General features: G+C 45.6%; 60 protein-coding genes and 1 riboswitch. Of the genes, 36 read left to right on the top strand and 24 right to left on the bottom strand.

Annotated elements, in window-relative coordinates; all coding sequences use genetic code 11:
* Positions 1-334 precede the first annotated feature (334 nt).
* The 6 genes from fre to trxA form a co-directional block, all read right to left on the bottom strand.
* Positions 335-1,048 (bottom strand): NAD(P)H-flavin reductase, encoded by a 714-nt coding sequence (fre, locus tag ACED42_RS14710; protein WP_280613138.1) that lies wholly within the window; start codon positions 1,046-1,048, stop codon positions 335-337.
* A 20-nt stretch (positions 1,049-1,068) separates the two neighbouring features.
* Complete coding sequence (locus ACED42_RS14705; RefSeq protein WP_102249494.1) at positions 1,069-1,338, bottom strand: 2Fe-2S iron-sulfur cluster-binding protein; 270 nt, start codon at positions 1,336-1,338, stop codon at positions 1,069-1,071.
* Positions 1,335-3,176 carry a 4-hydroxy-3-polyprenylbenzoate decarboxylase gene (ubiD, locus tag ACED42_RS14700; RefSeq protein ID WP_017103319.1) on the bottom strand — a complete coding sequence of 614 codons (1,842 nt, stop codon included), beginning with the start codon at positions 3,174-3,176 and terminating at the stop codon, positions 1,335-1,337. The genes ACED42_RS14705 and ubiD overlap by 4 nt, the downstream gene beginning before the upstream one ends.
* 98 nt (positions 3,177-3,274) lie before the next feature.
* The gene (locus ACED42_RS14695) at positions 3,275-4,270 is read right to left on the bottom strand and encodes a hypothetical protein (RefSeq protein ID WP_371703092.1); all 996 of its coding nucleotides are present in this window, start codon (positions 4,268-4,270) and stop codon (positions 3,275-3,277) included.
* A 110-nt stretch (positions 4,271-4,380) separates the two neighbouring features.
* Positions 4,381-5,640, bottom strand: coding sequence for a transcription termination factor Rho (gene rho, locus ACED42_RS14690; RefSeq protein ID WP_009848197.1), 1,260 nt, complete (start codon positions 5,638-5,640; stop codon positions 4,381-4,383).
* Between the two features lie 199 nt (positions 5,641-5,839).
* On the bottom strand, positions 5,840-6,166 hold the full coding sequence (gene trxA / locus ACED42_RS14685; protein ID WP_009848196.1) for a thioredoxin TrxA: 327 nt from the start codon (positions 6,164-6,166) through the stop codon (positions 5,840-5,842).
* A gap of 111 nt (positions 6,167-6,277) precedes the next feature.
* Here trxA and rhlB point away from each other — a divergent pair, with 111 nt between their 5' ends.
* Together rhlB and gppA are read left to right on the top strand one after the other, a co-directional pair.
* The gene (gene rhlB, locus ACED42_RS14680) at positions 6,278-7,588 is read left to right on the top strand and encodes an ATP-dependent RNA helicase RhlB (protein WP_009848195.1); all 1,311 of its coding nucleotides are present in this window, start codon (positions 6,278-6,280) and stop codon (positions 7,586-7,588) included.
* A gap of 6 nt (positions 7,589-7,594) precedes the next feature.
* The gene (gene gppA / locus ACED42_RS14675) at positions 7,595-9,088 is read left to right on the top strand and encodes a guanosine-5'-triphosphate,3'-diphosphate diphosphatase (RefSeq protein WP_371703090.1); all 1,494 of its coding nucleotides are present in this window, start codon (positions 7,595-7,597) and stop codon (positions 9,086-9,088) included.
* 101 nt (positions 9,089-9,189) lie between these two features.
* On the opposite strand, the gene ACED42_RS14670 is transcribed toward gppA, so the two are convergent.
* From ACED42_RS14670 to recQ, 3 genes are all read right to left on the bottom strand, one after another.
* Complete coding sequence (locus ACED42_RS14670) at positions 9,190-9,861, bottom strand: 7-cyano-7-deazaguanine/7-aminomethyl-7-deazaguanine transporter (protein ID WP_004736638.1); 672 nt, start codon at positions 9,859-9,861, stop codon at positions 9,190-9,192.
* 271 nt (positions 9,862-10,132) lie between these two features.
* Positions 10,133-10,444 (bottom strand): DUF3630 family protein, encoded by a 312-nt coding sequence (locus ACED42_RS14665; protein ID WP_009848192.1) that lies wholly within the window; start codon positions 10,442-10,444, stop codon positions 10,133-10,135.
* Between the two features lie 66 nt (positions 10,445-10,510).
* Positions 10,511-12,349 (bottom strand): ATP-dependent DNA helicase RecQ, encoded by a 1,839-nt coding sequence (gene recQ / locus ACED42_RS14660; protein ID WP_371703088.1) that lies wholly within the window; start codon positions 12,347-12,349, stop codon positions 10,511-10,513.
* 180 nt (positions 12,350-12,529) lie between these two features.
* Here recQ and rarD point away from each other — a divergent pair, with 180 nt between their 5' ends.
* The 5 genes from rarD to tpx all read left to right on the top strand — a co-directional run bounded on the left by rarD (position 12,530) and on the right by tpx (position 18,212).
* On the top strand, positions 12,530-13,438 hold the full coding sequence (rarD, locus tag ACED42_RS14655) for an EamA family transporter RarD (RefSeq protein WP_371703086.1): 909 nt from the start codon (positions 12,530-12,532) through the stop codon (positions 13,436-13,438).
* Between the two features lie 86 nt (positions 13,439-13,524).
* On the top strand, positions 13,525-14,319 hold the full coding sequence (locus ACED42_RS14650) for an AraC family transcriptional regulator (RefSeq protein WP_371703084.1): 795 nt from the start codon (positions 13,525-13,527) through the stop codon (positions 14,317-14,319).
* Positions 14,320-14,418: 99 nt separating this feature from the next.
* Entirely contained in the window at positions 14,419-15,081 is a 663-nt protein-coding gene (locus ACED42_RS14645; protein ID WP_371703094.1) for a LysE family translocator, read from the top strand.
* 91 nt (positions 15,082-15,172) lie between these two features.
* On the top strand, positions 15,173-16,930 hold the full coding sequence (gene ggt, locus ACED42_RS14640) for a gamma-glutamyltransferase (protein ID WP_371703082.1): 1,758 nt from the start codon (positions 15,173-15,175) through the stop codon (positions 16,928-16,930).
* Between the two features lie 784 nt (positions 16,931-17,714).
* The gene (tpx, locus tag ACED42_RS14635) at positions 17,715-18,212 is read left to right on the top strand and encodes a thiol peroxidase (protein ID WP_009848186.1); all 498 of its coding nucleotides are present in this window, start codon (positions 17,715-17,717) and stop codon (positions 18,210-18,212) included.
* Positions 18,213-18,347: 135 nt separating this feature from the next.
* Here tpx and uvrD read toward each other — a convergent pair whose 3' ends face one another.
* The gene (uvrD, locus tag ACED42_RS14630) at positions 18,348-20,522 is read right to left on the bottom strand and encodes a DNA helicase II (RefSeq protein ID WP_371703080.1); all 2,175 of its coding nucleotides are present in this window, start codon (positions 20,520-20,522) and stop codon (positions 18,348-18,350) included.
* A 264-nt stretch (positions 20,523-20,786) separates the two neighbouring features.
* Between uvrD and ACED42_RS14625 the strand changes: the two genes are divergently transcribed.
* From ACED42_RS14625 to ACED42_RS14610, 4 genes are all read left to right on the top strand, one after another.
* On the top strand, positions 20,787-21,047 hold the full coding sequence (locus ACED42_RS14625) for a DUF2282 domain-containing protein (RefSeq protein WP_004736650.1): 261 nt from the start codon (positions 20,787-20,789) through the stop codon (positions 21,045-21,047).
* Between the two features lie 64 nt (positions 21,048-21,111).
* Positions 21,112-21,972 (top strand): DUF692 domain-containing protein, encoded by an 861-nt coding sequence (locus ACED42_RS14620; protein WP_371703078.1) that lies wholly within the window; start codon positions 21,112-21,114, stop codon positions 21,970-21,972.
* Positions 21,969-22,736 carry a DNA-binding domain-containing protein gene (locus ACED42_RS14615; protein ID WP_371703076.1) on the top strand — a complete coding sequence of 256 codons (768 nt, stop codon included), beginning with the start codon at positions 21,969-21,971 and terminating at the stop codon, positions 22,734-22,736. The genes ACED42_RS14620 and ACED42_RS14615 overlap by 4 nt, the downstream gene beginning before the upstream one ends.
* Before the next feature lies 1 nt (position 22,737).
* Positions 22,738-23,196, top strand: coding sequence for a DoxX family protein (locus ACED42_RS14610; RefSeq protein WP_371703073.1), 459 nt, complete (start codon positions 22,738-22,740; stop codon positions 23,194-23,196).
* Between the two features lie 85 nt (positions 23,197-23,281).
* Here ACED42_RS14610 and ACED42_RS14605 read toward each other — a convergent pair whose 3' ends face one another.
* Both ACED42_RS14605 and ACED42_RS14600 read right to left on the bottom strand, forming a co-directional pair.
* Positions 23,282-23,563: a hypothetical protein gene (locus ACED42_RS14605; RefSeq protein WP_009848181.1), complete on the bottom strand. Its 282-nt coding sequence runs from the start codon at positions 23,561-23,563 to the stop codon at positions 23,282-23,284.
* Between the two features lie 102 nt (positions 23,564-23,665).
* On the bottom strand, positions 23,666-24,865 hold the full coding sequence (locus tag ACED42_RS14600) for a multidrug effflux MFS transporter (protein ID WP_371703071.1): 1,200 nt from the start codon (positions 24,863-24,865) through the stop codon (positions 23,666-23,668).
* A gap of 101 nt (positions 24,866-24,966) precedes the next feature.
* On the opposite strand from ACED42_RS14600, the gene ACED42_RS14595 reads away from it, so the two are divergent.
* Together ACED42_RS14595 and ACED42_RS14590 are read left to right on the top strand one after the other, a co-directional pair.
* Entirely contained in the window at positions 24,967-25,908 is a 942-nt protein-coding gene (locus tag ACED42_RS14595; protein WP_371703069.1) for a LysR substrate-binding domain-containing protein, read from the top strand.
* A gap of 122 nt (positions 25,909-26,030) precedes the next feature.
* Positions 26,031-27,821 carry an aminopeptidase P family protein gene (locus ACED42_RS14590; protein ID WP_371703068.1) on the top strand — a complete coding sequence of 597 codons (1,791 nt, stop codon included), beginning with the start codon at positions 26,031-26,033 and terminating at the stop codon, positions 27,819-27,821.
* Between the two features lie 136 nt (positions 27,822-27,957).
* Here the strand turns inward: ACED42_RS14590 and thiH are convergent, their stop codons facing one another.
* The 8 genes from thiH to ACED42_RS14550 all read right to left on the bottom strand — a co-directional run bounded on the left by thiH (position 27,958) and on the right by ACED42_RS14550 (position 36,221).
* Positions 27,958-29,070 carry a 2-iminoacetate synthase ThiH gene (gene thiH / locus ACED42_RS14585; protein WP_371703066.1) on the bottom strand — a complete coding sequence of 371 codons (1,113 nt, stop codon included), beginning with the start codon at positions 29,068-29,070 and terminating at the stop codon, positions 27,958-27,960.
* A gap of 7 nt (positions 29,071-29,077) precedes the next feature.
* Positions 29,078-29,842, bottom strand: coding sequence for a thiazole synthase (locus ACED42_RS14580; protein WP_371703065.1), 765 nt, complete (start codon positions 29,840-29,842; stop codon positions 29,078-29,080).
* Between the two features lie 2 nt (positions 29,843-29,844).
* Positions 29,845-30,054 (bottom strand): sulfur carrier protein ThiS, encoded by a 210-nt coding sequence (gene thiS, locus ACED42_RS14575; protein ID WP_017103333.1) that lies wholly within the window; start codon positions 30,052-30,054, stop codon positions 29,845-29,847.
* Positions 30,051-30,833: a ThiF family adenylyltransferase gene (locus ACED42_RS14570; RefSeq protein WP_371703063.1), complete on the bottom strand. Its 783-nt coding sequence runs from the start codon at positions 30,831-30,833 to the stop codon at positions 30,051-30,053. The genes thiS and ACED42_RS14570 overlap by 4 nt, the downstream gene beginning before the upstream one ends.
* Positions 30,823-32,115 carry a thiamine phosphate synthase gene (locus ACED42_RS14565; protein ID WP_371703062.1) on the bottom strand — a complete coding sequence of 431 codons (1,293 nt, stop codon included), beginning with the start codon at positions 32,113-32,115 and terminating at the stop codon, positions 30,823-30,825. The genes ACED42_RS14570 and ACED42_RS14565 overlap by 11 nt, the downstream gene beginning before the upstream one ends.
* On the bottom strand, positions 32,115-34,064 hold the full coding sequence (gene thiC, locus ACED42_RS14560; RefSeq protein ID WP_017103336.1) for a phosphomethylpyrimidine synthase ThiC: 1,950 nt from the start codon (positions 34,062-34,064) through the stop codon (positions 32,115-32,117). Before thiC ends, ACED42_RS14565 begins: the two co-directional genes overlap by 1 nt.
* A 129-nt stretch (positions 34,065-34,193) precedes the next feature.
* A riboswitch (TPP riboswitch) is annotated at positions 34,194-34,292 on the bottom strand.
* A gap of 62 nt (positions 34,293-34,354) precedes the next feature.
* Positions 34,355-34,738: a fluoride efflux transporter CrcB gene (gene crcB / locus ACED42_RS14555; protein WP_004736665.1), complete on the bottom strand. Its 384-nt coding sequence runs from the start codon at positions 34,736-34,738 to the stop codon at positions 34,355-34,357.
* A gap of 100 nt (positions 34,739-34,838) precedes the next feature.
* Positions 34,839-36,221 (bottom strand): multicopper oxidase family protein, encoded by a 1,383-nt coding sequence (locus tag ACED42_RS14550; RefSeq protein ID WP_371703060.1) that lies wholly within the window; start codon positions 36,219-36,221, stop codon positions 34,839-34,841.
* Positions 36,222-36,950: 729 nt separating this feature from the next.
* Here ACED42_RS14550 and ACED42_RS14545 point away from each other — a divergent pair.
* The 3 genes from ACED42_RS14545 (at position 36,951) to ACED42_RS14535 (ending at position 38,423) form a co-directional block, all read left to right on the top strand.
* Positions 36,951-37,223 carry a hypothetical protein gene (locus ACED42_RS14545; protein WP_371703059.1) on the top strand — a complete coding sequence of 91 codons (273 nt, stop codon included), beginning with the start codon at positions 36,951-36,953 and terminating at the stop codon, positions 37,221-37,223.
* 215 nt (positions 37,224-37,438) lie between these two features.
* Positions 37,439-37,927 carry a hypothetical protein gene (locus ACED42_RS14540; protein WP_371703058.1) on the top strand — a complete coding sequence of 163 codons (489 nt, stop codon included), beginning with the start codon at positions 37,439-37,441 and terminating at the stop codon, positions 37,925-37,927.
* Between the two features lie 79 nt (positions 37,928-38,006).
* On the top strand, positions 38,007-38,423 hold the full coding sequence (locus ACED42_RS14535; RefSeq protein ID WP_371703056.1) for a hypothetical protein: 417 nt from the start codon (positions 38,007-38,009) through the stop codon (positions 38,421-38,423).
* An 88-nt stretch (positions 38,424-38,511) separates the two neighbouring features.
* Here ACED42_RS14535 and ACED42_RS14530 read toward each other — a convergent pair whose 3' ends face one another.
* The 3 genes from ACED42_RS14530 to ACED42_RS14520 all read right to left on the bottom strand — a co-directional run bounded on the left by ACED42_RS14530 (position 38,512) and on the right by ACED42_RS14520 (position 40,338).
* Complete coding sequence (locus ACED42_RS14530; protein WP_371703054.1) at positions 38,512-38,790, bottom strand: hypothetical protein; 279 nt, start codon at positions 38,788-38,790, stop codon at positions 38,512-38,514.
* A 246-nt stretch (positions 38,791-39,036) separates the two neighbouring features.
* Positions 39,037-40,005, bottom strand: a complete 969-nt coding sequence (locus ACED42_RS14525) for a tyrosine-type recombinase/integrase (protein WP_371703052.1) — start codon at positions 40,003-40,005, stop codon at positions 39,037-39,039.
* 36 nt (positions 40,006-40,041) lie between these two features.
* Complete coding sequence (locus ACED42_RS14520) at positions 40,042-40,338, bottom strand: helix-turn-helix domain-containing protein (RefSeq protein ID WP_017099388.1); 297 nt, start codon at positions 40,336-40,338, stop codon at positions 40,042-40,044.
* A gap of 120 nt (positions 40,339-40,458) precedes the next feature.
* Between ACED42_RS14520 and ACED42_RS14515 the strand changes: the two genes are divergently transcribed.
* The 20 genes from ACED42_RS14515 (at position 40,459) to ACED42_RS14420 (ending at position 50,538) form a co-directional block, all read left to right on the top strand.
* Positions 40,459-40,674 (top strand): hypothetical protein, encoded by a 216-nt coding sequence (locus tag ACED42_RS14515; RefSeq protein WP_017084672.1) that lies wholly within the window; start codon positions 40,459-40,461, stop codon positions 40,672-40,674.
* Positions 40,675-40,872: 198 nt separating this feature from the next.
* Positions 40,873-41,142, top strand: coding sequence for a hypothetical protein (locus ACED42_RS14510; RefSeq protein ID WP_136984500.1), 270 nt, complete (start codon positions 40,873-40,875; stop codon positions 41,140-41,142).
* Positions 41,139-41,387 (top strand): hypothetical protein, encoded by a 249-nt coding sequence (locus tag ACED42_RS14505; protein WP_371703050.1) that lies wholly within the window; start codon positions 41,139-41,141, stop codon positions 41,385-41,387. The genes ACED42_RS14510 and ACED42_RS14505 overlap by 4 nt, the downstream gene beginning before the upstream one ends.
* A gap of 5 nt (positions 41,388-41,392) precedes the next feature.
* Positions 41,393-41,656 (top strand): hypothetical protein, encoded by a 264-nt coding sequence (locus ACED42_RS14500; protein ID WP_048658866.1) that lies wholly within the window; start codon positions 41,393-41,395, stop codon positions 41,654-41,656.
* 8 nt (positions 41,657-41,664) lie between these two features.
* Complete coding sequence (locus ACED42_RS14495; protein ID WP_371703048.1) at positions 41,665-43,530, top strand: replication endonuclease; 1,866 nt, start codon at positions 41,665-41,667, stop codon at positions 43,528-43,530.
* Between the two features lie 66 nt (positions 43,531-43,596).
* The gene (locus ACED42_RS14490; RefSeq protein WP_280604654.1) at positions 43,597-43,914 is read left to right on the top strand and encodes a hypothetical protein; all 318 of its coding nucleotides are present in this window, start codon (positions 43,597-43,599) and stop codon (positions 43,912-43,914) included.
* On the top strand, positions 43,907-44,467 hold the full coding sequence (locus tag ACED42_RS14485) for a hypothetical protein (RefSeq protein WP_017081719.1): 561 nt from the start codon (positions 43,907-43,909) through the stop codon (positions 44,465-44,467). Before ACED42_RS14490 ends, ACED42_RS14485 begins: the two co-directional genes overlap by 8 nt.
* Positions 44,451-44,918, top strand: a complete 468-nt coding sequence (locus ACED42_RS14480) for a hypothetical protein (protein WP_132715155.1) — start codon at positions 44,451-44,453, stop codon at positions 44,916-44,918. The genes ACED42_RS14485 and ACED42_RS14480 overlap by 17 nt, the downstream gene beginning before the upstream one ends.
* Complete coding sequence (locus ACED42_RS14475) at positions 44,878-45,642, top strand: hypothetical protein (RefSeq protein ID WP_029225522.1); 765 nt, start codon at positions 44,878-44,880, stop codon at positions 45,640-45,642. Before ACED42_RS14480 ends, ACED42_RS14475 begins: the two co-directional genes overlap by 41 nt.
* A 131-nt stretch (positions 45,643-45,773) precedes the next feature.
* The gene (locus tag ACED42_RS14470) at positions 45,774-45,902 is read left to right on the top strand and encodes a hypothetical protein (RefSeq protein ID WP_017081565.1); all 129 of its coding nucleotides are present in this window, start codon (positions 45,774-45,776) and stop codon (positions 45,900-45,902) included.
* Between the two features lie 12 nt (positions 45,903-45,914).
* Positions 45,915-46,730: a major capsid protein P2 gene (locus ACED42_RS14465; RefSeq protein ID WP_371703045.1), complete on the top strand. Its 816-nt coding sequence runs from the start codon at positions 45,915-45,917 to the stop codon at positions 46,728-46,730.
* A 9-nt stretch (positions 46,731-46,739) separates the two neighbouring features.
* Positions 46,740-47,012 (top strand): hypothetical protein, encoded by a 273-nt coding sequence (locus ACED42_RS14460; protein WP_057623489.1) that lies wholly within the window; start codon positions 46,740-46,742, stop codon positions 47,010-47,012.
* 3 nt (positions 47,013-47,015) lie between these two features.
* Complete coding sequence (locus ACED42_RS14455; RefSeq protein ID WP_198594945.1) at positions 47,016-47,168, top strand: hypothetical protein; 153 nt, start codon at positions 47,016-47,018, stop codon at positions 47,166-47,168.
* Positions 47,162-47,368: a hypothetical protein gene (locus tag ACED42_RS14450; RefSeq protein ID WP_017083727.1), complete on the top strand. Its 207-nt coding sequence runs from the start codon at positions 47,162-47,164 to the stop codon at positions 47,366-47,368. Before ACED42_RS14455 ends, ACED42_RS14450 begins: the two co-directional genes overlap by 7 nt.
* A complete protein-coding gene (locus ACED42_RS14445; RefSeq protein WP_371703044.1) occupies positions 47,349-48,272 on the top strand; it encodes a hypothetical protein in 924 nt (307 codons plus the stop codon). The genes ACED42_RS14450 and ACED42_RS14445 overlap by 20 nt, the downstream gene beginning before the upstream one ends.
* A complete protein-coding gene (locus ACED42_RS14440) occupies positions 48,269-48,892 on the top strand; it encodes a hypothetical protein (protein WP_371703042.1) in 624 nt (207 codons plus the stop codon). The genes ACED42_RS14445 and ACED42_RS14440 overlap by 4 nt, the downstream gene beginning before the upstream one ends.
* Positions 48,892-49,314 carry a hypothetical protein gene (locus ACED42_RS14435; RefSeq protein WP_048658791.1) on the top strand — a complete coding sequence of 141 codons (423 nt, stop codon included), beginning with the start codon at positions 48,892-48,894 and terminating at the stop codon, positions 49,312-49,314. Before ACED42_RS14440 ends, ACED42_RS14435 begins: the two co-directional genes overlap by 1 nt.
* Positions 49,311-49,643 carry a hypothetical protein gene (locus tag ACED42_RS14430; protein WP_048658792.1) on the top strand — a complete coding sequence of 111 codons (333 nt, stop codon included), beginning with the start codon at positions 49,311-49,313 and terminating at the stop codon, positions 49,641-49,643. Before ACED42_RS14435 ends, ACED42_RS14430 begins: the two co-directional genes overlap by 4 nt.
* A gap of 59 nt (positions 49,644-49,702) precedes the next feature.
* Positions 49,703-50,131 carry a M15 family metallopeptidase gene (locus ACED42_RS14425; RefSeq protein ID WP_048658793.1) on the top strand — a complete coding sequence of 143 codons (429 nt, stop codon included), beginning with the start codon at positions 49,703-49,705 and terminating at the stop codon, positions 50,129-50,131.
* Complete coding sequence (locus ACED42_RS14420) at positions 50,128-50,538, top strand: hypothetical protein (protein WP_048658794.1); 411 nt, start codon at positions 50,128-50,130, stop codon at positions 50,536-50,538. The genes ACED42_RS14425 and ACED42_RS14420 overlap by 4 nt, the downstream gene beginning before the upstream one ends.
* Before the next feature lie 107 nt (positions 50,539-50,645).
* Here ACED42_RS14420 and ACED42_RS14415 read toward each other — a convergent pair.
* Positions 50,646-50,904 (bottom strand): hypothetical protein (locus ACED42_RS14415; RefSeq protein ID WP_207895551.1); only part of this gene is annotated, 259 nt, incomplete at its 5' end.

Here is a 50,904-nt window from a genome sequence, read left to right as displayed (position 1 = left end):
AGATTGATAGGTTTAAATTGTTAAAGAGCTTCACTTGTTGAGCGTTCCTTTTAAGTAAGGAGCCTCTCAAAGTGGACGGCCATTCTAGCGAATTAACATTCAGTGTCAAACACTTTTTGAAAATTAATTTTTGTCGCTTTCCGTCTGACTGATTCTTGCTGAAGCCTTGTGGCGCCTGCCGTCTCAGTGGTGTCGCATTATAGGGAACCCTCTCAGCTTAGCAACTACTTTTTCATGAAAAATGAATAAACAAAGCTTAAGTGCTTAATAGTTCACCTAAACGGAAAAAAGAGAGCATTTCTGCTCTCTTTTTGCTCTAAATCTGAAAGAAATCTTAGATAAACGCGTAAGCATCTGCGTACATATGGTCACGCTTTGCTTCTTTATTCTGAGTAAACAAGTCTCTTGCAGCACCTGCCATTTCGAAACGGCCCGCAATGTAGATATCAAAATCAGCTAATGATTCGAAACTTTGCGTGATTGCTTCAAGTACGTTACCCGTTTGACCGTGCCAAACTTCAGGTGCTTCTTCTACTACTGGTACAAAATGCACATTGCTGTGTTTTGCTGCAATGTCGACAAGCTCTTCTTTCGCGTACAGCTGGCACTCATCTTTTGCGCCCCAGTATAGATGAATCTCTTTTTTACTGTTCTGCGCGATGCAGTGATCGAGAATAGAGCGCACGTAGCTGAAGCCAGTACCACCAGCAATTAGTAACAGAGGACGATCGCTTTCTTCTTTAACCCACGCATCACCGTGCGGAGCATCAATAGCTATGTCGCCATCTTCCGCTTGCGCTTTCTTCATTGCCTCAACAACTTCTGAAGCGTAAGCATTGTGCTCAGCTGCACCAATGTGTAACTCAAGCTCGCCTTCATGACGACAAGGGCTGCTTGCAATCGAAAATGGACGCTTGTCTTTTTCACCCATTTCAACCATCAAGTATTGGCCCGCTTTAAAAGCTACCGGTATTTCTGGGTGAAGTAGGATTTGGTAAGTGTTACAAGCCAAAGGCTCGATAGATTTCACTTTACATTTAATAGTCATGTTCTTCCTCTCACTAACCCTTAATCGGCAAAGGTTAGAACTAAATTACTTTCTGCAAATGCTTGGCAAGCAAAAATCCAACCTTGTAACTGCTCTTTCTCTGTGAGCATGGGTTCAAGGTGGTAACTCACTTTGCCTTCTAATTTTTTGCACATACACATAGCGCATGCACCAACTTGGCAGCGGTTTGGAAAATTGATATTGCTGTTGAGCGCAGCATCCAAAACCGTTTGCCCTTTTTCTACGGTAAAACTGATATTTTCTGGGTATAAGATTACTTGGAAGCTCATGAGATTCCTAGTTGTTCCCAAATGCTATCAATCTTTTTAACGACGTCTGGGTTCTTAGTGATTGGAACACCCCACTCACGCAGGCATTCACCTTCAAACTTGTTCGTCGCATCTAGACCCATTTTTGAGTGTCCAGTTTGGTTTTTCAGGAAGAACGTATCTCTTGCCGGATCCATTCTTGTGGTCACCGCCCAGATAATGTCATTCCAGTCACTGACGTTAACGTCACTATCACATACGATGACAAACTTGTTCTCATCAAACTGAGACCAAACCGCTTCAATGATTTTCTTACCGTTACCTGCAGCTTGCTTATCGATAGACACAACGACCATGCACGCATTGTCATTCTGCAAATGAATATCAATAATTTCAGGGAAGGTTTCGGCTAGCTCAGCTAGGCAACCTTCAATATGCTGACTGTCTATAGGTAAAGGTTTAGCATTAGGCGATAGTGCCAGCTCCGCATCCCACTTCTTAGTAATGTCTAAACCCATTTTTGAGCCTAAACCTACCACTGGCGATGCGAAGTCTAGTGAATCGATAGGTGTGTTCTCTATCATCAGGCTATCACGAGACGGATCCATATGTTCACACATAGCAGCGGTCACTTGAGACCAATCACGTGCGTTAACATCCTCATCGCATACCAAAACAAATTTGGTGTACATGAATTGGCGTAGGAAAGACCATACACCCATCATCACTCGCTTAGCGTGACCTGGGTATTGCTTCTTCATGGTCACTACTGCCATTCGGTAAGAACAACCTTCAGGTGGCAAGTAGAAGTCTTCTATCTCTGGGAATTGCTTTTGAAGAATAGGAACAAACACTTCATTTAACGCAACACCTAATACTGCAGGCTCATCAGGTGGACGGCCAGTATAGGTACTGTGATAGATCGGATTCTCGCGCATGGTTACATGAGTAATAGTAAACACATGATGCTTTTCTTTCTCGTTGTAGTAACCAGTATGGTCTCCGTATGGTCCTTCGTCTGCGAACTCATTCGGGTCGATATAACCTTCCATTACGATTTCAGCACTCGCTGGCACTTCTAGGTCGTTACTGATTGATTTAACGACCTCAGTTTTACTGCCACGTAACAAGCCGGCAAACGCGTATTCCGATAAGGTATCTGGAACTGGCGTAACGGCACCAAGAATGGTGGCAGGATCGGCACCAAACGCTACCGATACAGGGAATGGCTTGCCTGGGTTGGTTTCCATCCAATCACGTAGATCAAGCGCTCCACCACGGTGGGCCAACCAACGCATGATGATTTTATTCTTGCCGATCTTCTGTTGACGATAGATACCTAAGTTTTGGCGTTTCTTGTTTGGACCACGAGTAACCGTTAAACCCCACGTTAGCAACGGCGCGACATCGTCCGCCCAACAGCTCATCACCGGAATTTTATCTAGGTCGACGTCATCACCCTGCCATACGATTTGTTGACAGGCCGCCTTACGAAGACGCTTAGCTGGCATATTTAAGACCTGCTTAAACACAGGCAGCTTATCGATAGCGTCTTTAAAGCCTTTTGGTGGCTCGGGTTCTTTTAAGTAAGCAAGCAACTTACCTACTTCGCGTAACTCTTTGACCTCTTGACGCCCCATACCAATGGCTACCCGATCAGGTGTACCGAATAGATTGGTCAAAACAGGCATGTCATAGCCTACGGGATTTTCAAATAAAAGAGCCGGGCCACCAGCACGTAGAGTACGGTCGCTAATCTCGGTCATTTCATAGTCTGGGTCGACAGGGTGAGAAATGCGTTTCAACTGACCAATGCTTTCAAGATGGTCGACAAAATCACGTAAATCTTTAAAACTCATAGGGCTTCTACATGCTGATTATTCTGCGCTCAGTATATCAAAAAGGGTGACGCTGAGATCCCCCTTTTTAGTGTGGTTATTGAGAGGCAAAATCCACTTTACGGTAATGCTTGCTCGATCAAAGAGCTCTTCACCTGAGGGTTATCATTCACAAGATCTTGCAACCAGCGCGTGTGACCTTGTTTAGCTAATTCACGGGCGACTAATGGCGCTTCATCGGCAATCGCCATCCTAGAGACAAGGAACTGCTTCACCTCTTCTGATAGCGGGTTCACCTTGGTAAGCAAAGTAATCGCTTCATCTTTCAAACGAGGATTCTTAGTCGCTGCCATTACCTGTTCCAACGCGAACGTTTGTTTAGTTTTAGCAAGTCGCTCTAACTCTGCTTGGCTATGATAATCGGCCTTCATTCGCCATAGAATCTTATAGACCTCAGGGTCTTCGCTCACTTGCGCTAATCGAACTACCACCTCGGTAGAGGGTAACCAGCTAACAATAGAAGATGCGGTGAGTTGCCTAGTCAGATAGTCGACCGCTTCAGGAGACAAACTGTCTAGCTCTCGAATTAGTAGCGCTTCTCGTGTTTGAACTTGATACTCAGGCCCTGACAACCACTCATTAAGGTTAAGTGTCTGCTTTTCTGCATCCAGTACAAACACCAGTGTCTTCTGGTCTTGGTGCCATTGCTTGATCAGTCGATTAGCAATCGAAGGGTAATTAAAAGCAGGTACCGTAAACTCGTAGCCATCCCCACGCTCTAATACTTGGTAGGTCGGCGTGATAGCGAGTTGCTGTTCTATGAAAATAGACATCTTAGGGGTGAGAACGATCTCTTGCTGTTCGATCTTCTTCAAGAGCCGGTAACGAGCCACCTCTTGCTGGGGAAATGTCAGACGCTCAAGCGAAAAGCGTAGCGAATTGACTTCGTCACGCACGACAAGCTCGAGTAATTCAGCAGTTTTCAGTTTTACTTGATCATTCTCAAGCCAAGACTCTACTGTAAGTGGAGACATCTCGGTGGCATAACTCATACCAACCGGTGAAAGTAACAGTGAAGTAGACAGGAGTAATGATGACAACAGTCCATGTTGCATTTTAACTTCCTCGTAACACTTTTGCCCATTCTGCAAGCTGTCGCTACAAAATGCAAATAAAAAGCGCCACCCGAAGGCAGCGCTTTTTAATAACTATAAGCTAATCAATACTACTGACGACGCATTGCGTCAAAGAACTCATCGTTCGTTTTAGTCATTGCTAGCTTGTCGATAAGGAATTCCATCGCATCGATTTCGCCCATTGGGTGAACAATCTTACGCAGAATCCACATCTTCTGTAGTTCATCGTTCTTGGTAAGAAGCTCTTCACGACGAGTACCAGATCGGTTGAAATCAATCGCTGGGAATACGCGTTTTTCAGCAATCTTACGGTTAAGGTGCAGTTCCATGTTACCTGTACCTTTGAATTCTTCGTAGATAACTTCATCCATCTTAGAACCAGTATCAACCAGTGCTGTTGCGATGATAGTTAAGCTACCGCCTTCTTCTACGTTACGTGCCGCACCGAAGAAACGCTTTGGACGATGTAGAGCATTCGCATCAACACCACCAGTAAGAACTTTACCTGATGAAGGAATCACAGTGTTGTAAGCACGAGCTAGACGAGTAATTGAATCCAGTAGGATAACCACGTCTTTCTTGTGTTCAACAAGACGCTTCGCCTTCTCGATTACCATTTCTGCTACTTGTACGTGGCGAGATGCTGGTTCATCAAACGTCGATGCGATCACTTCGCCTTTAACTAGGCGCTGCATTTCTGTTACTTCTTCTGGACGCTCATCGATAAGTAGAACCATTAGTTCACACTCAGGATGGTTACGGGCAATGCTTTGAGCAATATTTTGCAGAAGCATTGTCTTACCCGCTTTTGGCGGAGCAACAATCAGACCACGCTGACCTTTACCGATTGGAGAAGCAAGGTCAAGAATACGAGCTGTGATATCTTCAGTTGCACCATTACCCGCTTCCATCACCATACGTTCGTTGGCGTGAAGAGGAGTAAGGTTTTCGAAAAGAATCTTGTTACGAGCGTTATCTGGTTTATCGTAGTTAACCGTATTTACTTTAAGCAGAGCAAAGTAACGTTCGCCATCTTTAGGTGGACGGATTTTACCGCCAATAGAGTCACCTGTACGAAGGTTAAAACGACGAATCTGGCTCGGTGATACATAAATATCATCAGGACCAGCAAGGTATGAGCTGTCTGCGCTACGTAGGAAGCCAAAACCGTCTTGAAGAATTTCTAGAACACCATCACCAAAGATGTCCTCACCACTTTTTGCGTGTGCTTTAAGGATGGAGAAGATAATGTCTTGTTTTCTTAAGCGAGCTTGATTTTCAAGACCTAGGCTTTCGCTAAGTTTAACAAGTTCAGACACAGGTCTGTTCTTCAGTTCAGTAAGATTCATAGTGGTGGAAGTTTGTTTAGTCAAAATAGGGTCTGTTTTCTTAAGTTAAGAAGGATTTGGTCACAGGCTCGACCAAGAAGAGAATTTGTTCAATTAACGTGCGATAAATTAGCACTAAAACTAAGACTAGTCCATAGCTTAGAAAAAACAAAACCGCGCATTTGTTAACTGCGCGGTTTCTTTTCAAATACTCACCTGATTATAGGTTAGCGTCTAGGAACTCTTTAAGTTGAGTTTTAGACAATGCACCAACTTTAGTTGCTGCTACGCCACCGTCTTTGAAAAGAAGTAGCGTTGGAATACCGCGAATACCGAATTTTGGTGGAGTACCAGCATTTTGGTCGATATTTAATTTACCGATTGTGAGCTGACCTTCGTACTCGTTTGCGATTTCATCAAGAATCGGCGCAATCATTTTACATGGACCACACCATTCTGCCCAAAAATCAACAAGAACAGGGCCTGCAGCGTTGATTACATCGTTATCAAAACCGTCATCAGTTAGCTGCAAAATCTTATCACTCATCTTCCACTCCAATGTATTTTTTAGAACTGGTTGGATGATAACCAGTAAATAGATGCCCTATTGGAATGTATTTACTTTCGTATTGCAAGCTTAAGCTGATATTCTATAGCAATGAAAAAGACGCATATCACAGAGCAAAAGTTCGCCGACTTGGATTTACTTCCGCAAGTCATTGAAGGATTGGAGAAAAAAGGGTTCGACTATTGTACCCCTATCCAAGCCTTGGCGCTCCCGGTACTGCTCACCGGCCAAGACATTGCAGGCCAGGCCCAAACGGGTACTGGTAAAACGCTTGCGTTTCTTACTGCTACTTTTAATCACCTGCTAAAAACACCTGAGCATGAAGGCCGTAAGCCTAACCAGCCACGTGCGATTATTATGGCACCAACGCGTGAACTCGCGATTCAGATCTACAACGATGCTGACTCTCTGGTTGCAAGCACAGGTATCAAGGCAGCATTAGCTTACGGTGGCGAAAGCTACGATAAGCAACTAGGTAAGATCGAAGAAGGCGCTGATATCTTAATTGGTACAACTGGCCGCATCATCGATTTCTACAAGCAAAAGGTATTTAACCTTAACCACATTCAAGCAGTTGTTCTTGACGAAGCTGATCGCATGTTCGATCTTGGTTTCATCAAAGACATCCGATTCTTGTTCCGTCGTATGCCTGAGCCAAAAGATCGCCTAAACATGCTGTTCTCTGCGACGCTGTCTTACCGCGTACAAGAACTTGCATTCGAACACATGCACAACCCAGAGCATGTCGTTGTTGAACCTGAGCGTAAGACTGGTCACCGTATTCAAGAAGAGCTGTTCTACCCTTCTAACGAACATAAGATGGCTCTTCTACAAACATTAATCGAAGAAGAGTGGCCAGATCGCGCAATCATCTTCGCTAACACTAAGCACAAGTGTGAATCAGTTTGGGGCCACTTGGCTGCCGATGGTCACCGTGTTGGCCTACTAACCGGCGATGTTCCTCAGAAGAAACGTGAAAAGATTCTTGAGCAATTCACTAAAGGTGATGTTGACCTGCTTGTCGCAACAGATGTTGCAGCACGTGGCCTACACATCCCTCAAGTAACACACGTATTCAACTTTGACCTACCTGACGATTGTGAAGATTACGTTCACCGTATCGGCCGTACAGGTCGTGCTGGTGAAAGCGGTCACTCGATCAGCTTTGCTTGTGAAGATTACGCAATCAACTTGCCACCAATCGAAGAATACATTGAGCATGCTATCCCAATGTCTGACTACGATGCTTCTGCACTACTGGAAGATCTGCCAGCACCGATGCGTTTACGTACACGTAACCCGCAACAACGCCGCTCAAACAACAATGGCCCACGCAACGGTAACCGTAAACCAAACCAGAACCGTCGCCCACGCCAACCGCGTCATAACAAGGAAGCTTAGTCGCTTATGAGTCAAACAGTGTCACCACCGCTTTATGCTGCAATCGACCTCGGGTCGAACAGTTTTCATATGCTCGTTGTGCGTCATATCGATGGCAGCGTACAAACCATGGCTAAAATTAAGCGCAAAGTTCGTTTAGCTGCAGGCTTAGATGAAAATAATGCGCTTAGTACTGAAGCCATGCAGCGCGGTTGGGACTGTTTGAGTCTCTTTGCAGAGCGACTGCAAGATATTCCGAAAGAAAATATCCGCATTGTTGGTACAGCGACCCTACGTACCGCTATCAATGTGGATATATTTCTCGCGAAAGCGAACCAGATCCTTGGTTACAACATCAATGTTATCTCTGGTGAAGAAGAAGCTGCGACTATCTATAAAGGCGTAGCACACACTTCTGGTGGTAGCGGCCGCCGACTAGTGGTTGATATTGGTGGTGCAAGTACAGAGATGATCATCGGTGAAGGCTTCTCAGCCAAAGCCTTAACCAGCCTGAAGATGGGTTGTGTTACTTGGCTTGAACGCCACTTTAAAGATCGCCAATTAACCGCAACTAACTTCAACAATGCCATTGAAGCGGCTAAGTCTACGTTAGCTCCTATCCTAGATAGCTACACTGATATCGGATGGGATGTGTGTGTTGGCGCCAGTGGTACCGTTCAAGCACTGCAAGAAATCATGTTGGCGCAAGGCATGGATGAAGTTATTACTCATGCCAAACTCAAGCGCCTACAAAAACAAGCGATGATTACAGAGCGCTTAGAAGAGCTTGAGATTGAAGGCTTAACCCTTGAGCGCGCACTAGTGTTCCCAAGTGGTCTTTCTATTCTTATCGCGATTTTTGAGTTGCTTGAAATTGATTCAATGACACTCGCTGGCGGCGCACTCCGTGAAGGTCTCGCCTACGAGATGGTTGATGAGTTTCGCCAAGAAGATATTCGCGCTCGTACCATTAAGAGCGTGCAATCACGCTACCAAATGGACGTAAGCTACAGTGAACAAGTTGCTGTAGTCGCACAGACTCTATTAGAGCAAGCGGGCGCCGAAACGTGGGTTTCTGAACCTCAAGCAGGTGTGCTATTACACACAGCGGCGAAGCTTCATGAGATTGGTTTAACAATCGATTTCAAAAAAGGCGGCGAGCACAGTGCTTACCTACTGCAGAACTTAGACCTACCAGGCTTTACTCGAGCGCAAAAGCACTGCTTGGGTGAGTTAACACGTCGCTACCGCGAACAGTTAACTTCATTGCCAGAGCAACATGCAATCTCAGGTACCAGCAGCAAGCGTATTTTACGAATTCTGCGTTTAGCTATTTTGTTGACTCACCGTCGTAATCCAGCGCTTGAGCCTGAGTTCAAGCTGACGACGGATGACAACAATCTGACCTTGACGCTTTCTAAGCAATGGCTAGCAGAAAACCCGCTGACCGCTGCTGAGCTAGAGATCGAGTCGAATAGACAAACCGATATTGGCTGGCCATTGAATATTAAATGCCTCTGATATTAGTATCTGACGCTAGAAATTAAAAAAGCCCAAGTTAGTAGACTAACTTGGGCTTTTTCTTATCGCTGCATTAATGCTTTGTGTTACAAATCTCAAACTTAAGCGTTAACACCTGTCGCTTTAAAGTCAGGGTTCACAGCAGTTAGCTTCTTAACTACGTAATTTAGAAGCACACCGTACATAGGCACGAACAAGCCTAAGCTGATGATAAGCTTGAATCCGTAATCAACCAACGCAATCTCAGTCCAGTGCTCAGCCATGAATGGATCTGGGCTTTGGTAGAAAGCAATCGCAAAGAACGCGATCGTATCAATGGCATTACCAAAAAGTGTCGAACACGTTGGTGCAACCCACCATTGCTTCATTTGGCGTAAGCGGTTGAACACATGCACATCCAAGATCTGACCGAGCAAATAAGCCATGAAGCTTGCCGCTGCGATGCGTGCAACAAACAGGTTGAACTCGCCTAGTTGGCTAAAGCCTTGGAATGAACCTTCAAAGAACACCACAGACAATAAATAAGAAACGGCCAGTGCAGGCAACATCACTAAGAAAATGATTTTACGAGCAAGCTGCGCGCCAAAAATGCGTACTGTGAGATCGGTCGCTAGGAAGATAAACGGGAAAGTGAAAGCACCCCAAGTGGTGTGCATACCGAAGACGGTAAAAGGTAGCTGAACCAAATAGTTGCTTGACGCAATAATCACTAAATGGAACAAAACTAATAGTGCTAGGGCTTTGCGCTGTTGCGCAGGGGTAAAGTTACTCATGCTGTACCTTTTTAGTTTGGTTTGGGGGTGAGGGAACCCAAATCGAGTCATTTCTTCGAATAAACTAAGAAAGCTCTTACCAATAATGTGAATTAAAAATGTTTCTAGAATTTGCTCTATTGAGCGGCGGGCGATTATACATTAATCAATATTGGCTGCAACGGTGAGAACAAACGCAAACGTTTATCCTCACTTTTATTGATGAGTGACGTTAGAAGCCAAGTTTCAAAAGCCAGGTTTAGAAGCTACGTTTCAGAAGCCATGCAAAAAGTTAGAAACCGCGCTTGAAAAGCGTCGCGAGATAATCGAACTCTTCTCGGCTTTCTTCAGCGTTTAACGACTCAAACCAGATTGATTCACTGTAATGTTCAGACTTTAAAAACATCCGACAATCTTCAAAATCAATCAACCAAGAATGCATATCGGCGTCCCATTGCTTTTCAACAACTGACGCTGACAGCAATGCCACCAGCTTTTCACCTAGTACTTCATAAGAATCAAAATCAAAACTTGGAGACGTAATCAATAAACGCCCTTCCTCAGCCAAATACTCTCTTAAGCCAAATTCTGTTGGTGTTGTCATGTCCCTATCAACCTTATTCTTTTTCTATAAGCCAATCGTTTTTATAAGCTAGTCGTTTCTTGCAAGCTAGCCGTGTGTGGTGATGTGTTCTTGAATCAAATCTAAGAATGGGTCTGCGTACTTATCAAGTTTACGCTGACCAACGCCATTTACCGCCAGCATCTCGCCATAAGATGTGGGTAGGATTTCGGCCATATCAATCAGCGTCGCATCACTGAATACCACGTATGGTGGCAAACCATCTTCATCAGCAATCGACTTACGCAGCTTACGCAGTTTGGCAAACAGCTTCTTATCGTAGTTCTTACTGCTCAGTTTATCGGACTTCGCATTACGCACTGCTGTATCTAAACGAGGTACAGCCAACTCCAAAGACATCTCACCACGCAATAGCGGTCGAGCTTCTTCTGTTAACTGTAATGTTGAGTTACGAGTGATGTTTTGGAACAACAAACCTTTGTGAATCAGCTGACGGAAGATACTGATCCAGTAATCGTGGCTATGGTCGCGGCCGATACCGTAAGTAGAAAGTTTATCGTGACCATTATCGCGGACACGGATGTTCTGCATACCGCGCATCACTTCCACCACATAGCCCATACCAAATGACTGATTAACGCGGTACACACAAGACAACGCCTTTTGTGCCTCTTGGGTCGCATCAAAGTGTTTTGGTGGATCTAGGCAGATATCGCAGTTGCCACATTGCTTCTCGCGATATTCGCCAAAGTAGTTCAACAGAACCTGACGACGACACGTTTGCGCTTCGGCAAAGGCACTCATCGCGTTCAGCTTGTGCATCTCAACTTGTTTTTGCGGGCCTTCTTCTTTCTCATCCAGCATACGACGCAGCCAACCCATATCAGCAGGGTCAAACAACATCATAGCTTCAGCAGGCAAGCCATCACGACCTGCACGGCCTGTCTCTTGATAGTAAGATTCGATGTTGCGTGGGATATCAAAGTGCACCACAAAGCGTACGTTGGGTTTATTGATGCCCATACCGAAGGCCACAGTCGCGACCACGATCTGAATATCATCACGTTGGAAAGCTTCTTGAACGTAAGCACGTTCGTCGGTGTCCATGCCAGCATGGTAACCAGCAGCGCGAATACCGTTATTGCACAGCTTCTCGGTCACCATCTCCACTTTCTTACGGCTGCCACAATAGATGATGCCGCAATTGCCTTTCTGTGTTTCTAGGTAGCGAACCACCTGAGACACGGGTTTGTGCTTCTCAACTAGGTTGTAGCGAATGTTAGGGCGATCGAAGCTGCCTAAGTACGTGTGCGGCTCCACTAGCTGCAAACGCGAGATAATATCTTTGCGCGTCGCATCGTCAGCGGTTGCTGTCAGCGCCATATAAGGCACATGCGGGAAATACTGTTTAAACTGGCCTAGCAAAGCATATTCAGGGCGGAAATCGTGTCCCCACTGAGAGATACAGTGAGCCTCATCCACCGCAATCATCGAAAGCGGTAAGCCTTGTAAGCGCTCGATGAAGTCACGCATCAACACACGCTCTGGCGAAGCATAAACCATCTTCAACTGGCCTGAGTTCATGCGGTTAAACACGCTCAACAGTTGATCGCGTGGCATCGATGAGTTTATGCACTCAGCCGCGACGCCGTTAGCTTTCAGCTGATCAACCTGGTCTTTCATCAACGAAATCAGCGGTGAGATAACCAAAGTCAGCCCATCACGCACTAAAGCCGGGATCTGGTAACACAGAGACTTACCACCACCGGTTGGCATAATCACCAAGCTGTCTTTGCCTTCAACGGCTAGGTCTATGACCTCTTGCTGACCATCACGAAAGCTTTGATAACCAAAGACATCTTGTAAGATATCTTGCGCATCATTCGCGGGAGTTGGTGTTTGCTCAGCAATCAGAGTGGCGGTCATTGTGGTTCCTAATCAAGGTATAAAGTCAGCGTGCAGCATTGGCAAGCAAGGCGCACATTGTAGAGGGGAACGCTGGCGAATTAAACCGCAAATTGTTAGGTGAAAAGGGTTAACGCTCCTATACTGACCAACTCTCTTTATAAATCTTATTAATAAGCACTCAGTGCTAGAGAAAGTTACATGACACAAGACGACCAACAACGTACGCGACAGGGAATTTTGCTTGCCGTTGCCGCTTACACCATGTGGGGAATCGCTCCCATATATTTCAAATCTTTAAGTGAAGTATCCCCATTTGAGATTCTTAGCCACCGTGTAGTATGGTCTTTTTTCCTACTCGCTTTTCTACTGCACATGAGTCGTGGCTGGCGTAAGGTTCGAGACACCCTCACCTCCAAACCCAAAATGCTCTATTTAGTCGCCACTTCGATTTTAGTGGGCGCCAACTGGCTTATTTTTATTTGGGCGGTGAATTCCAATCACATGCTCGATGCCAGCTTAGGCTATTACATCAATCCGCTGATTAACGTGTTGCTCGGGATGTTCTTCCTTGGCGAACGCTTACGCAAGCTTCAATGGTTTGCGGTTGCTCTGGCTGCGATTGGCGTGATAATTCAATTGATCGCGTTTGGCTCTGTGCCGATCGTTGCCATTGCCCTAGCCTTCAGCTTTGGTTTCTATGGCCTGCTACGTAAAAAGGTGAGCTTGGAAGCTCAAACTGGCTTATTCATTGAGACGCTGGTGATGCTGCCTATCGCCGCAACGTACCTATTGTTTATCGCAGACAGTGCAACGTCAGATTTATCGATGAACCCAATGCAACTCAATCTATTATTGGTTGCAGCAGGTGTGATCACCACGGTTCCACTGCTTTGTTTTACTGGCGCTGCAACCCGCTTGAAGCTATCGACACTCGGTTTCTTCCAGTACATCGGCCCAAGCTTAATGTTCTTACTGGCGGTCCTTATTTACGGTGAAGCCTTTACTTCAGATAAAGCGATTACCTTCGCCTTTATTTGGGGCGCTCTGGTGATTTTCAGCTTTGATGGCCTACGTAACAACAAGAAGAACAAACGCGCTAAGCAGTAACACTGATCGTTTTTTACAAGACAATCCCTTAATACGAAGATAAGCTTGGTTGAATTGATGACTATTTGACCAAGCTTTTTTGTACCATGGATAAAGTCCACTACTACTCTACCCCAACAGAAGATATCAGCCTGATCCAAGCTCAGTACCAAGAGTTTGCCTTTCAGCGCCACTATCATTTGGACTTTCACATTGGCTTAATTACCCAAGGACAGCAGAAATTCGTCTATAAAGGGACGAGCCATAATGTTGGTGCTGGCCAAGTTGTTATCATGCCACCCGATGAGTTGCATGATGGGCACTCCAAGCTCGATTCGGGTTATCAAGTCAGTGTGTTTGCGGTTTCTCCCCAATGGTTTCAAGATCTTGCCGATCCCAAGGAAAATGGTCACACATTTGGCTTTTCTGAGTTGATCCTCTCCGATCAAGCTGCATTTTCACAATTACGCAACTTACATGGCCTGTTAATCAATCAAAACATCAGCCAACTCGCTCAAGACTGCTTACCTTTCGAAGGATTCTCGACGATTGTCGATCGTTATGCGAAATTTGGATCGAAAAGCGACATCAAACTGGGTAATCAATCGATTGATACACTAAAAGACTATTTGATGGCGAATTTGGATCAACCAGTGCGATTAGAACAACTGTCTGAGTTGTGTGGTTTAACCACGACTCAATTCCAACGCCATTTTAAAAACAAAATGGGCATTACGCCTTATGCATGGCTAAGCCGTTTACGCATGGAACAAAGCATGCGCCTGATTAAGTCTGGGATATGTGGTACTAAGGTTGCGCACCAAGTAGGCTTCTATGATCAGGCACACTTCTCTAAGGCTTTCAAAACCACGTTCGGCGTACCACCCTCACAAATCAACTAAGTGTTGATAATTTACAATTGCTCGATTTCAAATCACGGTAAGCTACGCTCAATACGATTACTTATTTAAAAATAGCGGCAACGTTATTGAGAACTGATGATGAACGAAGTCACCATACTGATCACCCTAGCCTCTATCCACTTCATCGCTTTAATGAGCCCCGGCCCTGACTTTGCGTTAGTCGTGCAAAATGCGACGCGTCACGGACGCCAGACAGGCTTGTACATTGCGCTTGGCTTATCTTGCGGGATCTTGCTGCACTCATTGCTGAGCCTGACGGGAATCAGTTACCTAGTCCACCAGCAACCCACACTATTTGCCATTATCCAATTGGCCGGCGGTAGCTACTTACTGTACTTAGGCTACGGTGCACTTAAAGCAACCTGGCAAATCATTCAGAACCACGACGATGACGCCGATACCGTTAATTCTAAAGATCTGATTCTGACCAACAAGCGAGATGCATTTTCTAAAGGGTTTATGACCAACATTCTCAACCCAAAGGCTTTGGTGTTCTTTATTAGTTTAATGTCGAGCTTAGTCCCTGCGGATATGTCGCTGTCAGGCAAAGGCTTTGCCCTGATCATCCTATTTGGCCTCTCACTGTTTTGGTTCTCACTGCTGGCGTGGATGCTTTCAACCAAAACACTGCAGAAGAAACTCAGCGAAGCGACCGTTTACATCGATGGCTTGTGTGGCGTGTTATTCAGCCTTATTGGCACGAGTATTCTTTGGCAGTCACTGTCCGGTTTAATCGCTTAAATTCGAATCAAGATTACAATTCGTTAACAATGCTCTGGCTATCTCATCTTTCCACTGCCAATCTAGCTCTGCATATTAAAAGGAGAAGATCATGCAGTGGAAAACAAAACTAACAACCCTCGCCACTTCTACCCTACTTTTTGCCTCTCACGTCAGTTGGGCAAATCAAGCTGCCGATTCCGTCGCACCCGAACAAAGTAGTGGTTTAGAAACCAAACAACTCGTTAAAGCCAATGACTGGATGGTCACAGCAGCCAACCCATTAGCAACACAGGCTGGAGCTGATGTGCTTACTCGTGGTGGTAACGCCATTGATGCCATGGTAGCGGTGCAGCTAATGCTTGGCTTGGTAGAACCTCAGTCATCAGGTATTGGTGGTGGTGCGTTCCTTGTTTATTTTGATGGCAAGGACAAGCAACTCAAAACCTACGATGGTCGTGAAACTGCACCACTTGATGCCACACCACGTCTATTCCAAGACGAAAACGGACAACCGCTTAAATTCTATGATGCAGTGGTTGGTGGTCGCTCAGTTGCGACACCGGGCACGGTGCAATTGCTGTGGGACACTCACCAGAAATACGGAAAATTAGAGTGGGCATCACTGATTAAGCCCATCGCTCAACTGGCTGAAAAAGGTTTTACCATCAGCCCACGTTTAGCTACCTTGATTGAAAGTGACCAAGAGCGACTAAGCCGATTTGCGACAACTAAGGCTTACTTCTTCAATGCCGATGGCAGCCCGAAAACAGCGGGGACTCAACTTAAGAACCCAGAATACGCGGCAACGTTAAAAGTTATCTCGAAGAACGGTGCTAAGGCCTTCTACCAAGGTGAGATTTCTACCGACATTATCAACACAGTACAGACAGCGAAAGGTAACCCTGGCGTGTTGGCGCAGAAAGATTTCGACGCGTATTCAATTAAGCAACGTGAGCCAGTTTGTTCTGCTTATGAAAGCTATCAAGTATGTGGAATGGGACCACCAAGTTCAGGCGCATTAACGGTTGGGCAGATCTTAGCAATGACCGAGCAGTTTGACCTCAAATCATGGGGACCAAACGACGCGAAATCTTGGCAGGTGTTAGCAGACGCTTCTCGCCTAGCCTTTGCAGACCGTGGTATGTATATGGCCGATCAAGATTACGTGCCAATGCCAACCCAAGGGTTAGTCAATACTGACTATTTGCAGGAACGTGCTCAGTTAATTACCGCAGGCAAGGCATTAGAAAGCGCACCATCGGGCACGCCACCGTGGGATCATGCAATGCTGCAAAGCCAAGATGTTTCTATTGAATTGCCGTCCACCAGCCACTTCAATATTGTTGATAGCGATGGCAATGTCGTTTCGATGACCACCACCATTGAGAATGCCTTTGGCTCACGTTTGATGGTGAGAGGTTTCCTACTCAACAACGAACTGACGGATTTCTCATTCAAGACCCATAACGATGGTAAGCCTATCGCCAACCGACTTGAACCGGGCAAGCGTCCGCGCTCTTCAATGGCACCGACCATCATCATGCAAGACGATAAACCTTACATGGCGATTGGTTCTCCGGGCGGCAGCCGTATCATAGGTTATGTCGCACAAGCGATCATTGCGCATACCCAATGGGACATGGATATTCAGCAAGCCATCAACCAACCGCACTTCCTAAACCGCTTCGGTACCTTAGATTTGGAAAAAGGAACATCGGCGGAAAACTTCAAACCTGAGCTAGAAAAGATGGGATTTGAGGTCAACGTTCGCGATCTTAACTCCGGTTTACACGCGATTCGCATCACAAAAGATGGTTTAGAAGGCGCTGCAGACCCTCGTCGTGAAGGTGCAGCCATTGGTCAGTAGGGAATAACCCTCCCTTTTTACTCGCGGCCTTGTGCGAGATCTCTCACAAGGCAGTGAGTAAATATCGATATTTGATGACGAAATTAGTCACCCTAACGTCGTAACCAATTGAATTAAAAAGATACGTACATTTATCACTCAAATAATTATATAGAAATTCGCTTATGCACCATTGCTGATAAATAAGGAATCGGTAATATGAATGGTGTCGGAAGGATGCTGACACGGAACAGGAAACGCCAAGGATTTGGTTATCTTCAGGATGAAGATTCGATTACTCAGGATGAATAATCGGCATGGATAGCGAAATGGACATTGAATGGACGCAATAGTAACTAGGATGGTTGCTACTAAGGAAAGACAATGGACACCTCTGGACGAGGAAAGGACTGAACATCAGGATGATGTAAAGGACACCGCTCAAGGAACAAGTGACGCGCGCTAACGAGGATTGTTGGCAGATCAGGATAAGATCAAGGACACCGCTAGGAAGGCGACGAAAGGAATACGCTGAAGGATAACAGCACACTATCATGGATTTGATGCATGGAGCACACTTAGTAGCCGGATTGCTGCGAGTAAGACTATAGACCCCGATGAGCGCAAGCTCTCGGGGTTTTTCTTTATCTGTCGTTTCATTTATTCCTCTCTCAAACAAATAAATCAAAGACCTTTGATTACAATTCTGACATTTAAAGCATTCACTTCTTAACCACTTCCGAGTAACGTAAGTCGAACTAGGCTCAACTAGTTTCATAACCATAATTAAACTAAGGACAAATTCATGTCACACGTTACCTTCAAAGGCGCTGCTGTACCGCTAACAGGCACATTCCCACAAACAGGTGAAAAGTCACCAAGCTTTGCACTTACTGCAGGCGATCTTTCTGAACTGACTCTTGCTTCTCTTGAAGGCAAGAAAGTAGTCCTAAACATCTTCCCAAGCATCGACACAGCAACTTGTGCAACGAGCGTACGCACGTTCAACGCAAAAGCGGCAGAACTTGAGAACACGGTTGTTGTTTGTATTTCTGCTGACCTACCGTTTGCTGCGGGTCGCTTCTGCGAACTAGAAGGCATTGAAGGCGTTCAACACGCTTCAACTTTCCGTTCTCCTGCATTCGCATCAGACTACGGCGTAGCGATTGCTGAAGGCCCACTATCAGGCCTAACAACACGCGCAGTTGTCGTTGTTGATGAAAAAGGTGTGGTAACACACAGCGAGTTGGTTGCAGAGATCACTGAAGAACCAAACTACGAAGCGGCACTTGCAGCACTGTAAGTCTCACTTTTAGGCAGCAATGCCTTAAGCTCGTATTAACCTAATAGAGGTCAGTACAAAGCAATAAAAAGAGCAGCCATTGGCTGCTCTTTTAGTTTTTAATAATGAACGATTTTTAGATGCCGAAGTAGCAAATTAAAGCTGCTCTAATCGAGCGTAAGCCGTTACTAACCACTTAATCCCTTCACCATTGAACGCAACTTGAACTCGGCTTTGTGGGCCACTTCCTTCGAAGTTGATGATGGTACCTTCACCAAACTTAGGGTGTTTAACGCGAGAGCCCAAACTAAAGCCTGTTTCATTGAAGTTCTCTTTCACGGCGGTTTGGCTAAAGCGACCACTGCTTGCAGGGCGACTCACTTGCGCTTTCATACGCACTTCATCCAGACATGTCTCTGGTAGCTCACGAATAAAACGAGATGGCTTGTGATACTTGTCTTGACCGTACAAACGACGCATTTCAGCGTAAGTGATGTAGAGCTTCTCCATCGCACGGGTCATGCCGACGTAACACAGACGACGCTCTTCTTCTAAACGCCCCGCTTCTTCTGCAGACATCTGGCTTGGGAACATGCCCTCTTCAACACCAACCATGAATACCATTGGGAACTCTAGGCCTTTGGCACTGTGCAGAGTCATGAGCTGAACCGCATCATCAAACTCATCAGCCTGACCTTCACCCGCTTCCAAAGCCGCATGAGTTAAGAACGCTGTTAGCATGCTCATTTCATCCGCTTCTTCTGGTTTTTCAAACTGACGCGTTGCCGTTACCAATTCTTCCAAGTTCTCAATACGTGCCTTCGACTTCTCGCCTTTCTCTTGCTCGTACATCGCAAACAAGCCCGACGATTTGATCACTTGGTCGGTTTGCTCATGAAGTCTCAGTTCTATGGTGTCATCTTCAAGTGCATTGATAAGTTCAATAAAGCGGCTCAATGCACCCGCAGCACGACCAGGTAGCACTTGCTCTTCTATCAAAGCAACACTGGCTTCCCACATGGTTGCACCACGATCACGCGCTGCAAGACGAATCGTTTCTAGCGTTTTATCACCCAAGCCACGAGTCGGCGTATTAACGACACGTTCGAATGCCGCATCATTACTACGGTTACTCATTAAGCGCAGGTAGCTCAAAGCATCTCTAATTTCCTGACGCTCGAAGAATCGCATGCCACCGTAGATTCGGTAAGGCAGGCCACCTTGGATAAGCGCTTCTTCAAGCACACGAGATTGGGCGTTATTACGATAAAGCATCGCGGTATCTTCTAACGCACCGCCTTTCTCTTGCCACTCTTTGATTTTGCTAACCGTGAAACGCGCTTCATCTAACTCGTTATAAGCTGAGTAAACTGAGATTGGCTCGCCATCGTTGCCATCAGTCCACAGCTCTTTACCCATACGCTCGGTGTTGTTCGAGATAAGCTCGTTCGACGCCTGAAGAATGGTTTTGGTTGAACGGTAGTTTTGTTCGAGTCGAACCGTTGAAGCACCTGGGAATTCATCCAAGAACTTCTGAATATTTTCAATTTTAGCGCCACGCCAGCCATAGATAGATTGGTCATCATCGCCTACGATCATCACGCGACAATCCGGGCCAGCCATCATGCGCAGCCAAGCGTACTGGATGTTGTTGGTATCTTGAAATTCGTCGACAAGAATGTGCTTGAAGCGAGCTTGGTAGTGCTCTCGGATGTGTTTCTTATCGCGCAATAGTTCATGCGATCTCAACAAGATTTCCGCAAAGTCGACCAAGCCAGCACGATCACATGCTTCTTGGTAAGCAGAGTAAATTTTTAACCACGTTTGAGTTATTGGATCATGGTAGGCGTCGATGTGATTTGGGCGTAATCCCTCGTCTTTCTTGCCATTGATCCACCAAGAAGCTTGCTTAGCAGGCCACTGCTTTTCATCAAGGTTTTGCGCCTTGATTAAACGACGTAGCAAACGAATCTGATCATCTGAATCAATGATCTGGAAATCTTCTGGCAGTTTTGCATCGAGGTAGTGAGCACGAAGGATGCGGTGACAAATACCGTGGAAGGTACCGTTCCACATGCCTGACGAGCTACCCATCATCAACTCTTCAATACGACCACGCATCTCTGCTGCCGCTTTGTTGGTGAAGGTAACCGACATGATAGAGAACGGCGATGCTTGCTCTACGCTTTGTAACCAAGCGATACGATGCACCAACACTCGCGTTTTACCACTGCCAGCACCTGCCAGAATAAGTAGGTTTTCTAAAGGTGCCGCGACCGCCTCACGTTGTTTATCGTTTAGGCCATCGAGTAAAAGCGAAGGATCTATCATTGGATATGCTCACTACTGGGTATTTATACATAAAAGTTGATTATAACCTAAACACTAGGCTGCGTTTAGGATAATAAGAAGAAAAAACAATCAAAAAATAACATCATAAATTCAGCAACTTAAAAGATAAAACATCATTAATATTGATATTTTTTATCATGCGATGAAATTATTTCCTAGTTCTACCTATCCTTTTTAGTAAGCAAGTTAACAATTCATTAACCTGCGATGTAAAAATACTATTAAGTCCTAGAGGGAATGACTATGAAAAATTCTAATCTTGCTGTTACAGCTGCAATCACAAGTGTACTAGCGTTTGGCGGCGCAGTTCTTACATCAGCACCTGCGGAAGCAGCAGCAAAAGAAAAATGCTACGGCGTGGCAAAAGCTGGCCAAAATGATTGTGCAACTAAAACAAGCTCATGTGCGGGTACAGCAAAAGAAGACAACCAATCCGATGCATTCGTAGTCGTACCTAAAGGACTATGTGGCAAATTATCAGGTGGTAACACTCAATCATCATAATTGAGCTGCTTAGTATGGTGAGCTGACACTCAGCTCACCTCCACTTCTTGTTAGGAGAATCGTTGTGACTCAAACTCTTCACCCCAACGCAGGGGTTGGCCTTAGAACACCGCACTTGGACTTCTTTAGCCAAAATCCAGCCTTAGTAAGTTGGTTAGAAGTTCACAGCGAGAACTACTTCTTAGCTCAATCACCGCAACGCCAACAACTCAGAGAAATTCGTCACGCACACAACATCAGTTGTCACGGTGTTGGGTTGTCTCTCGGTTCTGTTGAGCGCATCAATCAACATCATCTTGTGCAATTAAAAGATCTGATTGATGATATCGAACCCTTCTTGGTTTCCGATCATCTCAGTTGGAGTCAGACAGGCGGTCATTACTTCAATGACTTGTTACCGCTACCTTATACCGAAGAAGCGCTAGAGGTCTTTTGTCGCAATGTCATCGAGGTGCAAGACAGCCTGCAACGCCCTATGCTGATTGAGAACCCATCGAGCTACCTTGCCTTCAAGCATTCAACTATTCCTGAGTGGGAATTTTTGGCTGAGGTACAAAAGCGCACTGATTGCCGACTGTTACTCGATTTCAATAATATTTTTGTCTCATCCTTTAATCATGGCTTCAGCTGTGAAGAGTATCTCAGTGGAATACCGGCAGACAAAGTGGAAGAGATTCACTTGGCAGGTTTCACTAAGAAGAAACTCGAGCAAGGTGAGATCTGGATAGACACCCATAGCAAGCCTGTCTGTGACGAAGTGTGGCAACTCTACACTGACTGGATAGCACAACATGGTTCGCGCCATACCCTGATTGAGTGGGATTTAGATATCCCAGAGCCACAAGTTTTACTGGCTGAAGCAACCAAAGCCAGTGACATCTTGTATCAACACGACAAGTTCATTCAAAGGAGTCGCGCATCATGAGCCACTCCCTAGCAAAAGTTCAATCGGAATTTGCTAACGCCCTACGCTACCAAAACAGTGGTGAACACTGCGACATAGTGAGCGACCATTTTACTGATGAACAGCGCATCCAGATTTATCGCAATAACTTTGTGATTAGCTTGAGTGAGGTACTCGCTGCAACCTACCCACTCACCGAGATGTTAGTTGGTGAAGAGTGCTTCCAACAAATGGCTCGTCAACATGTCTTAAGTTATCCATCAACCTCTGGTGATGTTAGTGGTTACGGTGAACACTTTGAACAAACCATCCAAGCCTTTCCTGCGGTTATTGAGGCTGCACCTTACCTTTGCGAAGTGGCTATTTATGAATGGAACAAAGACAGCTTGATAAGGTACGTTTCAGAATCACATGTCGACCAACGTCCTCTGGCTGGTTTAGCTGATGTGCCACCAGAGCAACAAGGTGCTTTAGTATTCCATCTCAAAGATTCAATAACGCTCATTAATTCTAACTATACGATTATCGCGCTTGAACACGCTATCTATCAGCAACAACTCGATGGGTTAGACATCAACCAACCTGAGTTTGGGGTGTTAATACGAGCGGAGAATTCTCAGATTGAGAGTCATCACTTTAGTGAAGTATGCCATCAACTACTACGCGAATTTCAATCAGGCCAAATGCTCGCAGCGATAGACCCTTCATTACTACAACATCTGAATACTGTCATGGCGCTTAACGTCATCTCAGGCTTTTCAATCAATGCCGAATTGGAGACATAATATGGATAACAACACAGTCACAAACATGATGGCTCAATACGACAGTTTGATTGAGAGATCACAGGCACTCTTTGTTCCGGTACTACTACTATTTTGTCGCCTATGGGTGGCGTGGGTATTCTTTAATTCTGGCCTGACCAAGATAGCAACTTGGGATAGCACCCTTTACTTGTTTGAGTTGGAATACCAAGTACCACTGCTACCTTGGGAGTTAGCCGCCTACATGGGCACCGCAGCTGAATTGATTCTGCCGGTATTCTTAGCGCTTGGTCTATTAACACGACCTATGGCAGCGGTTCTGTTCGTTTTCAATATCATTGCGGTTGTGTCTTACCCAGTGTTATGGGCGCAAGGCTTCTATGATCATCAGTTGTGGGGATTAATGATTCTTATCGTTGTCGTATGGGGCGCTGGGCCATTCTCACTTGATCGAATTTTGAAAGCACAGTTTAGAGGTTAGAACGAACTTTCATTCGCACTAAATTGATATACCCCAAAACGCAAAAAACCACTCAATTGAGTGGTTTCTTTTTAACTGGGATAAACTACTTATTCAGAAAAGCTTGTAGCTCTTCAGCAGAGATACCTTGCTCGGCTAGCTCTTTTGCTAGTAGCTGAACCTGCTCACCCTTACGAGACTCTACCACACGCTGAAATTGGTAAATTATGTCTCGCAAAGTATCGATTGGAACTTGTTTTGCCGCACTGCGAATACGCTCTTCACTTTGGTTGCCTAGCTCTTTAAGCAGTTTACCAAACATGACCTTTTCAGGTGCATCTTCCATTTGTTCTAAGACGCGCGCCATTTCGTAGGTTGTTAATGACATTACAGTATTTTCCGTTGGGGACTAACGTTTCAATGAGTGACAAATATACCATGTTTTAACGTTTCGAAAACCGCCATTTGTATATTTTGTCACTCTTGTAACTTATGCCTTAACAAGCGTCGAGTGCCAAGACTTACCCGCCTTGCTCACAAGCACTAATAATGCAGGAACAATCAGGAACATTTGCAACGCGATCATCACTTGCGACGTTAAATCAAGACGTTGTATGGTACCGACAAGAAGTCCTGAACCACTCATCTGGAACAAGCCTAGTAACGCAGCTGCGGTGCCTGCGCGGTCACCGAAAGGCTCTAGAGCTTTACCCGCAGCAGCACCAAGAATCCAAGCAAAGCCAACTGACGATAAGAAGATCGGTAGCATGAACGCGATTGGAGTCGCGTGCTCAGCAAGCACCAACATAATCACACCCGCTAAGCCTAGCGTCGAGATACCAACAACCAATGCCTTATAAGTACCAAAACGGTCCATAAATTTAGGTGCAGTAAACGCGGCTGCAATGTTGATAGCAGCATTAACACCAAACCAGAAAGTAAACTCTTTCATGGTCAATCCTAGGTTTTCCATCAATACAACCGGTGCAGAGGTGACATAAGCGAGGATCACTGCCATAGCCATCAAACACAAGGTTGCGTGGAAAATGAATGATGGTGTTTTTAGTACAGACCAGTAACGCTCTAGCTTGAACACAGCCACCTTTTCTGTCACCGGATTCGACTCTTTCATTTGGAAGAATAAGATACTGCCAACGACTACCGCGAAGCCAGCCATAAAGCTGAAGTTCGAGCGCCAACCAAATTGATGCGTTAACCAAGCGCCAAGGATTGGTGCCAATGCGGGGATAAAACAGATCGCACCATTGAGGTAGCTGATCATTCGGCCACTCTTCTCTGGGCCAAATAGATCGCGAACCGTTGCAAAGGCAGCTACAGAAGTCGCACAAGCTCCTAAGCCTTGTAGCAGCCGAGCTATTAGCATCATATCAATCGATTGAGCTGCCCACGCCAAGCAAGCACTCAATGCATAAATACTAACACCTCCCAATGCAACGGTTCGACGTCCTAACTTATCAGCCAAAGGGCCAGCAAAAAGTTGCCCGACACCCATGGCAAATAAAAACCAAGTAATCGTATCTTGTGCTAGTGCATGTTCCACGTGAAACGCTATCGAAATTTGTGGCAGAGCTGGTAGATAGATATCAATAGCCAAAGGGCTGAACAGAACCAGCATTGCCAATAAAGCAACCTGCAGTTTACTAGGTGTTGGAAGCGCGTTAGAAGGCACAAGATTCTCCGAATGAGTTAATTTAGGTGCATAATAACCAACTAAAGATATGAACAAAAATGGCATATACTCATTAGCATTATTCCAAATAGGAAACTCACATGAATATTGAGAAACTATCACGCCTCGACCTCAATCTATTAGTTTGCTTGCAGGTATTGATGGAAGAGCAGAGTGTTACTCGCACTGCGCATCGACTATGCCTGAGTCAGTCTGCCGTGAGTAAGTCATTGGCCAAACTTCGTGAGCAATTTAATGATCCCCTTTTCACACGAAGTGCTCATGGCCTACGACCAACACCGAAAGCTGTTTTCCTTAAGCCCCGATTAGAAACACTGATCAATCAACTTGACGTACTCACCCAACCGGAAACTTTCATTCCTAATAACAGTGACCACAGCTTTCACATTGCGGCTGTTGAGAGTGTATACCCACTTATTCTTCCCCACTTCTTACCAGCGATATTTCGACAAGCCCCTAAGGTCAATATCAACACCCATGCTTGGACGGAGCAAACCTTTAAAAAGCTACAGCTTGGCGAATTAGATATAGGACTCACCGGCAAAGATATCGACATTAACGACGCACGTTTAACCATGCTGCCGCCAGATGATATTTGCGAACAAGAGATCTACCGAGATGCACAGATGTGTGTGCTAAGGCGTAACCACCCGGCTCTGAGCGATAAATGGGATCTCGAAACCTACCTTGCACAACGTCATGTACAAGTAAGATGTGATGGTAACGATCGTTGGTTGCTCGACTACAAACTTGCCGACCTTGGTCACCAGCGTGATATCGCCATTTCTGTTCCTGACTTCAACAGTGCGGCTAGCCTTTGTACCTACACTGACTTTGTGTTTACCGCACCAAGCCACTTCACCTACCTTGTTGCTAAGCAGCTCGACTTAGTCGTTGTCCCTCTGCCGATGGAATTTCCTCCGATGGCATATACTCTTTTTTGGCACCGCGATAGAGAAAACGACCCAGCGTTAACTTGGCTGCGAGATATCATCAAAGAAAAAACTCTGCACCTTAGATAAAAATGGCGTACAGCGTTTGCAGCAAACGAACAAAAGCGCTAGCTTATTGACCTAATAAGTCCCCTCACATGTCTATCGACTGTGAGTGTTAACAAGGACCCTAACAATAAGGATAAACACAGATGCACAATATCACTGCTGAACGCGTTGCTGCGGTTCGAACTTGGCTTGAGACAAACCATTTAGACGCCGTTATCATTCCACACGAAGACGAATATCTGGGTGAATACGTTCCTGCTCATAATGAGCGACTTCACTGGCTAACCGGTTTCACTGGCTCTGCAGGTGCGGCTGTTATCACACGTGATACCGCAGCTATTTTTGTTGATGGTCGCTACACGGTTCAGGTTCGTAAGCAGGTGCCGGCAGAGCTATTTGAGTATCGCCACCTTATTGAAGAACCCGCTTTAGATTGGATCATCAATTCATTAGCACAAGGCAGTAAAGTTGCATTCGACCCACGCATGCACACGGCTGCTTGGTTGAAAGGCGCACAAGCTAAGCTGGCTGATAAAGTAGAACTCACAACATTAGTGGCAAACCCGATTGATGAACTTTGGTCTGATCGTCCTGAGCCTGTCGTATCTGATGTTCGCCTAATGGCGACAGATGCCGTTGGTCAATCAAGTGAAAGCAAACGTGCTGAAATTGCAGGACTACTAAAAGCCAAAGGTGCAGATGCCGCAATTCTTACTGAACTCGACTCTATTTGCTGGCTACTCAACATTCGCGGTTTAGACGTGTCTCGTCTACCTGTCGTGTTATCTAATGCCATCATTCACGCCGATGAGAGTGTCGATTTCTTCTTAGATCCAGCTCGAATCCCTGCAGGCTTTGAAGTACACGTTGGTAATGGTATTCGTGTTGCTCACCCAGCAAAGCTTGAGGCCCGCCTTCAATCTTTAGAAGGTAAAAATGTGTCAGTTGATTCAAGCACAAGCAATGCTTGGTACACGCTTGTTCTCCAAAACGCAGGTGCTCACATCATTGAAGCAGCCGACCCATGCCTAATGCCAAAAGCCGCTAAAAACGCAACGGAAATTGCAGGTATGAAAGCGTGTCACATCCGTGATGGTGTGGCGATGGCAAAATTTCTATCTTGGATTGATGCAGAAGTGGCACAAGGTAACCTGCACAACGAAGCGGTATTAGCAGACAAAGTACAGTCATTCCGCGAGCAAGATCCAACACTGATGGACCTAAGTTTCGACACGATTTCTGCAGCAGGCGGAAACGCAGCGATGTGTCACTACAATCATGAGAACCAGCCGGAGCCGGGTCAGCTAGAAATGAATACACTATACCTAGTCGATTCAGGCGGTCAGTACCTAGATGGCACAACAGACATCACACGTACTATCGCAATTGGCCAGCCAAGCGAAGAAATGATTCAACAGTTCACTCTTGCACTTAAGGGTCATATCGGTATAGCACGTGCTCGCTTCCCACAAGGTACGCGTGGCTTCCAACTGGATATCCTAGCGCGTCAACACTTATGGGCAGAAGGCTTCGACTATGACCACGGTACAGGTCATGGTGTTGGCCATTTCCTAAGTGTTCATGAAGGTCCGCAAAGCATCTCTAAGAAGCTTATCGACGTCCCTCTTGTTGAAGGTATGGTGTTATCAAACGAGCCGGGTTACTACCGTGCTGATGAGTTTGGTATCCGCATTGAAAACTTAGAACTGGTTGTTGAACTGCCAACTCAAGGTGACTTCTCAGTATTAACGTTTGAATCGCTAACACGTTGCCCTATCGATAAACGCAACATCAACGTCGATCTACTGACACGTCCGGAACTTGCATGGCTAAACGATTACCACCAAAAGGTGTGGAACGATGTTAGCCCACTAGTTAAAGGTGACACTTTAGAATGGCTACGCCAAGCAACGACTCCGCTGGCTCACGCTTAGTGCCTAGTTCGATAGAAAGCTCAACCAAACCAGTTTAGCTAAGTCAGATACGAAAACGGCTACCTTTAGGTAGCCGTTTTTATTTGTCGCTTTCACATCACTGATGTTTCACGTGAAACATCAGCCAAGCTGCAAGTTAGCCTGAGTAAGCGCTATGCCAATCTCGCCAAACTGGGTCAAACCCACGTTGACGAATCATAGCCTCAACATCAGTTGCACTTCTCTCATCACTTATCTCAAACTGCTCAAGCTCTTCCTCACCCGAAGCATAACCACCAGGTTGAGTTTTTGACGCGGCGGACATACTAGTGATACCTAACGGCAATACGTTATCGCGAAACGCTGCAGACTCACGAGTTGAAAGAGACAACTCAACTTCAGGGTTTAGTAATCGATAGGCACAGATAAGTTGTACTAACTGTTTATCACTCATAATCGATTTAGGTTGTAACCCCCCCTCACAAGGACGAAGACGTGGGAATGAAATCGAGTAACGCGTTTGCCAGTAAGTTCGCTCTAAGTAATCTAAGTGAGCGGCGACGAAAAAGCAGTCTGTTCGCCAATCTTCCAAACCGATCAAAGCACCAATTCCTATCTTATCAATACCCGCTTTTGCCAGACGATCTGGCGTTTCAAGCCGGTATTCAAAATCCATTTTGTTGCCACGTAAGTGGTGCTCAGCGTAGGTACTTGGACTATATGTTTCTTGGTAAACCATCACGGCATCTAAGCCGAGTGTTTTAAGCTCCGCGTAGTCATCTTGATCAAGCGGCTGCACTTCCATCGCAAGGTAGTTAAATTGCGCCTTTATATTCGGTAACACCTCACGGAAGTATTTCATCCCAACCTTAGTTTCGTGCTCGCCAGTCACCAACAGTACACTATCAAACTTCATCTTTTTGATAGCCGCACTTTCGGCATCAATCTCATCCAAAGTAAGCGTGCGGCGCTTGATACGGTTCTCCATTGAAAAACCACAATACGTACATGCGTTAGCGCACAGGTTAGATAGGTACAAAGGAATATAAAGCGACATCGTATTGCCAAATCGCTTACGAGTTTGCGCCAACGATTGCTGTGCCATCTGCTCTAAGTAAGGTTCTGCCGCCGGAGAGATCAGAGCCTTAAAGTCTTCTAAGTCGCGTTTGGGTTTACTCAGAGCACGTTCAACATCCGCTGCCGTTTTACTGAAAATAGACATACCAGTGTCGTCCCAGTTGAGTTGTTTAAATCGATCAACAAACGTCATAGCAATACTACTCGTCTAGGAATGAAGTTAACGGGCTCGAAGCAACCGCGTGAGATACTTTTCCTGCAAGTCCAGCAAGGTAAGCCATTCGACCCGCCTCAACCGCCAGCTTAAAAGCAATCGCCATCTCAACAGGCTGTTGAGATGCAGCTATAGCCGTATTCACTAACACAGCGTCTGCGCCCATTTCCATTGCACGAGCAGCATGAGATGGCGCACCAATCCCCGCATCAACAATCACAGGGACATTCGCTTGGTCGATAATGATCTCTAAGAAATCTGCAGACGCAATACCCTTATTTGAACCAATCGGCGCACCTAACGGCATAACCGCAGCACAACCCACCTCTTCCAAGCGCTTACACAAAACAGGGTCAGCATGGCAATAAGGCAACACAACAAAGCCATCTTTGACCAGTTGCTCAGCAGCTTTAAGCGTTTCAATTGGGTCCGGCATCAAGTACTTTGGATCTGGGTGAATTTCCAGTTTAAGCCAATTTGTGCCTAGCGCTTCACGAGCCAAGTGGGCAGCAAAGATGGCGTCTTTTGCATTCTTAGCACCTGATGTATTCGGTAGTAAGTTCACGCCAGCATCAATGATGGGTTGTAAAATGTCGTCTTGCTCAGAGCGAATATCAACCCTCTTCAACGCCATGGTTGCCAGTTGAGAACGGGAAGCTTCGATAGCACTCGCCATCAAGTGCTTATTGGCGAACTTACCAGTTCCAGTGAAGAGTCGAGATTGAAACGTTTTATCTGCGATAGTTAGCATGGTTAGCCTCCTGCAATGGCTTGGAAAAGAGATATAGCGTCGCCTTCATTAACGACCGTTTGTTGCCACTGGCTACGCGGGACAACCGCATTATTGATTGCAAATACACAACCTAGATCAGGTAATGATAGAGCTTGGATAATGTCCGCTAGAGACGACGAGTGTGCTACTTGTTCTGATTGTTCGTTTATCGAGATCGTTATATGGCTCATTGGATTTCTTCTTCTAAATGCTTAACTACAGACGCACTGCACACAGGACATTCACTATCTTGAGTGACCATAAGGTTTTGCCAATTCATCGTCTGGCCATCGAACAGTTTGAGTTGGTGTGTTGCGACCTGAAACTCACCACGAGTTAGACGTTGAATAGCAGCCAAAGCTTGAAGGTTACCTATTGTGCCAACAACTGGGCCTATGATGCCGCTATCGCTACAACGAGTCGTTTGTGGATGATGTCTGAACGGGAACAAGCAGTGATAGCACCCTTTCTGATTCTGATAATCAAATACAATAAACTGGCCTTTCCAGCCAATTGCAGAACCAGAAATCAAAGGGGTTTTCGCGCTGAAACATGCTTGGTTAACCTGCTGGCGTGACTCGAAGTTGTCAGTACAATCCAACACTAAGTCAGCTAGCATCACTTCAAGCTCAAGCTGACTTTCACTCATTCGTTGATTGATGGTTCTTACTTGGCTGCGACCATTGAGCTCACTCAGTTGTTGCTTCAACGCTTCAACCTTAGGCGAACCTAACTGATTTTCCCTGAACGCGACCTGTCGTTGCAGGTTCGATGAATCGACACAATCATCATCGACCAGCACGACCTTTCCAACACCAGAAGCAGCCAGGTAAAGAGCCGCGGCATTACCTAAACCACCACAACCAATCAACAACACATGACTATTTAGAAGGTTGCGTTGCCCTTGCTCACCCACTTCAGGTAACGCAATTTGTCGTTGATAACGGATGAATTCAAAGTCACTCAGCATAGCTAGGCTCCTGTATAACCTCTTCCTTAAGAGTTGGAGATTTAGGTGCCATCAGTTTTTCGAAAAATTCGATCACTTTCTGCGGGTCTTCCGCCAATGTAATCGCACGTACCACCGCCAAACTCGATACCCCACACTCCCACACCTGCTCAGCTGTCGATTGGTCAATACCGCCAATAGCAACCGTCGGATAACCAGTGAGTTGGTCTGTGTATGGGATAGTATCAATCAGCTGTTGATACAGAGATAAACGAACTAAACCTTGAGGCTTTGATGGCATCTGTTTAGTTGTTGTTGGGAAGATATGCCCTAGCGCAATATAGCTTGGGTTGATTTGAACAATGCGGAGCAACTCGTAATAGCCATGAGTAGAGAGACCGATCTTGATACCTGCTTGGCTCAACTGTGAGAGGTTTGACTCTTCAATATCCTCTTGCCCCAAATGAACACCAAATGCGTCATGCTTGAGTGCAAGCTGCCAATAGTCATTGATAAAAACCTGAGCGTTATGCTCTCGACCAAGCTCGATTGATCGCGCGACTTGTTGTTCTAAGTCCACTTGCTGCGGGTTTTTAATACGTAGTTGAACAGTGTTAATTCCGAGCTTGAGCAACCTTTCGATCCACTCAACATCATCAACCACAGGGTATAAACCTAGACTATTCTTACCCAGCTCAGGAAAAGAAAGCACTGTCCCTTGATTAGCCCAACCAACGCTTATATTCAATCGTTGATCTTCAAGAGCTGGAATTGGAAAGTTTTGGTAATGTGCTGGCCATGTTCCACGTGAAACATTGGACGATGCGCGAGCTAAAACTAATGCGTCCTCTAATGGGAATTCCAGAGCCAACAAAGTAAGTAACCAAGCAAAGTGGCCGCGATTATCTAACTCCTGATGAGCTGTAGTTTCACTCTTGATAGCACGATTAGCATCCCGGTGTGACCAGATATCCAGTACAGTTGAATCATCTGAGACACCGACATAGATGGTATTCGGAGTTTGTATAAAGGCATCACAAACGTCAGTTAGCGCGACTGAACTACTGTAATCAACAACGTGGTTCAGTTTCGCTAGCTGACACTCCGCCAATGAATCAACATCATGAGCAAAGCCAATAGATAACGCCTGCTGAGTGTCAACGATAGAGAAGTATTGAGTTGGGCTTACACCCAACTCAACTGCATCGGTTGCCAAGCCTTGTCGCTTAGCAACCAATAGACAGTTCTGCACCTCTCCCGTTAACTCAATATTTTGAGATGGGATGAGTATCTTCACTGTCATTATTCCTCTAATTGAGCTTCTTTTGCACCTACTGCAGGGTGGTAAAGTTCAGAGCCAGTATCACGGAACTCTTGTGATTTCTGACGCATCCCTTCCAGCGGATTATCTAGCATCTTAATCTCGATAGCCTGATCCGCGGCCACTTGTTCGGTGTCTTTCGCATACTCTCGGACTTCCTGAGAGATCTTCATCGAGCAGAATTTAGGTCCACACATTGAGCAGAAGTGAGCAACCTTACCGGATTCTTGTGGCAGAGTTTCATCATGGAAAGAACGTGCTGTTTCAGGGTCTAAAGCTAGATTAAATTGGTCTTCCCAACGGAATTCAAAACGTGCTTTAGATAATGCATTATCTCGGATTTGTGCGCCCGGGTGCCCTTTCGCAAGGTCAGCAGCGTGTGCAGCTAGCTTGTAAGTAATCAGGCCGGTCTTCACATCTTCTTTGTTTGGTAAGCCGAGATGCTCTTTAGGGGTTACATAACAGAGCATCGCACAGCCGTACCAACCAATCATGGCCGCGCCAATACCAGAGGTAATATGGTCGTAACCAGGAGCAATATCTGTCGTCAGTGGACCTAACGTATAGAAAGGCGCTTCATGGCAGTGTTCTAACTGCTCATCCATATTCTCTTTGATTAGGTGCATTGGCACATGACCTGGGCCTTCAATGATCACCTGAACGTCGTATTCCCAAGCGACTTTAGTCAACTCACCTAGAGTACGTAACTCCGAGAATTGAGCCTCATCATTGGCATCTGCAATAGAGCCTGGACGCAAGCCATCACCTAATGACAGGGCCACATCATACTTCGCACAGATCTCACAGATCTCGCGGAAGTGTGTATATAGGAAGCTCTCTTGGTGATGTGCAAGACACCATTTCGCGATAATAGAACCACCACGAGAAACAATGCCGGTCACTCGTTTGGCCGTCATCGGAACGTAGCGAAGCAACAAACCTGCGTGGATAGTGAAGTAATCAACACCCTGCTCTGCTTGTTCAATCAAAGTATCGCGCATCACTTCCCAGTTAAGGTCTTCCGCAACGCCATTCACTTTTTCAAGAGCTTGATACATAGGAACCGTACCGATTGGTACAGGGCTGTTACGTAAGATCCATTCGCGAGTCTCGTGAATATTACGGCCGGTAGAAAGGTCCATTACGGTATCGCCACCCCAGCGAGTTGACCATACTAACTTCTCAACTTCTTCTTCAATCGAAGAGCTTACTGAAGAGTTACCGATATTAGCGTTCACCTTCACTAAGAAGTTGCGACCAATAATCATCGGTTCTGATTCTGGGTGGTTGATGTTTGAAGGGATAATAGCTCGACCTTCAGCAACCTCTTTACGCACGAACTCAGGAGTAATTTCTTTCGGCAGGTTTGCGCCAAAGTTATGGCCAGGATGTTGGTGGTTAAGCTGCTCATCAGCAAACTTCTGACGTCCCATGTTCTCACGTATAGCAATGTACTCCATCTCAGGAGTGATAATCCCCTGACGAGCATAGTGCAGCTGAGTAACACATTGATCGCCAGTCGCGCGACGAATTCTAGGTAGGTTGCCGTAACGAAGGTCGTCTAGAGTTTCATCTTCTAAACGTTCTTTAGTGTAAACAGAGCTTACATCGTCTAACAGTTCCGTATCACCACGCTCATCAATCCATTGCTCACGCAACTTAGGAAGGCCACTATACAGGTCTATTTGATGTGTCGGGTCAGTATAAACACCTGAGGTATCGTAAACTTGAATGGGTACATTAGGTTCGAATACAGGCTCTTTTTTGCTACCACCGACAAGGCTATCAGCGAGTGATATTTCTCGTACAGGGACTTGAATATCTTCTCGAGATCCTTGGATATAAGCTTTTTTTGAATTTGGATAAGGTTGTACGGATAAAGAATCGATGAAATTCTTCGCTTCCAGTCTTGCTTGTTTACGACTCGACATAGCATTTTTCCTTGGCTTTTAGCCATTATTTATAGGGATAAAAATGCTTGACGGATTAGATGCTACAAGAGGGATCACGGTAAGAAATACAGTTGTGATCTGGAGATAGATCTCTAGAGGGATTCTAGTTAGATATCTACTCTTGTTCCCTTCGCAGGTATTAGCCTGATCAGGTTCAACGGATCCCGAGTTAACGGTCTCAGCCATATGGCACTCCGACAAGTTCGATCGAGTATATAAAAACGGCTTGGATAAACCAAGCCGAGTTGTTAACAAATCGTAAGAAAGTTTTAAGACTTTATCAAAAGTTGGAAGCCGATCCATGCTGCTGAGATGCTGAGAACCACGTTGAGTAACACATTGAGTCCCATCTTAAAGAAAGCACCCTGCTGCATAAGAAGCACGTTATCCATCGAAAATGTAGAAAATGTAGTCAGTGCTCCAAGGAAACCAAGACCGATAATTTGTCTCCATGGTTCTGTCGCAACCATCTCATTCTCAAACGCTGCGATGAGTAAGCCCATAATTAAAGAGCCAATCACGTTAACAGTTAACGTACCATAAGGAAAACCACGCCCTAGCATCACCACACATAACTCTGAAATCAAATAGCGCGAACAAGCACCAAATGCGCCACCAATGGCAATAAAACCTAAAATAGATAACTGACCCATGAATCCTCCCAAACAATAATCCCTATATTCTAGCTTTAACGCCGATAAAAGCGAGGGTAGAAACTAAGAATGCATGCGCAAATATTAAACGTTACAGGTGTCACTTAACTTCGATATATCCCATTAAACCCGTTTTCATGTGTTCTATAACATGACAGTGATACATCCAACGTCCTGGGTTGTCGGCAACAAATGCAGCTTTAGCTCGACCATTCTTTCCAAGTAACACAGTATCGGTATGGAAAGGTTCTTCAATTTTTTTACCATCAAGTTCCAATACAGTGAATGTATGACCATGAATATGAATCGGGTGATGATATTGAGTGACGTTCTTAAGATCGAATATGTAAGTCTTACCTAGCTCTAAAGTCGCCAACGGCTCAGGGATATTGTCTTTGCTCATCCCCTCCCACGCTCGTTTATTAGTAAGCCAAAATTTAGGCATCGATTTACCATCTTTAGATACAGGTGAAACCGCACCCTCCCACTCGAACACGAAATCGATCTCTTCAGCATTAGCAAGATCTAGGTTAGGTACTGGATTCAATGGTAATAATGGTAACACTCGCTCTTGAGAAAATGCTGAATCTACGACTTCAAATTCACACAAAGAAAAAGGGAAACGCCCCTTCATTTGGAGAACGTTAACTCGCTCACCAGCTTTAGGAGCGATCAGTCCGATATCAACACGCATCCCTGGACCAATTTTATGTTGAGTCAGTTTGTAAGGCGTTTTCACAGGGTTACCATCAATGGCAATCACCCAAGCCTCAGCCCCTTCGATAGCAATAGGATAAGTGATCGTATTATCGACATTAGCAATACGCAGTCTAGTCGCGGCATACTGCTTCAACTGATATACGGGTTCATGAACTCCATTAACACTACTCCACTCACCAGGAGTGCCCATACGAGCACTGAGTCGAGGAATCATTAAGTCTTTCCATTGACCCTGCTTGTCGATATGCCAATGTTTAAGCATCAATGCGTGTTCTTCGTCAAACTGCACGGGAGTGCTTTCTTCTACGATAATAAGGCCAACTAAACCCATACCAAGTTGTTTAACGCTATTCATATGTGGGTGATACCAAAATGTGCCAGCATCTGGCGGCGTAAACTCATAAATGAATGTTTCACCTGGCATAATCGGTGGCTGACTTAAGAAGGGAACACCGTCCATTTCGATAGGAATTCTTAAGCCATGCCAATGAATAGTCGTCGGCTCTGATAGCTTATTCGTAAAACGAATTGTGACCTTTTCACCCTGTCGACATCGAATCGTCGGAGCTGGAATCTGTCCATTAAAGGCTAAAACATTGGTATCAAATCCCGCGACTAACTCAGCCATTGAAGGTTCAGCAGTTAAGTCATAGACATACTTACCTTGCCCATCAACAGACTGCTTCATAGAACAAGCGGGCAAAACAGCTAGTGCGGATATAGCGAGAGATGATTGAATAAACTTACGACGGGAAATATCCATATTTGTTGCCTTTTAGTAATAACGACCAAAATGTAACGAAATATTTAGAACAATTCTCATAAAGAAGTGGGGATTGTGCTGTTGGTTGTTTATAAGAGGGACTGGGATAAGTGAGCACTTACCTTTCTAAGGTCAAATATAATCCAAGGAAAGGAATGGCAGCTTAAATATCACACATATAGAAAACCAAAAGACCTCCCTCTTCGACTAGATCTTCAAACTATTACGGAAGCGTTAAGGTTCGAATATCAACATATCCAAATTACACGAATTAAGCGAAACCATTATAATAAAAAAGGCTCTAGCATTTCTGCTAGAGCCTTAAATATGGCAGGGGTGGAGAGATTCGAACTCCCAACACGCGGATTTGGAATTCTACAAAACCAAATTTAAAACAGATAATTAGATGTAACACAAAACAGAAGTGCGAGTATTTCTGTCTATTTCTGTGTTTTATTTGACTAAAATTTTAGCTCATCACTCCACTTCGTCAATAAAAAGTAGATAATTAATTTTGCCCAAAAGTGGTTTAGGATAATTCTTTGAATATGAGTTGGTTTCGTCCGAAATAGCGAGTGTATAAATTTAGGTTGCCTACAATAATCCAAGCTACAAAACCTCCATCTAAGCCATTGATTTAAATTTAAATCCAATCGTAAATACGGCATCATAGAAGCAGAAAAGACAATTTTTAATCCTCTAGTTAGCGTTAGGAGCATTAGGTCAAGTATGAGAAGAAGATATACCGATTTAAGTAATCTTTGTTGCCATAAGGAACTTGCGGTCTCTGCAATTATGGAACATTTAAAAAATAACGAACCAAGTTCCTATTATCTAAATGCAGATTTTAAAGAAGGTTGGATAGTAGATGTAGATGATGGAAGTTACTCAGTGAGTATGTCATTTTCTGTATATGATTACAGTGCTAATTCAAATGCAGATATTCATCTTCAAGTGTTTGTTTCAATAGATGATGTAGTGGGACCAATAACTAGAAAATAACTTATGTTGTAAGAATATTTCTAACATACAAAGCGTTCAAAAGGGATTCAGGCCGCGTGACATTTTTGGTATGCGGTTAGTTTTTGTGGTGAAAATGGTCTAAGGAAAGTTGGTCTAGACAGCATTACACCCTTAACTATGCGTTATAACACCTTGAAATATAAGATTATAGCCTCCACTTACATACAAACCCCCTTATCAGCCCGAGTACTAAAATGAGTGACAATTCCCCTAAAACGACTTCCTTGAAGCCACCAAAAGAACTAGCTGACGAACTTTATAAATATGCAAAACCTAAAGTAGAAGTCGTGCGTGTTTTACTTCAGTTTTCTGTTGGTTTGTTCATCTTCTACACTGTGTTTCTAAAGGTTTTTCAGTTTGCAGATATTCAATTTGAATCCTTATTTTTAGCTGAAAAATTGTACAACAAGGCTTTCCTATCAATCATTGGTGGTTCATTACTTGTTTCTTCAGCGATTGAGTTAGGTTATATGCTGTTTACCCCAGGACCAGATGAAGCGATTGATCCATTGATATTGTCCATTACAGCATCAGCACTAATAGCACTATCAGAAGTGGAAGCTACGCTCTTCGGTAGTCCATACCTCATGGATGCCGCGATAATTGCACTCTTCTCCCTAAGCTTGACGTTACTGTTCTATTTGAGATGGAAATGCTCACAATGGTTTAAAGATATGAGCTAACGGTGCTTAAACAATTTGATATGGTTTTCAGTAGCTTTTCGTTACTCACCTTAACAGGGAGCTCGGCTCCGGAGGTAATTTGGAAGAAGTAAAACTTGAAGAATGGCCATCTTTCTACTTGAATAAAAACTGGATCAAAAAGTTAATGCAACGAGAAGTATCATTGGGAATTTCAATTACAGTTATGTACTACTCATACTTCTACGCTTGTAGGTTTGATAATATTGCACTTTTTTCAGGATCAGGCTCTGTTGTGTCAATCATTGGGTTATTATTGACACTAAAGCACAACTTTATTAACAACGCATCAAATCCTGATGCAGCTTTTCATAAATATCACAATAAGATGGGCACTTTTAACTCACTTGGTCAAATGGAAGATGCTAGTAAAGTTAACCCCGTTATCCAAGCAATTAGAGATGAATATGTAGGCGTAATACTCTTAGTCTTAGGAGGGTTGGTTAGCGGTTACGGAGGGTTAGTTAAATTGGTTTAAGTAATGAACATACAAGCGTTTAAGAGTGATTTACACCTTAATTGGCCATTTGTGCCAAATTATCATGATAATTTGGCACAGTATTAGTTTACTTGACTGAGACTAGATCGTTTTCCCATGCTTTGAAAATAGAGTCCTCTGACTTGTTATTGCATGAGTAGCAAATGGGCAGGATGTACTCCTTACTTCCTGCACCAGATTTGATTACATGTCCACCTACATCAGGATCGCCTGAGCAAGATAAAACTTCGCATGTAGTTGCTTTTTTTCTCTTTTTACTTTCCCAGAAATTCAACCAACTTTTATAGCCAGCAGGCGGATTTTTGTCCGCTGTACCGTTTTTATTTTTTATGTCGATAAAGCTCATACTCACCTCTTAATTATGTGTTTTAACGCATATTATTATTTTTTTGCTTTTATGTTGTGATAAAAGTCATAAATATAATTATAAACAATAACTTATAACAAAGAATTAGAAAGTAATTCACAACTCTCGGCATTTCGGTTTAAATTGGCTTTAGTGTTTACGGCACAACGGTTAGGTCAAATGGTAGCGTAGCTTAACAGGACTATCTGGATTCCCCAAACAGACACCTAATTATCAGCCTAAAATTTAAGAACCCATCGTGTTTTGATGCTGATTCAAAGGATTAAGCATCAAAGTTTCTTCTAGGTGCTCTGGGGCTAAGTGCGCATAACGCATGGTCGTTGTTATTTCGCTATGACCCAACACATCTCTTAACTTCACAATATTACCGCCATTCATCACATAATGACTCGCAAAGGTATGACGCAGAACGTGAGTCATTTGTCCTTTAGGTAAGTCAATTTTTGCCCCTGCAACCGCCTTTCGAAAAGTCGATAAGCTGTTTAAAAACATCCTGTCTTCACTGATAGGCTCCAGAGTAGTGAGTTCATCATAAAGCGTTTGATTAATCGGCACGGTGCGATTCTTGGATGATTTGGTATTCAAAAACGTGATCTGATTATTTTTGATTTGTGAGGGCTTTAGACTTTCCGCCTCCCCCCACCTAGCTCCTGTGGCTAAACAAATCTTCACGATAAAAATCAAAGACCGGTTACTGAACGTTTGACACGAACCCAAGAGCCTTGCGATCTCATCATGCTCCAAATACCTCAACTCTTTTTCACGCTCTTTGAACTGACGAATTTTAATCAACGGGTTCTCAAACTCAATCACCCCTAACCTCTCCAATTCGTTAAACATCGCCCTAAGATAGGCATGCTCTCGGTTTATGGTGGTCGTCGTCACTTCGATACTGCGTTGCTCTCGGTAATGCGCAAAATCTTTACTGGTGAAATCGCTCGCAATTGGGTGACCCAAACGTTCTGATATTCGATAAAGACTCTTTCTCAACCGAATATGATCACGTAGCGTTTTACCATGCATTCGATACCAAAGCGTGATCAATTCATCCAGCGTTCGAAAGTCTTTCCCTGCACATTCCCGCTCAAGTTTTAAGGCCAACCGCTTATCAAGTTGCATGGCCTTTCGCTCACTATCAAACACCTGATTAGGGGCCAGACTTGAATAATAATTCGCATTCTTCTTTAAAATCATTCTTCCCCCATCGATAGTATTTAAGCAAGCAAACCGTTAGGCAAGTTTCTTGTTGTTGGTTGTTTTTTCGACAATTCCGAGCTCTGATAGTATAGAGAAGTCGGGACTAATCTGGCCCGACTCAGGAAGTACTTCATCGGTCACCAACCAATATGCATACTTTTTGAAGCGCTCATGCTTTGTGATCTTCATCAAAAAATCACCTTTTGGAATTCTTCTTTCTTGTTCATAGTCTCTTTGTGCACCTATCGATATATCAATAAGTTGCGACATTTCTTCCTGACTTAATTTTTCTGAAATTCGAATTGCTTTGATTTTTTTCCCCAATTCCACTCTTGACCTCACTACGGCTATTGCCGTACATTTAAACCACGGCAAACGCCGTAGTTTAGAATTAGCTTCATCATATTTCCGTGTATTTCACGAAAATCATTAAACCTACGAGGATATCACATGCCAATGCTGCCCGCGTTATTCATGTCTGTGCCTTTATTTGCACGTTCTCACGGAATGAGTGAAAGACAGGTACTCGATCGTCTCGATAACGCCGATTTACCCGAAGTGGAAAAAGAGCTTGATGCAGGGAAGCGGTATGTCGACCTCGTCGAACTCGCGGCTCGTATGGAAGCGGGACAGTTCAAACTGTCGATATTGAGGAAGAAGTCATGATCCCTCTTGTTCAAATCTTCTCAAACAAAAGATGCCTACCGGTGGAAGTGGTGCCAGCCAATGAGCACTCCTCGAATTTCTCTCACGCCGTGTCAGAAATGGAAGACCGAGCCGGTCACCCTGCGTCTTTCATGGCCACCAATCTTGCCATCATCCCGCTTGAAGGTGATTTGCGCATAGTCGTACAAGGATAAGCTCATGACTCACGCCGACGTCACTCAACACCTCTACCGTTTTTGGGTGGAAGCGTACCACCAAGATATGCACTGCTTAAAAGAAAGCGCCCCATCAAGCTTGGTGTCTCAAGCGCAGTCTGAGCTCATTCATGAATCGATTCTTGAGCGTTTACATGAAGTTCGCGTCTACGCCGAAACCAGCGGCGAACACCGCTTAGCCCAATCCATTGATGACGCTTGCACAAAGATGTACTTGTTCAACGAAGCACCCAGCAAGGAGTTAGCCCAATGAAAGTCCAAACCGAAAACAACCTTGTCTATGACAGCAATCACCCAAAATGCCAGCTCCACTTTGCCCGAACCCACGGGCGCGGTTTTGCGTTCATTCAATGCCTCGATACAGGGTTAGACGGCAAAACAGAAAGGATAAAGCGTTACTGGGGGTTCTATGCCGACTCTCTGAATGACAAAGAGAATGAAGCGGATGTTTATCGCATCATGAATTCAGGCAGTCCGTGGCCTGACTTACCAAAGTAATGCTCATGGGAAATGTGTCTTACCAAGAGGCCGTGTCCAGTGTTGACTTACCTATCACTGACCCTATCCACAAGCCCTGCCCCGACATGGAAGGGCTCAAAGACTTTGACCCAGAAAAAACCGAGAGAGCGCGTTTCTTAATATCGAAGCTAAGACAAAAGCACGGCATTAAAAAGCGCGTTAAACCGACACCTAAACCCTTGAATTACACCTGCACCGAACGAGGTTGTATCGAGCCTTGGGGAACAGTGAGTAAAGGAAAAACTTAAGGTTGGATATGAGTACCTACAAACAATTCCATCAACCCAACATCACTCTGTCGTTAAGTCAGTATGTCTCCAATCTCACGGCGCACCTGCCGGTGATGATGCGTCAAGATCTGGAACTTAAACTAGGACTGAGGAAAAAGCGCAGCAATCCGACCGACCGTAATCTCACCTTATTCATCACCGAACGCGTCAGCTTTGTGGATAAGGTCGCCCACCACTTTACCCAAAAATTTCCGTTTGGCTTCGTCAGCCATGAGCCCAAACCGCTCGAACTGACGCACGACATCTTGATGAGCGATGATGCGCTTAAAAATTTCGCCATTCAACTCACCGTGGCCTTTGTCGATATCATCAATGATATTGCCGTGACCGACACCGAAGCGCGTCTTGATGGCATTCCTGAGAGCCCCACCGATTACTATCACGCCCTGCATTATGCCTTTGAACAAATCCGAGACTTGATACTCAAGGTCTTCATCGAGCCTTCGAGTGCCGACACGCGTGATATCGGTCAAACCCTCACGGTTCGTGACGCTGAGATCTTATTAGAGTGCGCGATTCGTCGTTGTATAGACCCTAAAAACTTAGTGCGTAAATTCAAACGCCTTCGCAAGCGCTACATTGAACACGCTCAAGTCACCCTTGGCAATGTCGGAGAACAACCCAGTCAACATCGCTATGTGTCGCGCCTGACTCTCTCCAACTTCAAGCAGCAATTACGCGAGTCCGAAGCCTTCATGAAAAGCATGGTGGTCATCAACCACGACACCCTGCAAGAATTCAATCTCGATGAGGTGGCCTCTCGTACGACCGCCAATCCAGATAATCGGTACATTGAATTGGTGGTTCGCAGTCGCGGGGATGAAGAGCGTGCGATCGATATGGGATTCGAAGGGGTCTTCATCACATGGACACTCCCGTCTAAATATCACCGCAATTCGTCTAAGTGGAACGGCTGCACCGTCAAAGAAGCGCATCAAAACCTGATGGAGCAATGGAGACTGGCCCGCGCCCACTTCGCCAAACAAGACATTCCTTGGTTTGGCCTACGGGTGGCCGAGCCCCACAAAGACGGGACACCTCATCTTCATGCCTTTGTTTATTGCCCTGCAGAATACAAAGCCGACCTCATGCGCATTTGTGCAAATATCGCCCGAAGTGAAGATGCCGACGAGCTCTACAACAAAAAGAAACGCAAAGCCCGTTTTCACGCGAAACCTTGCAACCCTAAAAAAGGCAGCGCTACTGGCTACATCATCAAATACATCTCTAAGAACATCAACGGGGCACACCTCCCAGAGGGTAACGCGGCCAGTAAGGCTCTTTCTGTCCGCGCTTGGGCTAGTGCGTGGGGCATCAAACAGTTCTCTCAATCGGGCTCCCCAGCGGTTGGTCTATGGCGACAACTCAGACGCGCGAACAAAGCCGATGTGGCGATTGATGAAGCGTTAATCGACTTACATGAGCATGCGGATAAATCACGATGGAAAGAATTTACTCAGCACATTGGGGATTTACGCCTCGCTCATGAAACGCAGATTAACCAGTACGGCGAAACCACCAAACGGGTGATCGGGTTGGAATGGTTAGGTCACGTGATCGAGACCTGCCGCGATCACTTTTCGGTGGTGGCGAAGTGCGATGTGGACGCGTGGAAAAAAGCGCGGAGCGCTGTCCCTTGGAGCACTGAAAATAAGTGTAACCCACCTCAGGAAATGGAGATATCCCCGCTCGAAAAAGCCTTAATGGACGTGACCGGATGGAGCGTAAAAGGGGTTCAATGCTTGCTTAAACCGCTGTCGATGGGGGCGAAAATCCCCATTGATAAGCACACCACTCTCAGCCTGATAAATGGAAGACTGGGAGTGACTTAACCCACGCCAACGATGTGAATCAGGGGCCTTTTATCCAATACCAACGTCGAGAGACAGGGGAAGACAATGAAAAGACTATCGCTTGAGGAGTGTCAACGAGATTTATCCGCCCTCGATGCGGCTGATAAGCTGACCGCCAGCCTAAAAGTGGAAATTGACCGTTTTAAAGAAATGGACACCGGCGCACTCATGAAAAAAGCCATGGGAATGTTGATGAGTGGCAACCTTTCACTGGAGGCGTTAGGCCTTCCCGTTAACTTGTTTGAGCAGCTTGAGCACCTCGAAAAGCTCAATGGGGTGGCTCGCCTGAAATACCGTGCAGTGGTAGAGGTTCAAAAGCAGCAGCTTGATGAGATGGAAAGTGCAGAGGTGGATCATGGCTGAACATAAAAACCCAATCCGTGGGTATCTCTCTTGCCCAGTTTGTCAGTCGGTCGCCAGCGCTCATCAAGTGGGTGAAGGGAAACTGATTGCTACAGGGGAGCCGCCTAAAAACAGCCGCAACATTGGGTTGATGTATTACCGTTGCCCAAAGTGCGGTAACAGCTCACATAGCCATGAAGTGACCAAGTTCATTAAAGCGAATCTTGTCGCTGACTCAACCGAACTTCAACCGACAGTCACCGATAAACTGTCGGTGGTTGATCCGGTTTTGATAACCGAACCTAACCGAACAGAGGTAACCGAACTAACCGAGGGGTTAACCGAACCGGAAGAAACACAAGAAACCAGTAAAGACGCGGTTTCCAACCGAGCGGTAACCGAAACGGGCAGCGATGAAGAAACAGAAAAAAACCAAGGCAAGTTTTCCTTTAAACGAGTCGTAGCAGCGTTGGTGTCGGTTATCTTCCTCATCTGGGCATTTTCTCAACTGCTGCCCAAACCGAAAGCCCCAACCGAACCAACGCAAGGGGGTGAGCATGGAGCAAACGAATGAAGTCTTGTTGAATGAGTCAGCAGCGGTGGATGATTGGGGGGATTTTGGCGCGGTCATTGATCAGCTTGAACAGCAAGAGCAAACCGAAAGCGAACCAGTTAGCCTAACCGGCTCAACCGAAACGGTAACCGAAGATAAAACCGAAGCCATGGCGGGCTTACTGGATGTTGTGTTCGCTTTGACCGAACAAGCCACGTCCATGATTTCAGGGGTTGAGTTTGAATTCGACGGTAAAGGGAAACAAGCCGTTATCGATGCCGCGCAGCCGGTCTTTGCCAAACATGGCTCAACCTTGATGGGGGTGTTTGGGGACTACATCGAAGAGGCGACGCTACTGCTTGCGGTTTTGGGCTTGATCTACGCGTCCAAACAACAAATGGCTGCCTTGATGCAAGCCAAGGAGACCGAAAGTGAACAAACCCAAACCCCTAGCCCTACCGAATCCCGTTAATGCTAACCCGTCCTTTGATGCCGAGCACACCCTTTATGTGGCGGGAACGGGAGGGGGGAAAACCTCAGCGGTTAAGCATTTGGGGTTAATCCCGAAAACCGCACAAGCGGTCTTTTTTGACCCCTACACCAACTACGCGGGAAATAAGTTTCAAGGGCAAATGTGCCACGGTACCTCATCACGCTTAATCTTTGTGAAATCGCTGGTGATGGCGCGTCGTCGTGGCGGCTCGTTTAAGTTGGCGTACATTCCAGCCAATGGGGCAACCGGTGGAGAGTTGGAATTTTTCGCGTCGGTGGTGTGGTCGGTAGGGAACGGCCGCGCTAGCCGGCTCTATACGGTGATTGAAGAGTTAGCCTCCTGCGTAGAAACCTCTGGCAAACTTCGAGGTCGTGCGGGTGAGCTGTTGCGTGGCGGGCGTCAGTATGGCCTTGTGGTGCACTCCATATTTCAACGAGGTCAAGAGGTCCCGAAAACCGTGACCGAGCAATCCAGTGTTTGGTGGGTGGGCGCAGTTAATTCTCTGAGTGATGCTCAATGGATCGCGGATAAACGCGGGTTGGATGTGAATACTATTGCGACGTTGAAATCCGCTAAGGTCAACAAGCAACGTATTGGAAAACCGATCGCGGAATACCTCTTGATCCGTGATGGTATTGGTAATATTGAGCATAAGGCGTTGAACTGTCAGTCAGGCTCAACACTCAATTTGAACTACCGGTAACCGCCCTTTTTAACCTATAGGTTACCCATCTAACCTATAGGTAACGCTTCCTTTCTTTTTCAACCTTTTTCCTCTTTGATAAACACTTCATTTGATTATTCAAGATCCAACGTCGAGAGACAGGGGAGTGTATGAAAGCTCAGCATAAAAACATCTTGATTGCTGTTGTCCTGACCTTACTGATGATTGCCATCATTAATAACGTCTCAACGTTAGAAGCAGTCAAACAACTCATCAACGGCAAACGTGGCTGGTTTTAAGGAGAGACAAACATGTCAGTAAAACCAATCAAACTGAATTCCATGGTCGGGGCCGCTTGGGGACAAAAAGGCACGCTGCCTATTCCTGTTGGGCCGACTTACCATGAGTTAGTGTTAGAGACGAATGCCGAGGCCGCCGAGATTGAACGCTTGTCTATTACGCTGAACGCAGAAGAAATCTATGTCTTAACGGGCAGTGAGATCCTCATGTTAGAGCGTTACAAGCAACGTGCTCATACCACCGGCCATTACGTGATCCCATTCAGTGACATTACCGCTCGCACTAAAAATGGGGTTCGCTACACGGGGCTGGTGACAGAAGCGGGCGATAACATCCACTTGGATGTTCAGTTCAAAGCGAAAACCGGCGGTGATCCCCTGTCTATTCAAGTTCATGCCTGGGTCACCAATGCGCAACCTGCCCGAATCTTGGTTCCAATGATAAAGCGTGAAACCATGCCAGCGAACGCAGAAGGGGTAAACGAATTTACGAGCTTAGTCTCAAGTCCGTTAATCAGCTTGCGTCGTGCGCACTTTATGTACGCGGGGATCACTAAGCTCGAGGTGGAACGTGACTTTGTGAAAGAGTACGAAGCCAACAAATTCATCAATGAAGCGAACGCTAAACGAAACGAACGTACCCCGCAAGCGGGTTACTTTCACTTTGATCCGATTGTGCGTGGTTTTTCTATTGATGAGCTCTTCCCTACACAACACAGCTCTAATTTGAAATTTTCAGTGACCACGAGTGACGTCGCCGGCTCAATCCCTATTTTGGTTGAATCGGTGAAAGTGGTTCGCCCTGAAATGCTCACAGGTAAATACTAAGGAGCGCGCATGAGCTTTTTTGATGACCTGTTGGAGTTTGGTGAGGGTGCACTCGATAGCGTGGGCGAAAATGCCGATTGGTTATTTGGCCACAACGCAAATTCGTCCAATCCCAACACCACGCAGCAGCCAAATACCCCGGCGGTCGACAATAACGGCAATGCCGTGACGACGCCACAAGGGGGCTCTGCCGTGGTGAAAGATAACACCCTGCTTTATGTCGGGGGTGGGATTGCCGCGCTCTTGGTGGTGGTTCTTCTCATTGTTCTCTTAAAGGATTAGCGCATGCCATTACTTTTCATCGGTTTGGGCGGTCTGGGTCTGGGAACGGCACTCGGGTTTGGAGTGAGTCAGGGGCTCAAAAAAACCTTAACTGCGACGGCGGTGATGGCTTTGCTCTACCTTGCCTATAAATCGGGAGTATTTCGCTCATGCTAGGCTCATTGACTTCTTTAACGGGTGGCGGTGGTTTGACGGGCGGGTCTTCAGGACCTGCAGAGTCAGGGAACACCTCCAACACCACCAACAACAGCGGCTTTACGGCCGGCGCAATGAACTTTGGCAGTCATAACGGCATACCGTGGTGGGGAATAGCGCTCGTCGCGCTTCTTGCGCTGTATGTTTTCACTCGAAAGTAACTTAATTCCTGAAACGTGGGGAAACGCCAAGCCGAAGTTAAGTCAAGCGCTTGGGGACTACCTAAAGAAGGCTGAAATTGAAGTAAAAGCGGGGCGAGAGTCCCTCTATCGAGTCGAAGACACGTTTATGTTGCTACGCGGTGAGCAATCCCCCTCTGGCGCTAAGGAGCTGGTTGTGGTGGCTTTAGCGGGTGACATGGCCATAGGGACGCTCAGTGCCCTCAATCACGGAGTGGCGCATGGGTTTGATTCGATTCGCGCCCACTTTAATCAGCGCGGCGCTTATCGCTACATTCAACGTAAATTGCAATTGCCCGTGCGAGAGATTGAGACCCACAAGAATGAGCACGTATTACAAATAAGGTTTGATGACATGGGTGGACGGAGTAAATCAAAGAGCAATGCGAAAACCATCACCACGACCACCAACAAAAGCAACAGTCAGGGGATTGGTGGTGATAACAATGGCTTTGCTCTGTCAGGAATAGAAAACTCTGACATTAATTTAAGCATGACGGACCACGGCGCCATGGCGGTGGCGGGTAAGACCGCGGAAGAAGCGTTTCACTTTGGTAATAATGCCTTAGATTTGGCGTCAGAGACCGTAGATACGTCGTTTAATTTTGGTGAAAGTGCCCTCGAAGAGGCATTGAGTTTTGGTGAGAGTGCGTTAGGAACTAACGCTGACCTTAGTGAGCACGCGATAGATTCGATTAAATCCATGGCGGGTCAACAAACGGAAACCACCAAAGCCGCGCTTGCCATGGCGAACGCTTCCAAAGCAAGAGAGCAAACGGGTGAGAACGAAAGCAATAATGAGCTGTTGAAAAACGTGTCTCTTATGGTGGGTATTCTCGGCACGTTAATGACCATGGCCTATTTAGTCTCGGGGCGTAAGAAATGAAACAACTCCATACCTTAAACGCTGGCGAAAGCATTCAGTTTAACGCGGGTCAGGCAGGCAAATACCTCATCATTCGTGAAGCCAGCCATTCTCTCATGCTTCGCGGAGACGCGTTACGTCCTACAGAAATCGGGCGGGGTGATACGGTGGATATCACTCGTTTTGATGAGCTTGAACTTTTTAACCATCAAGCGGAACCGGTCACGGTTGAATATCAAGTGGCGGACATTCCCATCAGCACCAAATCTCAAAACATCGATATTAATAATTCCGTCACGATTAGCGAAATCTTAACCCCCATCACTGTCAGTGCCGTTCAAGCAGAAGTGAAGACACGCATTCAAAATGACACGCTAACTGTGAAGAAGCTTGCTGACCTTTACACCTTGCAAAAGGTCGATACGGGCTATCTGGATTTAACGGGAGATGAACAAAGCATTGCGGGAAAGGAAGAGCGGAAAGGACTCTTCATTCAAACCTATCAAGATAATGATCGCTCTGTTTTGGTTCAAGGGTTTATTGAGGTTGTCGCCGGTGGTCATGTACTTATCAAAAGCAATGAAGCCATTACATTGGAAGGCGTTGCTGGTGATGGTGTTCGTATTGGGGAGTTTATCTAATGTTTGAACTTCACAACCCTATTGGCAGTCGTGGTGATGAGACGGGAAACGGTGGTTTTCAGTCATTAGTATTAAGCAACCAGTATGCTCAAGTTTCAGATGCCACAAACCGACAAGTAGAGTTTTCTCTGTCAGATGATGTAGAGCTACTGGAAGTACGAGTGGGTTGGGCGGATAGCGAAAATTCAAGGAACTTAGATCAAGTCACCTTTTGGTCTCAATGCTTTGATGATAATGACGAGATGATAGCTAATAGCCATAGGTCAATGGTAGTTCCCTTTGTGGCTGGCTTTTCAATGCGATTTTATTTCATTCCTATTTTGACCCCGAGCAACGCGAAGAAAATCATATTTACTTGCAATTATATTGATATTCAAGTGTGCATTGTGTCTCGAACGACCTTTAAGGAGTTAGAGCGATGATACAGGTCGATACGCAGGGGCGAATTGTCACGATTAACGCGCCTCAAGCGTCAACTCAATTAATCAGTTTAGAGGTCCAACTGACGCAAGACGTCGCCATTAATCCCGAACTCTACCGATGGACTGGTGAGGCTTTTGTCCTGTCACTAGAGGCTCAACGAAATAAAGAGCAATCTGAAAGGCGCACAAAGGCTAAACATTACCTTGATGCGACCGATTTTTACTTAGTCCGTAAAGTAGAAACCGGCGCAGACGTCCCCCAAGAGGTTCTCTCCAAGCGCGAAACCGCTCGATCGTTACTCGTGACCCTGTTACCGGACTTTGAATAATGACCATTAAAAAGTTGAGTGCGCTCGTTGTGCTCTTCACTTTACTAGGAGTGTATTTCATGAACAAAAAAACCGTCGATAAAGCACTCAATCAGTTTGCGTTATCAGCAAGAAGCGAGTCTCGCATGATTGGGGTTCATGGCGATCTCAAACGCGTGGTTCGCAGGGCGATTGAGTTAACCCCGTTTGATTTTGGCATTACCTCGGGAAAGCGAACGGCCGAAGAGCAAAATGCGCTCTTCAAAAAAGGCGCTAGCCAACTCGATGGCTACAGTAAAAAAAGCCGGCACCAGTCAGGCCATGCGATTGATTTTGTGGTGTATGACGAAAACAGCAAAGTCACGTGGGGCTTTAGTTATTACGAACAAGTGAGTTGGGCGTTTAAACAAGCGGCAAAAGAGCTGAATGTGCCTATTATCTGGGGTGGGGATTGGGTCAGCTTTAAAGATGGGCCTCATGTGGAGCTCGATAAACGGGTTTACGCATGATAGGCGCCATCGCCAACCTCATCACTGGCGGCATTGATGCCTATAAGCAGCACGGCCTCAATAAAGCGAATGCCCTCAAGCGACAGGATGAGATCGAGCAAGAGCGTCACCAAGCTCAAGTGAAGCGTTTACAGTCTGGAGATGAACAGGCCGCCGATTTAGATAGGGTGAGCCTCAAAGAGCGCGGCCTTAAAGATGAGTTCATTCTCTTGGTGGTGTTTGTTCCTCTGATCTTGTCGTTTATCCCAGACTATGCGGAGTATGTTCAAGAAGGGTTCAAAGCGTTGGAATTTGTGCCCGAGTACTATTGGTACATAGTGGGCGCGGTGGTCATCGACACGTTTGGGTTTCGTTCTATGGTGCGTTACTTACTGGAGTTCTTTTCATTTAAATTCAGGGGTAAGTAATGGAGCTACTCGTCTCACTGAACAGCATGGGCTTATCACCGACCTGGATAGCGTTACTCGTTGTGTTATGGAAGCAAGATAAACGCTTAACCATCATTGAAACAATTTTAGAGGGAAAAAAGAATGGCTAAAACCGGGGTCAAAAGAAACGGCACGTTAAAGAAGGGGTATCGCTTCGCCAAAGGTGGGCGTGTTGTGAAAGCAAAAAGCATCACAAAGAAGCGAAGAAAGCGTCGATAAAATAAATCGCAGATAGCAAAAAGGCCACTCATTGAGTGGCCTTTTTTCATGCATAAAAATGCACTTTGAAGATGGCAGGGGTGGAGAGATTCGAACTCCCAACACGCGGATTTGGAATCCGCTGCT

This window comes from Vibrio sp. FF145 (assembly GCF_041439075.1).
GTDB classification, from domain to species: Bacteria; Pseudomonadota; Gammaproteobacteria; order Enterobacterales; family Vibrionaceae; genus Vibrio; species Vibrio tasmaniensis_A.
Note: the sequence above shows the minus strand (reverse complement) of the source record. Positions and strands in the feature narration are given on the sequence as shown.

Coding starts and splice junctions, on each gene's coding strand:
- ACED42_RS14705 (WP_102249494.1), bottom strand. CDS start 1,338: ATGAGCTTCCAAGTAATCTTATACCCAGAAAATATCAGTTTTACCGTA.
- ACED42_RS14435 (WP_048658791.1), top strand. CDS start 48,892: ATGTTTGAACTTCACAACCCTATTGGCAGTCGTGGTGATGAGACGGGA.
- ACED42_RS14480 (WP_132715155.1), top strand. CDS start 44,451: ATGGAGCAAACGAATGAAGTCTTGTTGAATGAGTCAGCAGCGGTGGAT.
- thiH (WP_371703066.1), bottom strand. CDS start 29,070: ATGACGTTTGTTGATCGATTTAAACAACTCAACTGGGACGACACTGGT.
- ACED42_RS14595 (WP_371703069.1), top strand. CDS start 24,967: ATGAATATTGAGAAACTATCACGCCTCGACCTCAATCTATTAGTTTGC.
- tpx (WP_009848186.1), top strand. CDS start 17,715: ATGTCACACGTTACCTTCAAAGGCGCTGCTGTACCGCTAACAGGCACA.
- rarD (WP_371703086.1), top strand. CDS start 12,530: ATGACACAAGACGACCAACAACGTACGCGACAGGGAATTTTGCTTGCC.
- ACED42_RS14550 (WP_371703060.1), bottom strand. CDS start 36,221: ATGGATATTTCCCGTCGTAAGTTTATTCAATCATCTCTCGCTATATCC.
- ACED42_RS14580 (WP_371703065.1), bottom strand. CDS start 29,842: ATGCTAACTATCGCAGATAAAACGTTTCAATCTCGACTCTTCACTGGA.
- ACED42_RS14450 (WP_017083727.1), top strand. CDS start 47,162: ATGCTAGGCTCATTGACTTCTTTAACGGGTGGCGGTGGTTTGACGGGC.
- ACED42_RS14500 (WP_048658866.1), top strand. CDS start 41,393: ATGGGAAATGTGTCTTACCAAGAGGCCGTGTCCAGTGTTGACTTACCT.
- recQ (WP_371703088.1), bottom strand. CDS start 12,349: ATGACCGCCACTCTGATTGCTGAGCAAACACCAACTCCCGCGAATGAT.
- ACED42_RS14485 (WP_017081719.1), top strand. CDS start 43,907: ATGGCTGAACATAAAAACCCAATCCGTGGGTATCTCTCTTGCCCAGTT.
- ACED42_RS14420 (WP_048658794.1), top strand. CDS start 50,128: ATGATAGGCGCCATCGCCAACCTCATCACTGGCGGCATTGATGCCTAT.
- ACED42_RS14470 (WP_017081565.1), top strand. CDS start 45,774: ATGAAAGCTCAGCATAAAAACATCTTGATTGCTGTTGTCCTGACCTTA.
- ACED42_RS14525 (WP_371703052.1), bottom strand. CDS start 40,005: ATGATTTTAAAGAAGAATGCGAATTATTATTCAAGTCTGGCCCCTAAT.
- ACED42_RS14490 (WP_280604654.1), top strand. CDS start 43,597: ATGAAAAGACTATCGCTTGAGGAGTGTCAACGAGATTTATCCGCCCTC.
- ACED42_RS14515 (WP_017084672.1), top strand. CDS start 40,459: ATGCCAATGCTGCCCGCGTTATTCATGTCTGTGCCTTTATTTGCACGT.
- gppA (WP_371703090.1), top strand. CDS start 7,595: ATGAGTCAAACAGTGTCACCACCGCTTTATGCTGCAATCGACCTCGGG.
- ACED42_RS14445 (WP_371703044.1), top strand. CDS start 47,349: ATGTTTTCACTCGAAAGTAACTTAATTCCTGAAACGTGGGGAAACGCC.
- ACED42_RS14465 (WP_371703045.1), top strand. CDS start 45,915: ATGTCAGTAAAACCAATCAAACTGAATTCCATGGTCGGGGCCGCTTGG.
- ACED42_RS14530 (WP_371703054.1), bottom strand. CDS start 38,790: ATGAGCTTTATCGACATAAAAAATAAAAACGGTACAGCGGACAAAAAT.
- trxA (WP_009848196.1), bottom strand. CDS start 6,166: ATGAGTGATAAGATTTTGCAGCTAACTGATGACGGTTTTGATAACGAT.
- ACED42_RS14505 (WP_371703050.1), top strand. CDS start 41,139: ATGAAAGTCCAAACCGAAAACAACCTTGTCTATGACAGCAATCACCCA.
- ggt (WP_371703082.1), top strand. CDS start 15,173: ATGCAGTGGAAAACAAAACTAACAACCCTCGCCACTTCTACCCTACTT.
- crcB (WP_004736665.1), bottom strand. CDS start 34,738: ATGGGTCAGTTATCTATTTTAGGTTTTATTGCCATTGGTGGCGCATTT.
- ACED42_RS14565 (WP_371703062.1), bottom strand. CDS start 32,115: ATGACAGTGAAGATACTCATCCCATCTCAAAATATTGAGTTAACGGGA.
- ACED42_RS14605 (WP_009848181.1), bottom strand. CDS start 23,563: ATGTCATTAACAACCTACGAAATGGCGCGCGTCTTAGAACAAATGGAA.
- rhlB (WP_009848195.1), top strand. CDS start 6,278: ATGAAAAAGACGCATATCACAGAGCAAAAGTTCGCCGACTTGGATTTA.
- ACED42_RS14615 (WP_371703076.1), top strand. CDS start 21,969: ATGAGCCACTCCCTAGCAAAAGTTCAATCGGAATTTGCTAACGCCCTA.
- ACED42_RS14540 (WP_371703058.1), top strand. CDS start 37,439: ATGAGTGACAATTCCCCTAAAACGACTTCCTTGAAGCCACCAAAAGAA.
- ACED42_RS14645 (WP_371703094.1), top strand. CDS start 14,419: ATGAACGAAGTCACCATACTGATCACCCTAGCCTCTATCCACTTCATC.
- ACED42_RS14495 (WP_371703048.1), top strand. CDS start 41,665: ATGAGTACCTACAAACAATTCCATCAACCCAACATCACTCTGTCGTTA.
- ACED42_RS14545 (WP_371703059.1), top strand. CDS start 36,951: ATGAGAAGAAGATATACCGATTTAAGTAATCTTTGTTGCCATAAGGAA.
- ACED42_RS14590 (WP_371703068.1), top strand. CDS start 26,031: ATGCACAATATCACTGCTGAACGCGTTGCTGCGGTTCGAACTTGGCTT.
- ACED42_RS14610 (WP_371703073.1), top strand. CDS start 22,738: ATGGATAACAACACAGTCACAAACATGATGGCTCAATACGACAGTTTG.
- ACED42_RS14570 (WP_371703063.1), bottom strand. CDS start 30,833: ATGCTGAGTGACTTTGAATTCATCCGTTATCAACGACAAATTGCGTTA.
- ubiD (WP_017103319.1), bottom strand. CDS start 3,176: ATGAGTTTTAAAGATTTACGTGATTTTGTCGACCATCTTGAAAGCATT.
- ACED42_RS14460 (WP_057623489.1), top strand. CDS start 46,740: ATGAGCTTTTTTGATGACCTGTTGGAGTTTGGTGAGGGTGCACTCGAT.
- ACED42_RS14650 (WP_371703084.1), top strand. CDS start 13,525: ATGGATAAAGTCCACTACTACTCTACCCCAACAGAAGATATCAGCCTG.
- fre (WP_280613138.1), bottom strand. CDS start 1,048: ATGACTATTAAATGTAAAGTGAAATCTATCGAGCCTTTGGCTTGTAAC.
- ACED42_RS14625 (WP_004736650.1), top strand. CDS start 20,787: ATGAAAAATTCTAATCTTGCTGTTACAGCTGCAATCACAAGTGTACTA.
- ACED42_RS14510 (WP_136984500.1), top strand. CDS start 40,873: ATGACTCACGCCGACGTCACTCAACACCTCTACCGTTTTTGGGTGGAA.
- ACED42_RS14425 (WP_048658793.1), top strand. CDS start 49,703: ATGAACAAAAAAACCGTCGATAAAGCACTCAATCAGTTTGCGTTATCA.
- ACED42_RS14665 (WP_009848192.1), bottom strand. CDS start 10,444: ATGACAACACCAACAGAATTTGGCTTAAGAGAGTATTTGGCTGAGGAA.
- rho (WP_009848197.1), bottom strand. CDS start 5,640: ATGAATCTTACTGAACTGAAGAACAGACCTGTGTCTGAACTTGTTAAA.
- uvrD (WP_371703080.1), bottom strand. CDS start 20,522: ATGATAGATCCTTCGCTTTTACTCGATGGCCTAAACGATAAACAACGT.
- thiS (WP_017103333.1), bottom strand. CDS start 30,054: ATGAGCCATATAACGATCTCGATAAACGAACAATCAGAACAAGTAGCA.
- ACED42_RS14440 (WP_371703042.1), top strand. CDS start 48,269: ATGAAACAACTCCATACCTTAAACGCTGGCGAAAGCATTCAGTTTAAC.
- ACED42_RS14670 (WP_004736638.1), bottom strand. CDS start 9,861: ATGAGTAACTTTACCCCTGCGCAACAGCGCAAAGCCCTAGCACTATTA.
- thiC (WP_017103336.1), bottom strand. CDS start 34,064: ATGTCGAGTCGTAAACAAGCAAGACTGGAAGCGAAGAATTTCATCGAT.
- ACED42_RS14430 (WP_048658792.1), top strand. CDS start 49,311: ATGATACAGGTCGATACGCAGGGGCGAATTGTCACGATTAACGCGCCT.
- ACED42_RS14455 (WP_198594945.1), top strand. CDS start 47,016: ATGCCATTACTTTTCATCGGTTTGGGCGGTCTGGGTCTGGGAACGGCA.
- ACED42_RS14695 (WP_371703092.1), bottom strand. CDS start 4,270: ATGCAACATGGACTGTTGTCATCATTACTCCTGTCTACTTCACTGTTA.